Source organism: Mangrovimicrobium sediminis (assembly GCF_004745945.1).
Lineage (GTDB): Bacteria > Pseudomonadota > Gammaproteobacteria > Pseudomonadales > Halieaceae > Mangrovimicrobium > Mangrovimicrobium sediminis.
The window spans coordinates 115,344-172,427 of sequence record NZ_SRLE01000013.1 but is presented as its reverse complement, the minus strand read 5'-3'; the positions used below and the strand labels follow the sequence as shown (position 1 = coordinate 172,427).

Here is a 57,084-nt window from a genome sequence, read left to right as displayed (position 1 = left end):
GCTACAGCATCTCAGATGGGCAGTAATTCATCGTCGCAGTGCCACCGGCAGGGATGATGTCACCAATGTCCGCATCGGTCTTGATCTGCACTGGCGGCGGACAGGGCAGGTTCTGGTAGCCCAGCACCTTGAGGTCCGTCGACGCGCAGTTGTTGGTGATCGGCAAGCCCGAATAGCCGGAAGAGTTGGTGTTCAGGGAGATCGTACCGCCACTGCAGGCCGGGTCACCCGGGGGAACCTCCGGCGGAATGACATCGATCGCCACGGTGCGCTCGACGCCAAAGGCTCCGATCAGCAGGCCGGCACCCAGAACGGCGATACTGAGCATCTTCTGCGCGTCGCGCAGGCGCAGGAAGCGCAGCGCGATGATCACCATCAACACTGCAAGGGCGATCAGCAGGGGCCCACTGAACACGGGGACATCCGCGGCACCTGTGGGTCCGAGGTCGATAATTACGCCGGGGCCGCCGGCCATCGCCAGCGATGGCAGGCCACTGAGCGCCACGAGAACTACGGAAAGCAAACTCCTGAAACGTCTGGTCATGGTAAGTCCTTCTCTCCTGTGAAACATGCGTTTTTCGGTGTTGTTATCACGTACAGCACGGGCTTGAATACCCACAGGTACTATAACCGCTCGCGATGCCCGACGCTAACCCGGTTGCTTACACGGGATTACCGCCAGCGTGGCCAGGCGATCACCCGGGTCAGGACGGCGGCAGGCAGTAGTTCGTGGTAGCGCTGGCCCCCGGCGCGATACGGTCACCGATATCGGCATCGGTGACGATCTGGTCGACGGGCGCACAGGGCAGGTTGAGGTAGCCCTGCACCTCAAGGGTGGTGGTTTCACAGGCGTTCTGGATCATGACACCGCTGAAACCGTTGCCACCGGTATCCAGGGCAATGCTGCCGTTGTTGCAGGCCGGATCAGTGGGGGGCACCACCGGGATCACCATCACGGCGCGGGTATGCTCGACGCCTGCCACCGCGAGCAGCAGGCCGGCACCGGCAAGCAGGCCGAGAAAGCTGCGTTGGGCACCCCGCGAGCGCACCACACGCAGGCCGATCACGACCAGCACCAGCGCGAGGGCGGCCAGCAGGCCAGGACTCAGCACTGGCACGGCCTGGACCGCGGGCGATACCGCGGCAAGTTCGACCACCACCGGCACGAAACTCGCGTGTGCCAGGCCCGGCAGGCACAGGCCTGCGACCAGCAGAATTCCCAGTTTGGAAAGATCAGTACGACGCATAATTCCCCCCGGACAGATTCAAGCGCAGGTTGGTTTATATTGTAGCTGCGTTGCGGGCAATGTATCCCAATCCGCTCCCCGCGCCAATGCTGGTAAACTCCCGCCTGCCGATGCCGGGAATCCGCGATGACGATCAATTCGCAGACCATCTATATTTTCACCGCGATCACCTTCGCCCTGTTCATGCTGCTGGAGTCGCTGGCGCCGCGACGTGATGCCGGAGGAGAGCTGGGCGCGCGCTGGGCCAACAACTTCGGCCTCGCCGCCCTGGCCTGGTACGCCAATGCGGTAGCCGGCACCTGGCTGGTCGTCTGGCTGGCGGGAATGCCGGAGCTCCAGGACCTCGCACTACTGCCCCCGGAAGTCGCGCAGCAGCCACTCGTGGGTTTCGGGCTGCTACTGCTGGTCTCCGAATTCCTCGGCTACTGCGCCCATGTGGGATTCCATAAAATTCGCTGTCTGTGGCCGGTGCACGCCGTGCACCACGCGGACACCGGGTTCGATGTCTCCACCAGCTATCGCCACCACCCCGTGGAGCCACTGATACTGCTGCCGCTGGTCGTACCGGTGGTGGTGCTGCTGGGCGTGACACCGCTGGCGGCGGCGCTGTACCGCTTGTTCGCCGTGGCCATCACCGTATTCAGTCACGCCAATGTGCGCCTGCCGGAAGGCCTGGACCGGGTGCTGCGCTGGTTTGTGCTGACACCCGACTACCACCGCATTCACCACTGCTCCGACCCGCACTACACCAACAGCAACTACGGCACCATGCTGCCCTGGTTCGACTACCTGTTCGGCACCGCACGGAGCCGACCCTACGCAGAGCAGGCGCAGATGGAACTCGGCCTGGAGTACTGGCGCGCTGCGAAGGACATGCGCTTGGACAGACAGCTGCTGATGCCACTGCGCGGTATCGCCGCAGTGCGGCGCCCCGCCCCCTAGAGCAGACCGCTGTAGTCAGCCTGCAACTGGTCGAAGTTGAGCGAGGCGATAAAGCGCGAGAAGCTCATCCAGGTCGCCAGGCCTTTCATCTGCGCGAAGTGCGGCGGCAGAAAGCGCGGCGGTGTGACCACACCCTCGTCCAGCAGCAGGCGGTAGAGCTTGAGGTCTTCCAGCGTGACCTTGCCCAGGAACAGCAACGGCAGGCTGTCCAGCTTGCCCTCGCTCATCGCCAGGCGCAGGAAGTTGAAGGTCTGCACGAAACCGCGCATGTAGGCCAGGTCCTTGGTGAAGGGGCGGCCATCGGCGGTGCTGCCGCGGAATACGCGGGTGGTAATCGAATAGCTTTCCTGGGGCGAAAGGTTGTTGGTGCACAGGTAGTCGAAGACCTCGACGAAATTCGCGCCCTCCTCCGCCAGGGTCACCGCGCGCACCCGGTTGACCAGTTTGTACAGGCGCGCGGGACTCGAGCGCAGGGTGAGGATTTCGGTCAGCACCGCCAGCCCTTCCTGGGTGGTGGTCGACGAGGGTGGCCCCTTGCCGAGGAAGGTGCAGTAGGGTTGGGTGCTGCCGTTCAAAGTCGTGCCCAGGTGCACCCAGCCCTCGTGCACCTCGAGCACGTCGATGTCCAGCTGGTTGAAGCGGGCGTCGCTGCGAATCTTCAGGTAGTCCGAGCCGGCGGCGGCGTCGGCGGTCATCTGGTCGTTGAGCAGCACGCGGATCCCGGCGTCGGGAAACACCGCCAGCAGGCGCTCGTTGAGCATCTCCACCGCCTGTTCCGCGGTGATAGTTTTCTCCTCCTCCGCCATGCTGTCGTGGCGCAGCAGGTTGACCAGGGTGTCCTCCATGGCGGTGCCGAGGTCCGCCAGGGTCGGGTCGCCGGCGTGAAACACATCGGAGGCGGAACCGTACAGGTCGCGGGAGACCAGGCCGAACTCCGGCGTGCCGCGCGCCTCCAGCAGGTCGACCACTGTGCGGTATTCGCGGCAGATACGCCGCATCAGCACGGACACCGGGTTGAGCTGGCCGAGCAGGCGGGCGATGTCGCGTTCGATCTCGCGAAACTCCCCGCGCTTGGCGGCGGTATCGAAATCCAGCGGGTTGCGTTCGCGGTAGTAGTCCACGTCGACCCGCGGCAGTTCGCGGCAACCGCTGGCGAAGAACGCCTCGCGCAGGTCGCGGTGCCACTTGATCGAGTCGAGCACGCGGATCGGGCGCTGCGCCTCGACCACGCGGTCGGAGAGCTCACGTACCTGGGCGAGGTACTGGGGCGAGGGGCCGCTCACGCGCGCGCCTCCCGCCGCAGCACCACCGCCGCCTGCAGGCGACTGGCGCCGAAGCGGCTCATGGCGGCGAAGTCCTCGCGGGCGATGGGAATATGCTGGTAATCCATGGCGAGCAGGCCCGCGTCGGCGGGCTCGGTGGCGATATCAATCTCATACCCCGGATCCTGCACGAACAGGCAGCGCTCGTCACTACCGCTGACCACCACCCAGTGCGGCGCCTTTTTCTTGTCGAGCCGGTAGGTGGAGATCAGTACCAGCAGGCTGGCGCCCGTGTTGAATGCATCAATCAGCGCCTGTTGCTCGACATTGCCGTAATCGATATCCACACCACACTGCGCCGCCTGCGCGACGAAGCTGTCGTGCACCAGGGACATCACCCGTTTCTTGTTGGGGTCGCGCACCCCCTCCAGAAACAGCGGGCCATGCTGGTTCACCCGCACGCTGGCGGAAAAACCCCGGCGCGAAGCGGCCAGGGCCAGGCCGATGGGGTGGCAGCCGCCATGGCCTGAGGTCATGAAAATAGTAGTGGCCTCACGCCAGATCTGGATCTCGTCCATGTGTCCAGGCACATAGGCCTTGTCGAGCGCGGCCATCGCCATCATCAGCGAGGCGGGTCCGCAGGTGAACGCGGTACTTTGCGGGAACCAGGGGATAATCCGGCTCTGCCCTTCCTCGTAAGCATGGACAATTTTTTCCATGCGCAGCGCGTCGCCGTGATCGTCGTAATAATCCCGGTACAGGCCGAAACGGCGATAACCCATGCGCTTGTAGAGCTTGATCGCCGCCTGGTTGCCGGTGGCAACTTCCAGGCGCATATACAACGCCCCTGCCGCGCGCGCACCGCGCTCGGCGGCGGCAATCAGTTCGGCGGCAAGGCCGCGCCCGCGCTGCGCGGGATCGACGGCGACGGAGTACAGCCGGGCCAGACGCGTGCCCTGGCGCAGCACCGCCAGTGCATAGCCCTGCACCTGCGCCTTTCTGTCCACCGCCACCAGGAACACGCAGTGCTCGTGGCGCAACCAGCGGCGAAAACTGCGGCGACTGAGGCGATCGGTACTGAAGCAGGCCTGCTCCAGCTCGAGCAGCCTGTCGAGATCGCCGGCTTCGGCCTTGCGGATGGAATCGCTCATGCTGGATACGCTGCCGCCTGCAGGGCGTCGCGCCCGGAATTAATAACGGTAAGATTGGCGCGAATATAGCTGTGCCGGCAATTGACTGCCAGAGTCGGCTGGCAAATACTTCCGGCAGTTTTCAACCCTCCAGGACAAGCCCGCGTGTCAAAAACCCTCGTAGTGGTTCACGATCGCAAGGACTGGCCGGACAGTCCAACCTCGGGGCAGGTCATCACTTTCTCCGAGTACGTGACCGGCAACTACCCGCAGGGGGCGACACGACCGCGTATCGTCAACCTGTGCCGCAAGTTCGGCTATCTCTCCGAGGGTTATTACTGCTCCCTGCTCGCCGAGGCGCGGGGACACAAGGTCACGCCCTCCCTGCAGACCCTGAGCGATCTCACCCGGCGCTCGCTGTACCGCATCCACGTCAGCGACCTCGGCGTGGCGCTGGACAACCTGGGCAGCGAAGCGGGGTCCGGGACCACCCTGCAACTGCGCTTTTTCTTCGGCCGCGCCCTGGACCAGGCCCACGACGCCCTGGCCCGGCGCCTGTTCGAAATCTTTCCCTGCCCGCTGCTGGAGATCTCGCTCACCCACAAGAAGCAGTGGGAGATCACCGGCCTGCGCGCCCTCTCGCCACGCGAACTCGAGCCGGCGGAGCGCGACCTGTTCAGCTGGACGCTGGAGGATTTCTCGCGCAAGCAGTGGCGGCGCAAGCGAGAGAAAATCCACGCGCGCTACGACCTGGCCATTCTTTGCGACCCGGCGGAGGCACTGCCGCCCTCGGATGCCAGCGCCCTGAAGCGGTTTATCCGCGCCGGCCGCGAACTGGGTATCGCCTGCCAGATCATTACCCAGCGCGACTACCTGCGCCTGCCGGAATTCGACGGGCTGTTCATTCGCACCACGACCAACATCGACCACTACACCTTCCGTTTCGCGCGCAAGGCGGAGAGCGAGGGCCTGGTGGTCATCGACGACAGCAAGTCCATCCTGCGCTGCACCAACAAGGTCTATCTCGCCGACCTGTTCCGCATCCACAAGGTCCCGGCGCCGCGCACCGTGGTGCTGCATCGCGGGCGGAAGGATCAACTGGAACAACTGGAGCGGGATTTCGGTTACCCCCTGGTGGTGAAGATCCCCGATGGCGCCTTCTCCCGCGGCGTGGAAAAAGCCAACAATCGCGAGGAACTGCACGCCATCTGCACCAGGCTGTTCAGCGAATCCACGCTGCTGCTCGCCCAGGAGTTCCTGTACACGGACTTCGACTGGCGTATCGGCGTGCTCGACCGCAAGCCGCTCTACGCCTGCCGCTACTACATGGTCAAGAAGCACTGGCAGATCTACCGCCACGGCCCGCGCACCGACTCCGGCGGCTTCGACACCATGCCGATCAGCGACGTACCGCCGGCGGTACTGGAGGCGGCGCTGGCGGCCACCCGGCCGATCGGTGATGGCTTCTACGGTGTGGATGTGAAGGAAAAAGATGGTCGCGGTTTCGTCATCGAGGTCAACGACAATCCCAGCATCGACAGCGGCGTCGAGGACAAGTACCTGGGCATGGACCTGTATCGCCAGGTGATGCGCACCCTGCTGCAGCGCATGGAGGCGCGCCGCGGGCACTGAGCCGTGGATAACGGGCCTCAGCCGCTGGCGTTCTCCAGGCTGCCGCGCCACAGCAGTTCCACGCGGCAGTGGCGCTCCACGTAGTCGGAAATCTCGGCGGGCAGCATTTCCCGGTAGCGGGTGACCGCCGCGCTGTCGATACCGTCGCGGGCGGCGAAGGAGGAATTGCTGCGACTGGGTTTCCCGCCCTGGGTGTAGTCGAGCAGGTCCTCGCTGAAGGCGATACCGGCAACCTCACAGACGCGACGAATCGCCGCCTCCGTGTCCAGCACGAGTTCCTCGAAACGCACAGACACCGCGGGGCCACATTCACGGCGAAAGGCGTCTATTTCCTCCACGTAGCGATTCTGGCGCCGGCAATAGCGGCCCAGCGCCAGTCCGGGATTGCGCACCAGCTTCGAGCTCAGGTGGGCGCGCGGGTCGCGCACCACGAACACGCCGCGCACGCTGTAACTGCGCGCGAGCAGGCGGCCGACCCGGATCAGGTCGCGATTGCTCGGTTGCAACGCGCAGAAGTAAACGCGCATGCGGGCGTCGGAGCCGTCGAAACCGAGGGCGCGCGACATGCCCTCCACATGATTCCTGACCAGTTCATCGGCGCCGATACCGCGGCGGTGATGGCTGCGGATGTAGTCGTAGTAGCACTCCAGGTCCAGGGAGCCGGCGGTGCCGAAACTCTCGGCGGCGAGATCGGAGTTTACCCGCTCCAGGTGCCCGCCCTTCTGCAGGCGCCGGTAAAAGGCCGGCGCCCCGGCCGGTGAGGTCAGCGCCCCAAGCCAACGCAGCGGTGCACTGCGCGCGAGATGGCGGATCGCGTAGTCCTCGTCCGGGGGCAACAACAGTTCGGGGTGCCCGTCCAGCAGACCGCGCAGCAGGTGGTTGCCACCGCGGGGGGGCGCTCCCAGGATCAATAGCGGGGGACGGTTACTGTCCTTCACGACTCGCAACGGGCATGTCAGTACATCATCCGTTCTTTGTCGGTCACCAGCGGCTTGCCGCGCAGCGCACGCTTGAATTTTTTCGCGGCGGCGCGCAACGGGCGGTAGGCTTCAAAGACCACGATAAATACCTTGCGGTAGTACCCCTCGGGGCACTGCACCGCGTGTACACCGTGCCAGGAATTGCCCTGGCGTGCGAACAACAGGCTGCGGTTATCCTGGGTCTGGGCGGCGTATTCCGCGGTGAAATCCGCAAACTCAGGGGCGCTGGCGGCGGGAAAGCGGCCCTCGTCGTCGAGTATGACTGTCTCGCCGCCCCAGGCCGGGTCCCAGTCATTGGCGGAGTTCAGGTAGAAGATCTGCGAACCCAGCTTGCCGCGCGAATCGCAGTGCGGCGAGACCTCGCAGCCCTGCGGCGTGTAGTGCCAGTGGAAGCGAAAGCGGATGTCGCCCACATCCAGCAGGCGGCAGACAAACTTGCGGTAGCTGTCTGCGCGCAGCTCCTGGATGAAGGTCTCCCAGGGTGCTGCCAGTTCCATGCCGTCTTCGTAGTCCAGCGCGTAGCGGTCGTGGCCCTTCTGGCCGTGCTTGCGCGTGCCGTAGAAGGCGCCCTTGAAGCGCGAAATATCCGGCAGGGTATCCAACAGTTCCTGGTAGCGCTCCGGGCGGATGAAATACTGGGGGTTCAGCCAGGGATACGGACGCTGCCCGCGAAACTCGCGGGTGTCGATGCCGTCCATCACTTCCTGGTTGAGATACTGCGCGCCGCTCATTGCCCGACCCTTCTTCATTGCCCACAGCAATATAATGGAATACGCGGCGTTCGGCATTATTTCCTTGCCCGGGCGCGCGCCGCTGTCCCAGAATAACCGGGAAATCGTCGGGGGTCTTTGCTTGTTCTCCAGCGCTGGTATGAATCGCCATCGCCCTGGCCGGGCGTGGCTTGCGTGCTCGCTCACGCTGTGCGGCAGCGCCGCACTGGCCCAACCCGGGCCGGGCGGGCCTGGCGCAGACGCCTGCCGTGAGGGCCCCCCGCTCAGCGGCGACGAAAAATTCAATTTCCGCATCAGTGATGCACAGCAGGCCTTTAACCGCTCGCTGCAGGGCGACCTCGTCGTCGGCCACATCGAATACATCCGCTACAACGTGTTCAACAGCGAGGACCCGCGCGAGCGCAACTGGCTGTACGACCTCGCCAACCGCTTCAACGTGGTCACCTGGGAATCGGTGGTCCACAGCCAGTTGCTGGTGCGCGAGGGCGGCACCTACGACGCCTACGCGCTGGCCGAGTCAGAACGCCTGCTGCGCGACCTGCCCTTCCTCTACGACGCCCGGGTGATCCCGCGCCGCGTGTGCGGCCAGGTGGTAGACCTGGAAGTGATTACGCGGGATATCTGGACACTCAACCCCACCATCAGCCTGTCGCGCAGCGGCGGCGGCAACAGCGCCACGCTCGGCATCACCGATTCCAACGTGCTCGGCAGCGGCAAGCAAGTGGGGCTGCTCTACGACAACGACCCCGACCGCAGCGGCTACAGCCTGATCTACGGCGACCCGGCGCTATTCAACTCGCGCTGGCAGATGCACGCGGTGTACAGCGACAACAGCGACGGCTACTACCGCAACCTGGCCGTGGAACGCCCGTTTTTCTCGGTGTACGAACCGTGGTCGGCGGGCACCAGCGCGACCCAGGGCAAGCTCGAGGAAGCCACCTGGTTCCGCGGCGACGAGGTTACCGAGTTCGAGCATCGCTACGACCGTGTACGGCTGTTCGGCGCCTTCGCCGACGACCCCGAGGAGGGGCACCGGGTGGGGCGCTGGAGCCTGGGTGTCCACTACGAGACCAACGACTTCGACTACAGCGACAGCAACATCCCGCCCGAGGCGCTGCCCGCGAGCCGCGACTACGTCTACCCGTTTGTGGGCTACCAGTCGATCGAGGACCAGTACCTCAAGGTGCGCAACATGAACTACATCGGGCGCACCGAGGATTTCTACACCGGCGAGCGCTACCACTGGTCGCTGGGCTGGTCCGGCGAGGCCTTTGGCGCGAGCCGCGACCTGCTGGCACTGGACGCTCACTACGGCAATACGCTGTGGATCGATGAGGGCAACATGTGGCGCGTACAGGCCTACGCCAACGGCTACCTGTCGCCCGACGAGGGCGATTTCGAAAACCTCTGGTTCACGCTGTACACCAGCTATTTTCATCGCCAGCACCACAACTGGACCTTCTACAGCGCCGCGCGCGTCGACCTCACCAACGGCCTGACCGACGACCGCCAGGTACTGCTCGGCGGCGACAACGGCATGCGCGGCTACGAGCGCAACTACCAGGTCGGCGACCGCAGCTTCGTGATCAACCTGGAAGAGCGCTACTACTCGGACTGGCACCCGTTCCGGCTGTTCCGGCTGGGCGGCGCGCTGTTCCTGGACGTGGGCCGCGCCTGGTACGACGACGAAGACAACGGCGCCAACGACGGCACCCTGGTGGACGTGGGTGTGGGGCTGCGGCTCAACTCCAGCCGTGCCAACAAGCGCCGGGTGATCCACGTCGACCTGGCCTTCCCGCTGGCCACCGGTGACGACGTCGACGACGTGCAACTGCTGTTTCGCGTGCGCGACCAGTTCTAGCGGGCCGCGACCTGCTCCAGTGCAAGCCATGAGCTAGAGCTTGTGCGCCTTCGGCCAGCGCCGCTTGAGGCAGATCCAGGCGGCGGGGTCGTCGCGAATCCAGCTTTCGAAACAGTTGTTGATCTGGGCGGTGAGGTCCAGCACCTGCTCGCGCGGGTCCGCCCCGGCGTCGCTCGGCTCCAGCGGCGCATAGGTAGTGACCCGGCAGCGGCCGTCGGCAAGCCGCTGGGCACGCACTGGAATGAGCGCCGCGCCGGTGCGCTGGGCGAGGCCCGCGGCGCTGGTATTGGTGAGCGCCTCGACACCGAAAAACGGCACCAGTTTGCCGCTGTCCAGCCGCGTATCCATGGCCATACCGATGCCGTGGCCCGCCTGCAACTCGCGCAACAGGGGTCGCACCCCCTCCTCCGAGGATATCCAGCCCACGCCGAAGGACTGGCGCATACCGACCATGATCTCGGTCATCGCACGGTTGGACTCGGGGGCGTAGATGGTGCTGACCGTCAATCCGTACTCGCGGGCGATCAGGTTGACCGCCTGCCAGGGCCCGACGTGGGCGGTGACCATGATCGTGGGACGCCCGCTGCGCAACGCGGCCAGTGCCTCCGGCGCTATCTCGAATTCCAGCAGTTCCGCCCGCCGCTCCCAGACCTGGTCCATGCGCACCAGTTCCACCGCCGCATGGCCGAGGTTGCGGAAGATGCCGCGGGTGGTGTCCTCGTACCACTTCGCGTCGCGCCCCGGGAACGCCACGGCGAGATTGTCCCGCGCCTTCTTCGCCTTGCTGGTGTGCGGCCCGGCCAGGGCGAACAGGCCGCCGCTCAGCCGGTAGGCAAGGTTCAGGGGGATGTGCCGCACCAGCCAGAATACGCTGCGGAACAGGATGCTCTCCAGCCACTGGGCGATGCGGCCCAGCGCGGGAACACGGCGCGCCAGGCGCTTGGGAACCAGGTAGTACTCAGCCATCGGGCCGCAGTCTCAGCGCGGCCAGGTACCGAAGACGATATCCCACAGCGGCGAACTCACGCCGAAACGGCCCGGCTGGCGCGAGAAGTGGTGCCTGAGGTGGTAGTGCTTGAGGAACTTCGCCACCGGATTGCGCATGTGGAAATGGTGGGTGGCGTAGTGGATGTAGTCGTACATCAGGTAACCCACCACGAAGCCAGCGAAGAACGGCTCGACCCAGGGTGCCGGGATCAGCAGCGCAAACAGCAGGTAGAGTAGGCCCATGATGGGAATCGCACCGGCCGGCGGGAACACCAGGCGGGTCTTGTCCATCGGGTCGTCGTGGTGGTTGCCGTGGAACAGGAACACCAGCCACTTGCCGGCCTTGGAGCGCGCGGGGTAGTGGAACAGGAAACGGTGGAACACGTATTCCACGAAGGTCCAGGTAAACATGCCGGCCAGGGCCAGTGCTGCCAGCGACATTGCGGGCACGGTGTGCACCGCCACCGAACGCCACAGCAGCCAGGCCACCACGGGCGCCCACACCAGCAGCGGCGTGATCGGGTGCACGTGGGACATGCGCTCGAGAAAGTCGTTCTCGAACAGGCGGATTGATTGGTGCGGGCTCTTGTCAGTCATGGTCCTGCCGGGCTCGTGTCGGTCTGCGTCCTGCCAGGGGCGGGTCAGTGGCTGTCCTGGCGGACGTTTGCAGGGTCGCCGGACTCATCCGACTCCCCTATTTTAACCTTTGGCCACATTCGTTTCGAGCACATCCAGTCGCTGGGTTCGGCACTAATCCACTCTTCGAACAGCTTGTGGACCTGCCGGGTCATGTCCTGTGCCTGCCGGGCCGGGTCCGCAGCGGAGTCGGCGGGGCACACTGGAGGGTAGAAAGTGACACGAAAACGCGCGCCCTCGCGGCGCTGCACGCGGATCGGCACCAGCTCGCAGTGGTGTTTCAGCGCCAGTCGCGCTGGCACCAGGGTGGTCAACTTGTCGCGCCCGAAGAACGGTATCGGGCTGCCCTCGTCGACCCGGCGGTCGATGATCATACCCACGGAGCGCCCCTGCTTGAGACAGCGCATCAGTTCCCGGGCACTGTTGTCACGGGGCACCAGCTCGCTGTTCAGGGCCGCGCGCGAATTGCGCAACATGCGGTCGAGCATGGGATTGGTGGGCGGCGAGTAGAGACTGGCCATGGGAATGCCCAGCCGCGCCAGGCCCAGCCCGAGGACTTCCCAGTTGCTCAGGTGGGCAGCAACGAACACGGCCGGCCGGGAAGGGTCACGACAGGTCTCGATGTCGCCCCGCACTTCCACCTCAACGCGCTCAGGATCGCGATGGATGGCGGCCAGGTGCGGATACTCCGCGAGCACCCGGCCCGCCCGCCCCCAGGCATCGCGCACCAGGGTCTCGCGCCCGGCCTCGTCCATCTGCGGGAAAACCACGGCCAGGTTGGCGTGGAATATTTCGTTCTTGCGCCCCAGGCGCGGGCCGATCCAGCGCCCCACCCGCTCGCCGAAAGCGGAGGCCCCGTCTATCGGGAGCATGCCAAACAGCTTCACCAGGCCCCACACCAGGCCGTAGTCCAGGCGCCAGAGTGCGCGTTGCAGGCCCGGCCGCGCCCGCGCCAGTTTGCGCAATGGATACCCGATGATGAACTCAGCCACGCGTCCCTCCCCTCGCGCCAGTTGCCGGAGCCATGATAACCGCGCTGGCAGTCGTCCGGTGCATCACGCAGCTTCCCCAAACAGTATCTCGAGCCCCGCGCGCAGGTCGATCGCCGGTCGCCAGCCGGTGACCTCGGTCAGCCCGGCGTTGTCCGCGGTCCAGTCGGTGTGGCGCAATTCGCGCAGTTTGGGCGGGGTCAGCATGGGCAGGCTCCCGCGCAGGCGGGCCAGGCCCAGATTGGTAGCGGCCACCGCGTTGAGCAGCGGCGCCGGGACAACAAGCGGTCGCACCGGGCGTTTGAAGACCTCGGCGGCAATTGCGCAGGCCTCGCGCCAGTCGTAGCCACCGGGATGTCCGTCACAGGGCGTGAACGTCCCCCCGGCCGCTGCCGGGCTGGCCAGGCAGTCGGCGAGTGCCCGGCACAGGTCATCGACGTACACCAGGGAAAAGCGCGCCTCGCAGGCGCCGGGCACCGGCGCCCAGCCGCGGCGCATGGCATTGAATACCGGCAGCATCTCGCGGTCGCCCGGCCCGTAGACCGCCGGCGGGCGCACAATAACCCAGTCCTGCACCGGCGCGCTGTGCACCACCTCCTCCGCCGCCCGCTTGCTGTGGGCATACCAGGACAGCTGCGGCTCGCGCGCAGCCAGGGAGGAGACCAGCAGGAGTCGCGCTTGCGGCGCGGCTGCCGCCAGTGCTGCGCAGACCGCCTCGGTGCCCGCCACGTTGACCCGGTCAAAATCCGCCGCGCAGGCGCCGCGCACGGCACCGGCGGCGTGTACCACTGCCGCCGCGTCCTCGACCAGGCGGCCCAGGGCTGCGCGGTCGGAGAGATCACCGGTGACCAGTTCCACTCCCTGTGCGGCGAGCATGTCAGCCCGGCGCGCGTCGCGCACCAGTGCGCGCACGCGCAAGCCGCGCTGGCGCAGCTCACGGGAAAGAGTCGTACCTATGAATCCGGTGGCACCGGTCAGCGCCACCAGGTCACCGCTGGCGATCAGGCTGAGGCCGCCCGGCGTCGCAGTTCGGCGGCGAAGTGCTCGTCGCGCTCCGCATCCTGCGCGGCGATGAAGTCGAGGCGCGCCTTGGCCCGGGACAGCTTGCCCGAGGACGTGCGCGGCAGGGAGTGAATGGGGACCAACTCGACGTAGCAGTCGAGGCTCATCTCCATGCGCAGCAGCGCGGTCAGGCGGCGCACCAGGGTGCTGCGTACAGCGGTATCGGTTTCGCGGCACTGGACCAGCATCACGCAGTGCTCTTCGCCGCTCTCGTCCGGGGCGGAGAACGCCACCGCATCGCCCGGGCGGAATTCCGGCTGGGCCTCGGCGATGTGCTCGAGGTCCTGCGGCCAGATGTTGCGGCCGTGGATGATGATGATGTCTTTCTTGCGACCGGTGATGGTCAGCACGCCATCGGCCAGGTAGCCGATGTCACCGGTGTTCAGCCAGCCGTCGGCGTCGAGCACGTCGCGGGTCTCGGCGGGCATGTTGAAATAGCCTTCCATCACGCTGGGGCCGCGCAGGAAAATCACGCCGCTCTGCCAGTCGCCGAGGATGCGGCCGTCGTCGCGGATCTGCACCTCGAAGCTGGGCAGGGGTACGCCGCAGTTGACGAAGTGGCGGCCGCGACCGCGACCCTCGCGGGCGCTCTCGTCCAGCAGCACAGCCTCGTGTTTCTCCGCCAGGTGATCGGCGTCGATGTAATGGGTGGTGAAACCGCGGCCCAACGGCGAGAAGCTCACGCCCAGGGTGCACTCGGCCATGCCATAGCAGGCGGTGAACGCGCGGTGGTCGAAGCCGCAGGGGGCGAGGATCTCGGCGAACAGTTCCAGCGTCTGCGGGCGGATCATCTCGGCGCCGATGCCGGCGACGCGCCAGTTGGAAAGGTCGTACTCCTCCAGGTTGTTGGGGCGCACACGGCGGGCACACAGGTCGTAACCGAAGCTCGGGGCGAAGGAGATGGTGGCCCGGGTCTTGGTCATCAGCGTGAGCCACTGGCGCGGGCGCACGGCGAACTCGCGGGTGTCGAGGTAGTCGACGGAAATCTGTGTGGCCAGCGGCACCAGGACAAAGCCCACCAGGCCCATGTCGTGGTAGAACGGCAGCCAGGACATCAGGCGATCCTCGGGGCCGATCTGCAGGCCGTCCTGGGAGATGCCCTGGATGTTGGCCATGGCGGTGTGGTGACGGATCACCACGCCGCGCGGGAAGCGTGTGCTGCCGGAGGTGTACTGGATGTAAGAGATGTCGTCCGCGCTGATCTCGGGCAGCGGCATGCCGCGCTCCGGCAGGGCGTGGAAGTGCGCGGGCTCGCCGACCATGCGCAGTGACAGCGGCGCGCCAGCTTCCTGCAGGAACGGCAGGTAGCCCTCGGAAGCCACGCCGATGGCGGCGTCACTGGCCTCGAGCAGGGAGCGCAGTTGCATCACGTAGGTGTGGTGTGCGCCCAGTTTTACCGATGCCGGCAGTGCGACAGGGATAAGGCCGGCGTACTGGCAGGCGCAGAAGAAACGGATGAATTCGGGGTCGGTCTCGGCGATCAGCGCAACGCGATCGCCCTTGTTCAGGCCCAGGCCGAGCAGTTTGTCGGCCAGCAACAGCGCCTCGCTGCGCAGTTCGGCATAACCCAGGCTGGCGTAGATCGCGCCGCGACCAGTGTAGAAGTTGATCCCGGTTTCGCCACCGGCGGCATAGTCCAGCGCTTCGGTGAGGGTAGCGAAGTCCCCGGCGCGAAACGGTAGCGTATGACGAGTGGGTGTAGCTTCAACCTGACGCGATGACTGACACGATGACAAGGACCAATCCTCCTGAAGCAGCTCAGCCCTGACCTGCGCTCGGTCCCGCAGAACGCGAAATCGCCAACATCGGCATCATTTCCGTCCGCTCGCGGCGTCCGGCTGGTACCCTGCTGGCCACGTGACCCTACATCTCACGCGGTAGGCTGTAATCTGAAAAAGTTTTTGTCTGACGGGCCTTTGACGACCTCTATTGCACAAAAATACTAGCACTTAAAGCATTGAATAAGATAGGGAAAAGTACCAAACGGGCGGCAACTGGCCGGTTACCGGCAGTATTTCACAGGAGCGCCCCGGAGCGCCCACAGGCCGCTCCCGGGTGATTACCGACAGCGGCCGGGGGCGGTATACTGCGCCCTTTTGCGCGGCCGGACGACAGTGCCGGGGGGATATCACTCTGCCAGACAAAGCCACCATAACCCTTGAAGATGTAGGGGATAAAGGCCGTCTGCGCGAGTTCCTGCGCCTGCCGCACCGCCTGTACGCCGACGATCCGCAGTGGATCGCGCCACTCGAGTTCGAGCAGCGCCAGCGCTTCTCCGACAAGAACCATTTCTTCGAGCACGCCCGCTGGCGCGGCTGGATCGCCCGCCGCGGCGAGCGCACGGTGGGCCGCATCACCGCACAGATCGACGAACTGCACCTGGCCCAACACGGCGACGGCGCCGGTTATTTCGGCATGTTCGAGGCCGAACAGGACCCGGAAGTGGTCGATGCCCTGTTCGGCGCCGCCGAGGCCTGGCTGCGCAGCGAGGGCATGCAGTGCGCGCGCGGACCGTTCAACCTGCACATCAACGAGGAGCTGGGCCTGCTGGTCGACGGTTTCGACACCCCGCCCTTCGTACTCATGGGCCACGCCCGCCCCTGGTACGGCGAGGCCATCGAAGCGCGCGGCTACTGCCCGATCAAGGACCTGCTGGCCTATCACATCGACCCGGATTTCAAGACCCCCAGGGTCATGGCGCGGTTGGCCGAGAAGGTCTCCGACCGCGTGCGCGTACGCCGCGCCAATCGCAAGGACCTCAGCGCCGAGGCGGCGGTCATGCTGGATATCTTCAACGACGCCTGGCAGGACAACTGGGGCTTCGTGCCCCTGGCGCCGACAGAGTGGGAAGAGACCGTACGTACGCTCATCCACCTGATGCCCGACGACTATATCCAGATCGCCGAGCTGGACGGGGAACCGGTGGCCTTTATCGTCGCCCTGCCGAACATCAATGAGGCTGCCCGCGATCTCGGCGGCCGCCTGCTGCCCTTCGGCTGGGCCAAGCTGCTGTGGCGTCTCAAGGTCAGCCACCCGAGCACCGCCCGCGTGCCCCTGATGGGCGTGCGCAAGCGCTTCCACCACCTGCGCCTGGGGCCCACCCTCGCCTTCGTGGTGATCGACGCGGTGCGCCAGGCCCTGGTAGCCCGGGGCGTGAAGGACGTCGAAATGGGCTGGATCCTCGAGGACAACGACGGCATGCGCAACATCATTGAAACCATCGGCGGGGAGGCGTACAAGCGCTACCGCGTCTACGAGAAACCGCTGGTACAGGAATGAACACCCCATGACATTTGCAGTAGGCAAGATGTCGGCCATCGTACTGGCCGGCGATCGCAGCAAGGCGGACGCACTGATCCGCTCCACCGAGGTCGGCAGCAAGGCAATGATCGACATCGACGGCACACCCATGGTGCGCCGCGTGCTCAACGCGCTGCGTGAGGCGAAGACCGTGCGCGAGATTACCCTTTCAGGCCCGGAGGCCAGCGAGGTGGCCCGCGACGCGCAGTTGCAAAGCTGGGTGGACGACGGAGAAATCCGCTGGGGCGAGCCGGGCCCGACCCCGAGCACCAGCGCCTACAAGACCATGGAAGGCCTGGATGCCGACGCCCCGGTGCTACTGACCACCGCCGACCACCCCCTGCTCACCGCCGAGATCGTCGACGCCTTCGCCCGCCAGAGCCTGACCGACCCGGTGGACCTGACTGTCGGCCTGGCGCCCCATGCGCTGGTTACCGAGGCCTACCCGGGTATCCACAAGACTGTCATGCATTTCAGCGACGGCGACTTCTGCGGATGCAACCTGTTTGCCTTCGTCACCCCCGAGGGGCGCCGTGCGGCGCGTTTCTGGCGCAAGATCGAGCAACAGCGCAAGAAGCCGTTGGTGCTCATCGGCCTGCTCGGCTGGCCCTCGGTAATTCGCTATCGGCTGGGCTTGCTGTCGCTGGAGGAAGCGTTGGCCAAGCTGGGCAAGCGCCTGGGACTGCGTATCCGGGCGGTGATCCTGCCCTACGCCAACGCGGCCATCGATGTCGACTCGATCGCCGACCTGATGCTGGTCAAGGGTTCGCTGGCCAACGCCGTGGACCGCGACGCCTGAGATGCCGCCGGGTCAGCGCGCCAGGCTGAAGGCGCGGCTGCGCTCCGGCAGGAATTCGCCGCGCTGACAGTCGTAGGCGTGGGATTCGACTTCCAGGCGCCAGCGCTCGCCCTCGCGCTCCACCGCATAGCAGTTGTAGCGCGCGTGGTCCGCCCCGTGCAGGCCCATGGCCGAGGCCGAGGGCACCGCGAACACCGGAGCGGGACCGTGGCGGGTCGGCAATTCGCCCAGCGTGGCGCGGTGGCCGTGGCCGTGCAGCACCATCTCCGTACCGCACTCCGCCAGCACCGCGCGCAGGCCCGCCGCGTCGGTCAGGCGCTTGCGCCACTTCTCGGAGCCGGCCAGCAGCGGGTGGTGCAGGTAGACCACCCGGAACAGGCCACGCTCGCGGGTCTCGGCCAGCACCTGCGCCAGGCGTTCGAGTTGTTCCTCGCCGAGGGTGCCGGTGGCCAGCAGGGGCGGCTTGGGCACCGCCGATGACAGCCCGATGAAGGCCAGTTCCCCGCGCACCCGCAGGCTGGGAAACAGTTGCTCCGCCGCCCCCGCCTCGTCCGACTGCATATACTCGCGCCACTGGGCGAAGGTCTTGTCCCACACGCTGCGCACATAGGCGTCGTGGTTGCCCGGCACCACGGCAACGTCCGCCGGATTCCCAAGGCGCTGCAGCCAGGCGCGAGCCTCGCCGAACTCCTTCGGCAGTCCCACGTGGGTCAGGTCGCCGGTCACCAGCAGTTGCGCCAGCTCCTGCTTTTGTAGGTCGCGTTGCAGCGCCTCGAGCACTTCACCGCGGTGCTCGTGGCGCCGTTTGCGCCGCCAGGAGAGGTAGCCCAGCAGGCGCTTGTTCAGCAGTTCGCGCCAGTCGACGCTGTCCAGGGAACTCAGGTGGGGATCGGAGATTTGCGCAAACCGCACGGCCATAATTGCAGCGCCGCGCTCAGGCCTGGCCAGGCGCGGGCAATAGCCCGGCGTCCTGCAGCGCGGCATAGGCGGCGATCATGGTCTCGATCTGCTCCGGGGTGTGCGCGGCGCTGACGCTGTTGCGCAGCAGGCAGTAGGTCGACGGCGAGGCCGGCGGCACCACCATGTTGACGTAGACGCCCGCCTCGAGCAGTGCCTGCCAGCAGGCCAGGGTGCGCTCGCGGTCCTCGAGCACCACCGCCACCACCGGGCTGGCGGAAGGACCGACGCGCAGGCCGAGGCCGGCGAGCCCGGAATACAGGCGATTCGCGTTGTCCCACAGGCGCTGCCGCAACTGCGGCTCGGCGCGGATGATGCGCAGCGCCTCGCGGGTGGAGGCGATCACCGAGGGCGCGGAGGAGGCGGTGAAGATATAGGCGTTGATGCAGAAGCGGATGGCCTGCAGTTCCGCGTGGGGGCTGACGCAAAAACCGCCGATGCCGCCCAGGCTCTTGCTGAAGGTACCGGCGACGAAATCCACGTCGTCCTCAATACCGGCGGCCTGCGCCGCGCCGCGGCCGGTCTCGCCGAGCACACCCATGGAGTGCGCCTCGTCGACGAACAGGTAGCCGCCGAACTCGCGCTTGGCGGCGGCGATCTCCTGCAGCGGCGCCACGTCGCCGAGCATGGAGTAGATGCCCTCGACGATGATCAGCGCATCGGCGGCGCGCTCGCCCAGGCGGCGCAGGCGTTTGGCCAGATCGTCCGGGTTGTTGTGCTTGAAGCGGATGATCTCGGCGCCGGACAGGCGCACCCCGGCGTAGATGCTGGCATGGCTGTCCCCGTCCAGCAGGATGACATCGCCGGGGCCGGCCAGGGTCGCGCACATGCCGGAGGTCGCCGCGTAGCCGGTGGAAAATACAATGGCGTGGTCCACGCCGTAGAAATCCGCGATGTCCGCCTCCAGCGCCTGGTGCTCGGAGAAGGAGCCGTTGGCCACCCGCGAGCCGGTGGTACCGGTACCCCAGCGCTGGGCCGCGGCCTGGGAGGCGGCGATGCAGCGCGGGTCGTAGGACAGGCCGAGGTAGTTGTTGGTGCCGGCGAGGATGACATCCCGGCCTTCGACGCGACCCTCGGTGGCGGAGTAGATTTCCTCGGTAACGGCACCGAAGGGTTTGACGCCGCGTTCCGCGAGTTCTGCGCGGAAGTCGACCATGGACTGGAATTTATCGAATAGCATAAAACCTGGCTGCGTTGCCGCAGGCGGGATCAGTTCACTGCGTCAGCTCGTGGACCTTTCTCGCCAGTTCGCCGACCGTGTTCACGTCCGGCAATATATTAAGGGGGATGGAGATGTCGAAGTGGTCTTCGATGCGCTCGATCGACTCCATGACTTCCAGCGACGTGAGACCGATATCAGCCACCAGGTCGGTGCTTTCCGTCAGTGTGACCTGCTTCTTGTTGTATGATTCCAGCACATTGCAGATAAAACCAAGATATTCCTGATATTGGGTCATGCGGTGGCTATCCTGTGCGGTGGCTGTTCAGTGCTGCTGTCCCTGCAGTCGCCTCACCGGAGCTGGGCTTGCCGGGGCTGCCGGAGCGGGGCCGGATTCGGGACGCTGGAACTATACCGATGGAACAATGCTAATGCCAGTGGTTTGGCTGATCGACGCCTACCGCGCCGGCGAGCGCGGGCAGGTGCGCGCGCTGGTCGACGCGCTGGGCTACCCCTGTGAGACAAAGACACTCGAATACCGCACGTCGCGGTTCATGCCGCACGTGCTGGGTCGGGCCACACTGGACGGTATCGAGCCGGGTTCGCGGGCGCAGTTGCGGCCGCCGTGGCCGGACCTGGTGGTGAGCTGCGGCGTGCGCAACGAGCCGGTCTGTCGCTGGATTCGCGAGCAGTCCGGCGGGCGCAGCCGCTACGTGCACGTCGGCCGTCCCTGGGGCCCGCTGGAGCAGTTCGACCTGGTCATCACCACACCCCAGTACCGCGTGGCCGAGGCGCCCAACGTGCTGCGCAACCCGCTCACCCTGCACAGCCTGGACGCGGCGCGGCTGGCCCTGGCGCGCAGCGAGTGGCAGCCGGTATTCGCCGCCCTGCCACAGCCTCGCATCGCAGTGCTGGCCGGCGGCGACAGCGGCCCCTTCACTTTGGGGCCGAAGGCGGCGGCGCGCCTGGGACGCGAGGTCTCCGCGCAGGCCGCGGACAGTGGCGGGTCGCTGCTGGTCACCACCAGTTCGCGCACCCGCGCCTCGGCGGTCGAGGCGCTGCAACTCGAATTGCGGCAGCCGGCCCATTTTCACCGCTGGCGCGCTGGCGACACCGCCAACCCCTATGTCGGCATGCTCGCCTGGGCGGACCGCATCGTGGTCACCGGCGACAGCATCGCCATGCTCTCCGAGGCCTGCGCCACCGGCGTGCCGGTGCAGATGTTCGACCTCGGCGGCATGCGCGCCGATCACCCGGTGGATCGCGATTTTCGCCTCGGGGGCAGCCTCTACGCCGGCCTGCTGCGCTGGGGCTGGGCGCCGCTGACCCGGGACATCACCGAGGTACACCGGCAGCTGCGCGAGTCGGGAAGGGTGAACTGGCTGGACGAGGCGCCGCCGGCGAGCGGGGCAGATTCGGGGGCAAGCGACCTCGAACGCTCGGTCGCAGCGGTGCGAAGCCTACTTGGCGAGGCCTGAGCGGGCCTCGGCATCCAGGCCCAGCGCGCCGCCGGCGCTCATCTGGTAGACGCGGTCCGCCGCCTGCACCATGGCGCGGTTGTGGGAGATGGCGAGAATCGTCAACTTGCCCTTGAGCGATTCCATGGTGTTGCGCACCGCTTCCTCGCTCTCGGCGTCCAGGGCACTGGTGGCCTCGTCGAGGATCAGCAGCCGCGGGCGGTTGATCAACGCGCGGGCGATGACGATGCGCTGGCGCTGGCCGCCGGACAGCTTGCCGCCGCGCTCCCCCACCACCGTGGCCATGCCCTGCGGCAGGCGCTCGACGAATTCCCAGGCACCGGCCGCGCGCAGCGCCGACTCGGCCTGCGCCTCGTCCAGTTCCGGGTCGCCCAGGGTGATGTTGTGCAGGATGCTGTCGTGCAGCAAGGTGGTGTCCTGCGGCACGTAGCCGATCATGCCGCGCCAGGCGCGCAGGTCGATCTCCTGCAGGGGCACGCCGTCGATGGCGATGCTGCCGCTATCCGGGCGCAGCAGGCCGATGGCGAGATCGATGATGGTGGTCTTGCCCGAGCCGGAGGGGCCGACCAAGGTGGTCAGGCATCCCGCCTCGATTTCCAGGTCCAGCGAGCGGAACACGCTGTGGCCGTCGTAGCCGAAGCTCACGTCGCTGAAGCGCAGGCCCTGCTCCAGGGTCGGCGTCACCCCCTCGCTCAGGGTTTCCTCGTTGGCGCTGGCCTCGGCGATGGCGGATTTCATCGACCAGTAGGCGCTCTCTCCCTGGGCCAGTTTCTGGTACTGCTTCTGGACCTTGCCGAAGAACGAGAACGCCCGGCCCAGGGCAACCACCAGCACCATCACCGTGGGCAGCGCCATGGAAAAACGTTCCAGCGCCACCCAGATACCGAGGCAGATGAACAGGGTGAACATCAACTCGTGGGCGGAATCCAGCACGGCTGCACTCAGCACCTGCTTGCGCAGGGCGCGGTTCAGCCGGCGGGTGTCGCCGGACAGCGCCTGGTCCGCCAGGTGATCCCGGGCCATGGCCTTGAGCGGCTTGACCGACTGCAGGGTGTCCGTCAGGTTCGCCATCAGCGCGCCGAGCAGGTGGGTCTGCCGCGAGCCCGCCTTGCGCGTGATGCGCACCAGGAAATGGGACAGCCCGATGACCAGCGCACCGGCGCCGATCGCCACCAGCGAGGCGCGCCAGGACAGGGCAAAGGCCACGGCGCCGTAGACCAGCGCCTGGATGAAAAAGGTGATAGCCGTCGCGCCGTTGACGAAGGCTGTCGATGAGCGCTGGGCCTCGGTGGCAAGCGCATTGGTCAACTTGCCCACCGGCTGGTGCAGGAAGTACTCCCAGCGGCTGCGCAGCACTGCGCGCAGCATGGCCAGGCGCATGTCGGTCACCACCTGGGCTGCGGTGTAGCCCACCTGGCGCTGGGCCAGCAGCAGGAAAATACTCTTGATCAGGACGCCAACGACGAGGATCGCCAGCATGTTGCCCAGGGTCGGTGCGATATGCAGCGCGTCCAGCACGTCCAGCACCTTCTGCTCGAAGTCGCGCTGCGCGCCGGAGGTGGCGACGCCGGTCACCGCCTGCGACACATCCTGTCCCAGGGCCACGTTGATCAGCGGCAGCAGCGTGGACAGGCCGATACCCTCGGCGATACCCGACAGCAGCAGCGCCACCAGCATGAACACCGTGTGCCCGGGGTAGGCGCGGAAAAAATCGAGCATCAGGCGCACTGGATGAAAACTCCTGGGTACTTGTCCCGGCACTGGCCTCGGTACTGGCCTCGGGACTGGGCCGCAACCGTGGCGCGGGTGGCGATTATTCGGTTCACGCCGCTCACCAGCGCAGGCGCTGCAGCAGCATCAGGGCGCAGATAAAAACCAGCACCGAGGGTAACAGCGCGGTGACCGCCGGCACCAGCCCCAGCAACTGCCCGAGGGCATGGATGATCTGCGCAACCAGGAAAAACAGGATGCCGACCAGGGCGCCAATGCCGAGCTTGACCCCGACGCTGCGCTCGCGACCGCTGCCGCTGTTCGCGCTCAGGGGGGTCGCCAGCAGCACCATCGCCAGCACTTTCAGCGGCATCAGCAGCTTCTCCCAGAACAGGGAGACATAGCGCTGTGCGGGACGACCGCTCTGTTCCAGGTAATCGGCATACCCGTGGAGCACCGACAGGCGCATGGTCTCCAGCGGTAGCGACAGCGTGGGCAGCTCGTCCTGCGCCCAGAGATTCTCCACGGTCATCTCCTTGCGCCGCCGGGTGACCAGGTCGCCGTCTACCAGGCGCTTTTCGCGCACCCCGTGCAGCAACCAGCGTCGCTTGGGCAGTACGCTGGCGGTGCGGCCGTGTACCGCACTGAGCAACTGGCCATCTTCATCAAACTCAAAAATGTCGATATCCCCCGGCTCGCCGCCCCGGGTAATCCTGCCCAGTCGCGTGTAGCGGCGGCCATCGATCGCCCAGATGCCGCCCTCGGAGATTTTCACCTGGTTGCCGTAACGCAGGTTGTGCCGCTGTTCCTCGGCGGCCAGCTGCAGGCTGGGTACCGCCGTCTCCATGGCCAGCCAGAGCAGCAGCATCAACAGTATGGTGGGGCGCAGGATCGCCTCCACCAGTTGGCTGCGCGGGTAGCCGGCGCAACTCATGACGGTCAGTTCGTGGCTGCGATAGAGGCCGGACAGCGCCGCCATGGTGCCCAGCAGCGCGATGACCGGCGCCAGGGTGAGCATCTGCTGCGGCAGCGTCATCAGGGAATAGCGGGCCACCGCGAGGGCATCGTAGTCCAGCTGCGTACGCTCCAGTTCCTGGATGAAGCTGATCACGCCGAACACCGGGGCCAGCACTGCCAGTGCCAGCAACCAGCCCAGCACCAGGCGGCGGGCGATATAGCGGCGCAGGATCATCGACTGAAGATCCCCGGTTTGCGCACCAGGAACAGCAGCAACACTGCCTCAAGCACATAGGCCAGCCACAGACCGGGCATGGCGCCCAGGGTGCCCTGTTCGATGCCGGTGCGCATCACGCTGGTCATGGCGAACAGGGCGATGTACACCACCAGCGCGCCGAACACGTTGCGAATGCGCGATGCGCGCGGCGCGGAGTGCGCCAGCGGCACGGCCATCAGGCCCAGCAGCACCGTGGCCAGGGGCGTGGTGATGCGCCACTGGAATTCGGCGATATCCTTGGGGTCGCTGGACTGGGACAGGGCCGCGGTGGTCTCCGCCTTGCGCCGGTATTTTTCCTGTTCGCTGCTGCGCTTCAGGCGCACCTCGAGATCGCCAAAGCGGGTGATCAGGTCGCGGCGCCGGGCCTCGTCCAGCAGATAGTTGTAGCCCTCCTGAAAATGCGCCGCCAGCGGCTCGTCCGGGTTGAGGGCGGGCAGCGTGGCGCGCCTGGCAACCAGCAACTCGGCGCGGCGATGCTTGCGGTGGCGCTTGAACAGGAACACGTCGCGGTGCTCGCCGTTGTCCACATCGACGCCGCCGGCGTAGAACACGTAGTCGCTGCCCGCCAGTTCCACGAATTCCCCGGCGGCCATTTTCTTCAGGTCGTAGTGCGCCGCGGCGCGCGCCTCCAGTTCATAACTGGTGCGATAGGCCCAGGGACGGGCGATGATCGAAATAAACCCGGTGAGCAGCGCGACCACCAGGGCGTACTTGAGCACCGACTCCAGGAAGCGCATGCGCCCCACGCCGGCAGCGTAGAAGGAATGCATCTCCGCCTCCTTGTACAGCCGGCCCATCGCCGCCAGCACGGAGAAGAACAGCGCCGAGGGCAGCAGGATCTCCAACGCGACCAGGGTATTGAGCCCCACCAGCTTGAACGCGGCGAACATCGAGAGCTGTCCATCCGCCGCGAGGCCGAGGTAGCGGGCGGCGGACCAGGCGACAAAAATCAGGATGAGCAGGGCCAGGCCGGCGAACAGCGGCCGGCTTATTTCCTGGCTTACGTAGCGATCGATGATCAAGTTGTCGGCGCTTCCCGGGGAGTGCGGGAGGCATTGTACCCCAAGCCCCACTCGTCTGGTTATTTGCGGCGCTTTGTCCGATAATTGCCCGCTTTTCAGCCCCCCCACCCGCGGAGCCCCCCATGTTCAACCTCAGCGACGGCGTCAAGAAGGCGCTGATTCTGGCACCCACGCAGCCCCTCCCCGCGAGCCTGCGGGTGTCGCTGCGCCGTCGCTACCTGGCCCAGCTGGAGCTGGCCAAGGCGCACAAGGCGGGGCTGATCATCATCGGCCACCCGAAGAGCGGCAATACCTGGCTCAAAGCCATGATTTCGCGTCTCTACCAGCTGCGCTACGACCTGCCCGAATCGAAGTTGATCAACACCGACGAGTTCTCGCGCAAGTACCCGGAAATCCCGCGCCTGGCCGCCACCAACGGCCACTACAGCTACGAGGGCGAGGTGGGCAAGCTGCTCTCCCCCGGCGCACCGGACAACCCGCTGCGCCACAAGCCGGTGCTGTTCCTCGCCCGCAACCCGATCGATATCGCGGTGTCCTGGTACCACCAGTTCACCAAGCGCCAGTCGCGCGCCAAGCAGGAGCTGATCAACCACTCCATCGACCACCCCATCGACCGCCGCACCGTGGAAATGTGGGAGTTCGTGCGCCATTCGGACATCGGCCTGCCCAGCCTGATCGAGTACGAAAACCACTGGGCGCGGGCCGTGGCTGACCTGGAAAACGGCCTGCTGATCAAGTACGAGGACCTGCGCGCCAATCCCGTGCCGACCCTGTTGCGCGTCACCCAGCTGATGGGCGAGCGCTTCACCGAGGAAGAGGTGCGCGCGGCAGTGGAATGGGGCTCCTTCGAGAACCTGCAGAAGCTGGAGACCGCGGGCACGTTCTCCCAGGGCGGCATGAAGCTGGTCAACGCCGACGACCCCTCCACCTACAAGGTGCGCCGCGGCAAGGTCGGCGGCTACCGCGAGGACTTCGAGCCGCAACAGGTCGCCGAACTGGAAGCCCTGGTACGCGATAACATCGCGCCGGAACTCGGCTACTGCCAGGACACCACCGAGGCCTGATATGGCGCCGCGCACCTGGGTCCTGCTCAGCGACAAGCGGGGCGACAACGGGCAGGTGGAAACCATCGTCGAGGCGCTGGACTGGCCGGTCGAAAACAAGTTCCTGCAGATGAAACCCGAGTGGGTGCTGGGCAAGCCCCGCTACCGCCCCTGCCTGGAGCACCTCGACCTCGAGCGCAGCGACCCGCTGCAGGCCCCCTGGCCCGACCTCATCATCACCGTCGGTCGCCGCCCCTCGATGGCGGCGCTGTGGGTGCGCGAGCAGTCCGGCGGCCACACGAAAATCGCCCTGGTGGGCAAGCCCTCGGGCCACATGGGCGAATTCGACCTGATCATCGCCAGCGCGGAAAACCAGATGCCGCCGCTGCCCAGCTTCCTGCCCACCACCCTGCCCCTGATGCGCATCAAGCCCGAGGACGTGGCCAGCGAAGCCGCAGCCTGGGCGCAGCGCTTCGCGCCGCTGCCGAAACCGCTGATCGCCATCCTGGTCGGCGGCGAAACCAACCCGTTCATCATGAACCGACAGGTGGCCCGCGACCTGGCCGCCAAGGCGCGCTGGGTGGTAGACACCCTGGGCGGCACGCCCTACATCACCACCAGCCGGCGCACCACGCCGGAGGTCCTCGAGGTACTACGCGCGGAACTGCCGCCAGAGGCGGTGTACTTCGAATGGTCCGCCGACGCCACGGAAAACCCCTACCGCGCCCTGCTGGGCAGCGCCGATGGCTTTATCGTCACGGCGGACAGTATCTCGATGATGGTGGAGGTCATCTACCTGCGCAAACCGCTGGCCATCTTCCCGCTCCCGGGCGGCTGGCTGGGCACCCTGGACCAGGGCCGCCGCTCGCTGGCCCACTGGCTGTTCAACCCGCGCCGCGAATCCGCCGGCGATCGCCTGCGTCTGGGCCTGGGGCGCCTGGTCTACCACCTGGACTACTTCAAGATTCTCTCGGCGACGCGGGATTTCCGGGCGTTTCATCGCATGCTGGTGGAGCGCGGGCTGGCGGTGTGGGCGGGGCAGCCTTTTCGACAGCCTGAGGGTGAGTTGCCCGATGATGTCGGGGCGGTGGTCAGGCGGATCGAGTCGCTGTTCTGAGCCGCTCCCTGTGGGCACATGGTTCCCGGTCGTTGTCCTGAGCCGTGTGGGCACATGGTTCCCGGTCGCTGCCGCCAGGCGGGGGGCGAAACGGTCGCAGCTCCGCAGGCGGACGCGGCCGCTGCGCAACTCGACCAAAAATCGCTGCGCGATTTTTTTGGGACTCGGACAGTGCTCGCGGACAACCCCGCGCCCGCCTGCTCCGCTAAACGCGACCTGACTGTTTCGCCCCCCGCCTGGCGGCAGCGCCCTCTTTTCGGTGCGGCTGGGGGATTCATCGTCAGCGGGTTCTGGTTCCGTTTGGACCGCACTTCCCGGGATTGACGGGAGTATCCCGGAGCGAACAGAAGACCGGCGACACGGGTTTCACTGGGCGTTGGAGTCGGTGCGCCTCGGCCTATGGAAATGCCCCCGACTTGGGTCTCCTGTCGTCCCAAGCCTCGCATGTTCAACTTAACTCGCGACTTTCCCGGCTCAGCGTGGACCAGACAAAGGCCTGCGCCGCAAGACGCTGCTGCGACTATCCAATCTCAGCCTCACCCCGACCGAGGTCTGCGCCGCGAGGCACCCCGGCGAACAATCAGGGCGCGGCCTAAGATTTCCCGCGGGCATGGGGGCTTTCTGCGAGGACTGTCCGGGTCCCAAAAAATCGCGCAGCGATTTTTGGTCGAGTTCCGCAGCAGCCCATGCCCGCGGGAAATCTTGCGCCCGTTCGCCGGGGTGCCTCGCGGTGCAGGCCGGCGCGCAGATGCCGTACATCACCCACAGCACGAGAACGAGCCAAAGGAGCGCGAACTGACCCGGCACCAAAAACGCCACAGGTCGCAAACAACAAGAGGAGAAAAGCCCGGGAGGAACCCGAGAAGAGAAGCGCCTAGCGCATCCCCAGCACGTTCTTCATGAAGTGCGTGCCAAACCGGCTGATCCGCTGCGCGGCCACCGCGATCGGGCTCTGGTCGAGGAAGTTGATCTGCACCATGCGGCGTTCGCCGACAAAGCGCGTATGCCCGTGCCAGGAATGGCCCGTGCGGCGGAAGGCGAGCATCGTGCCACCCAACGGCGGCACCTGGGCCGCGTAGTCCTCGATATCCGAGGGCGAGCGCAGCATGCGCAGCTGGCCGTCTTCGTGGGGCCAGTCCTCGTTGAAGTAGAGCAGCACCGTGATCACCTTGCTCTTGTGATCCGTGTGGATGTTGCCATCCGTGCGCTCGCAGAACTTGCGCACCGTGATCGTCGTCGGCATGCCCGTGAGGTCCATGTCGAACTTCTCGCCCAGCGCTTCGACGAAGGCCGGCTCGGCGACCTCGTCCATCAGGCTGGCAAACGCCTCGCCGTAGCTGAGGTTTTCCAGCGCGTGGTTGGCGGCGGAGTCGATCGCCGGGTAGGCTGCGTTGATGCGCGACAGGGCCTCGGGACCGATGAAACCAGGCACGACGAGGAAGTCGAAGGGGTCGGTCTGCAGTTGCGCAGCGCGCAGGGCATTGAGGTTGGTCAGCGACATGGGCGCATTTTAGGGCGCCCCCGGAGGGCGGGGCAAGGGCAGGATTGACCCTCGCGGATGTGAATAGTGCAATTATTCGCCAGTCCGGCGGGATGCGGGGCAGCGCCAATTACGGTATATTCGCGGCCTTTCCGGAATACCCACCGAGGACCTTCCCAGACATGGCCGACAAGGCACGGGCCGCAATGCGCATCCTGATCATGGCGCTCTGTTTCTGGCTGCCTGCCGAACGCCGCAAGCGGCTGGAGCGCTGGCTGCGCGGCCGGGAGGAATACAAGAAACTGCAGCGCGCCGACTGGGTGCTGATGAGCTGGGGCAAGTCCGGGCGCACCTGGCTGCGCGTCATGCTCTCGCGCGCCTACCAGCTGATAGGCGGGCTGGACGAGCGCGAGTTGCTGGATTTCGACAACCTCAAGGCGCGCGCCCCGCAGCTGCCGGCGGTGTTCTTCACCCACAACAACTACCTGCGCAACTACACCGGCAACTGGGAATCCAAGGAGCACTTCAAGGGCAAGCGCATCGTACTGCTGGTGCGCGACCCGCGCGATGTCGCAGTATCGCAGTTCTTCCAGTGGCAGTTCCGCATGCGCCCGAACAAGAAGTTCATCAACGACTACCCGCCCCATGGCGCCGACATCGGCGTGTGGGACTTCGTGTTGGACAAGGACGCCGGCGTGCCGCGCATCGTCGACTACTTCAATGGCTGGGCGCGCGCCATCCCGGAACTGAAGGACGTGCTGGTGGTGCGCTATGAAGACATGCGCGCCGACCCCGGCGCGGTGCTGGCGCAGATTCTCGCCTTTACCGGCACCCCCGCCAGCGACGCGCAGGTGCGCGAGGCGGTGGAGTTCGCCGCCTACGACAACATGAAAAAAATGGAACAGGACAAGTTCTTCAAGGGCAGCGGCGCGCGGGTCAAGCCCGGCGACAAGGACAACCCGCAGTCCTACAAGGTGCGCAAGGCCAAGGTCGGCGGCTACCGCGACTACTTCACCGACGAACAGTGCGCACAACTGGAGGCACTGGTCGGCGAACTCGACCCGATCTTCGGCTACGGCGGTGACGCAGCATGAAAATGGCCCTGCAGACCCTGCGCCAGGGCGCCCAGACCCTGCGCAAGAAGCTCTCGCGGCGCTGGCTGCACTTCAAAATGCGCGGCCGCCCGGAGGCGGAGATTCTCGCCGAGGAGCGCAAGCTGCGCGGCGTGGAGCAGTACGACAAGCTGCGCAATGCGGATATCGTGGTCGTGTCCTTCGGCAAGAGCGGGCGCACCTGGCTGCGGGTGATGATCTCGCACCTGTTCCGGGTCAAGCACGGGCTGCCGGACAACGCCATCCTCAGCTTCGACAACTTCCACAACCTGGCGCCGGGCGTGCCGAAGATCTTCTTTACCCACGACAACTACATCAAGGACTTCACCGGCGACTTCGAGACCAAGCAGCCGTTCTACGACAAGCGCGTGGTGCTGCTGGCGCGCGACCCGCGCGATGTCGCGGTCTCCCAGTTCTTCCAGTGGAAGTTCCGCATCAAGCCCTCCAAGGTGGCGATCAACAACTACCCGCCGCGCGGCTCCGAGATCAGCCTGTTCGACTTCGTCACCGGTGACAACGGCGGCAGCATGCACGCGGTGGCCGACTACCTGAACCTGTGGGCGCGGGAGTCGGGCAAGGTGCGCGACTTCCACCTGCTGCGCTACGAGGACCTGCGCGCCCACACCCGCGACAAACTGGTGGAACTGCTGGCGTTCATGCAGGTGGAAGCCAGCGACGCCGAGATCGACGCGGCGGTGGAGTACTCCTCCTACGAGAACATGAAGAAAATGGAAAGCCAGTCGACCTTTCGGCTGGCCGGCGGGCGCATGATGCCGCGGGACAAGGACAACCCGGACAGCTACAAGGTGCGCCGGGCCAAGGTCGGTGGCTACCGCGACTACTTCACCGACGAGGAAGTGGAGCGCATCGACCGCCAGCTGGCGGAAACCCTCGACCCGCTGTACGACTACCGCTAGCGCTCAGGCGCTGACCAGCTGCAGGGCATCCTCGCGCAGGTGGCCCTGCTCGATTTCATCCTCCAGTTGCGCGCGGGTAATCTCGCCCGCCTCCAGGCAGCCCTGCACCAGCTCGAAGAAGAATTTTTCCTGCGCCGGATCCGGGTGCGACTTGTAGGTGCCGGCAAACTTGTAATCGCCGAACAGCGCGCGGCGCGCGCGGCGCAGCCAGTGCCGGGGCGGGAACAACTGGAAGGTGTCCGCGGGGCGGAAATCGATTTTCAGGCCGGTTTTCCAGGGCTGGGTGTAGCGTTTGGTGTTGTGTAGCAGTTTTGTATCCGGCGTCAGGTGATCGAAGTCGTTCCATTCGTTTTCGATCACGCCGATGTCAGCCGGGTTCTCGAGCTTCAGTGAGATCCAGTCCATGTAGTCGCGCTGGGGCTTGCCGCCGCCGGGCGGCACGAACATCGCGGCGAAGTCTTCCTCGAAGCGCCAGTGCTGCAGTTTTGCGCAATCGAGCAGCATCACGCTGCTGGCCCAGGCACCCTTGCGGCCCTTGCGGCCGGATTTCGGCCGGCACATGACGGCGGCGCCGCCCATGTCACGGCTCAGCAGGTCCCAGACATCGCCCTGGGCGAAAACATCCGGGTCTACCACCACCGCCCTGCCCTGGTAACCCATCAGGCCCGGGGGCGCAAAACGCAGCGGGGTAAAGGACTGCAGGTCGTTGTTGACCCAGGGACGCAGCTCGCCGTCGCGCAGGTAGGACTGCCCCTCGCGCTCGAGCATACACGGGTGATCCTTGACCTCGATGAAGCGCACGTCGAACTCGTCGGCGTGGGCGGAGTTCCTGCGCATGGAGTAGCGGCTGATGATCGCGCCGAGTTTCTGCTTGTGATTGGTGTGAATGAAAACCGTCGGTTTCACGGGCATTTTCCCACGGGCCAGTTGTGCGGTAGTGTAGCGCAGCCACCCGCCCACTTGAATTGCGGGTATTACCATAAGCAAGGGGTTTACGTGCAGGGAAACACCGCCAGGGTCTGGTGCCTGCTGGGCCGCAAGGCCGGGGACAATACGCAGGTCCTGGCTCTCGCCCGCGCACTGGGCTGGGGCTACGAGGAAAAGCACATCCTCGCCCAGCCCTGGGAACTGTTCGTCCACCTCGGCAGCGGCGCCACACTCGCCGGTATCGACCGCGCCGCTTCCAGCACACTGCAGGCACCCTGGCCGGACCTCGTCCTCAGCGCCGGGCGGCGCAACGAACCGGTGGCACAGTGGATTCGCGCCCAGTCCGGCGGGCACAGCGCCCTAGTCCACTTCGGCCGGCCCTGGGCGCCACTGGATGCCTGGGACCTGATCATCACTACCCCGCAGTATTTCCTGCCGCGCCAGGACAATATCGTGCACAACCAGCTGCCCCTGCACGATCTCGCCCGCGAGCAATTGCGCCCCGAGGGCGAGGCCTTGCGCGCGCGGCTGCGCGACCTGCCGCGGCCGTGGATTGCGCTGCTGGTCGGCGGCGACAGCGGCCGCTTCGTGCTTACCGCCGACAAGGGCGCGCGCCTGGGCCGGCTGGCGGACACCCTGGCCCAGCGCAGCGGCGGCGCCCTGCTGGTCGCCGACAGCCCGCGCACACCGCGCGCCGCCAGCGACGCCCTGCGTGCGGCGCTGGATAAAGCCCATTTCAGTTACCGCTGGGGCGACCCCGGTGATAACCCCTACCGCGGGATGCTGGCGCAGGCCGACGCCTTTGTGGTCACCGGCGAATCGATGTCCATGCTCGGCGAGGCCACGGCCATGGGGCGCCCGGTATTTATCTTCGACCCCGGCGACGGCGACACACCCTGGTGGCGCCTGCGCCACAATTATCGCTACAAACCGCTCAGCCATCGCCTGGCCATGGCCTGGGGACCGGCGCGCATGCGCCGCGATGTGGGCAACATCCAGTCCGCCCTGGTGGCAGATGGCCGGGCGCGCTGGTTGCGCGAAGACCTGCTCGAAGGCGCCGCGCTGGACCTGCAGCACGCGGCGCCCTCCCGCGCGCCAGTGGTCGCCGACGCCGACCTGCAACGCGCCACCCACGCGGTACAGGCCTTGCTGCGGGAAAAACTGGGGCAGCCCTGACGCCGGGCCACTGCTAGCGGGCTGCGATTATGCTATTTTGGCGCCAGCAATCGAGCGGCACCCATCGAGACCCATGACAATAATAAACAGACTCCGGAACTACCTGCTCGATGGCGGCATGCTGTATCTCTACGGGGCGTTTATCGCCGGCTACTTCCTGCTGCCGATGGCCGCCGGCCACCGCCGCCTCTACTATTTCCTGGTCCTGCCCGCGAGTTGCCTGCTGGCGCCAGAGCTGCTGGCATTCCTGCGCGGAAACCGCCTGGCGCACCTGGTTCTGCTCTACGCCGGCTACATGCTCGCCAGCCTCGCCTGGTCGAGCGGGTTGACCGCGGCCGGCGCGCTCGAGGTACTGCTGCACGGGGTCAGCGTCCTCAGTTTCGTCGCGCTCAGTGGCTATCTCTGGGTACGCTACCCGGTGCGCATCGGCCGCCTGCAGCGCTGGACCCTGTGGCTCGCCGCAGCCGCGGCCACTGTCTCTATCGTGATCTGGTACGCCGGTCATCCCTTCCCCGCATCGCGCCTGGAGCCGCTGGGCGTGATGCACGACCCTAACGAGGGCGGCAGCGTCTACGGCCTGTGCTTCATCTACGCCCTGTACTGCCTCCTGGGTGCACAGGAGCGCCGCGAGCGCGTGCTGTGCGCTGCACTGGCCGCCGTGCTGCTCGCCCTGGTGCTGTTCACCCAGTCGCGCACAGCATTGATGGCCGTGTGCGCGGGCCTGCTGGTGCTGGCGGGCTGGCGCGCCCTGGGCCTGATCGCGCTGGCGGGTGTGGCCAGTTGGGCCCTGCTGGCCTCCAACGCCATGTTGTGGAAGGAGCGCGTGCTGACGTTTTCCTACCGGCCCGGCATCTGGCAGCGGGTGATCGAGGATGCTACCGAGCACCCCTGGTTCGGCCGCGGTTACCTCGCGGACACCGCCGTGCCGGCCTATGGCAAGGTGTTCAACCACGCCCACGACAGCTACCTCGCCACCGTGCGCGATGGCGGCTTGGTCGGCCTGGCATTGCTCCTGGCGATGCTCGGCCTGGCGGCGCTGTGGGCCTGGCGCCTGCGCCGCGACTACGGGCAGAAGCTCTACCTGGCGCTACTGGTCTACGGGGCGACCTGCATCAGCATGGACTTCGACCGCCTGCTGGTGCAGCCGAAGGAGATATGGCTGTTCTTCTGGCTGCCGGTGGCACTGGTGATGGCCAGCTGGAGCAAGTACCAGCAGCGGCCGGCGCACGCCGGCGGGCAGTTCCCGCAAGGCGACAGGCAAGCGCCCGGCTGACGCGCCGGGCACTGTCCCTCAGGCGGCCTTGTCGATCGCGCTCAGCGGGTGCTGCGGCGCGGGGGGCAGGTCGGGGGTTTGTGCGAGTACTTCCAGGGCGTCGTGACGCACATGGTTCTGCGCCATTTCCGCGCGCAGGAACTCCTCGGTGATCTCGCCATTGGCCAGGCACTCCTTGAGCAGGCCGAAGAAGAACCACTCCTGGTTGCGGTCAGGGTGCTGCTTGTAGTTGCCGAGGAAGGCGTACTCGCCGAACAGCTTGCGCCGTGCGCGCAGTACCCAGGCCGCCGGCGGGAACAGGCGGAAGCGCTCGGAGGGGCGCCAGTCGGTGGGCAGGCCGGTTTTCCAGGGCTGCGTGCGACGGCGGGTGGTGTGCAGCATCTTGGTCTCGAGCGAGAACTTGTCGAAATCGTTCCACTCCGATTCGAAGAAGCCGATGCTGTCGCGGTCTTCCTCCTTGAGGCAGATCCAGGGCTGGTAGTCCTGGGTGAATTCGAACATTGCCTCGAATTTTTTCTGTGCGTCCCAGTGGGTGAGCTTGGCGCAGTCGAGCAACATCACGGAGCTGGCCATGCACTTGTCCACCAGGCCCTTCGGGCCGGAGCGCATGCGGCACATGATGGCCTTGCCCTGCATGTCGCGGTTGAGCAGTTCCCAGACGTCAGCGGCGGCGAAAATATCCGGGTCGATGACCACCGCGCGCCCCTCGTAGTCCATCATCTGCGGCGGCATGAAACGGGTGGGCGTGAACGACTGCAGGTCGTCGTTGAGCCACACGCGCTTGACCCCGTCGCGCAGGTACTCCTGGCCCTCGTGCGCGGCAAAGAACGGAAAATCCCGGCTGTCGAGGATCTTCACATCGAACTTGTCGTTGTTGCTGGAGTAGCGGCGCAGGGCGTAGCGGGCGACGATCGCACCGGTGATCTGCTTGTGGTTGGTCTGGATAAAAACGCAGGCTTTCATGGCATGGCAGCAAGGCTTGGACTCAGGCTGCCACTATAAAGAAATAGCCCCTCTATTGCCACTTGCCGGGGTGGGCGGCGGCTTGATACAGGACAAGGTTTTCAGCCGCAGTAATAGTTGATGCCGCGCCCGGTCACGCTGCTGTAGAGAACGCCGCTGGACTTCGCCACGCGGTACAGGTGGTGCATGAACACACCCCGGGAGAAGATTGAAAACGGAAGGATAATCAGGGAGATGCTCAACTTGCCCAGGGCGGTGGCGACGAGCCGCAGGCGGCGCTGGCGATCGCCGTGGGAGCCGGCCATGTTGACCCGCGAGCAGCCGTTCTTGAAGCCGCGGCGGAACAGGCCGCGAATCGTGTAGCGCTCCGCCTCGTGGTTGCGGTTGATCACCGAGTCGTTGGCTGAAGCCAGCTTGGCGCCCATCTCCTGGGCGCGGATGAAGAAGTCCTTGTCCTCGCCGCCGATGAAGCAAAAGGCGTGGTCGAACACCGGCCCGGCGGCGGACACCCGCTCGAGGATGCCGCGGGTGGCCAGCATGTTGCAGCCCGAGGCGAAGTCCGGCAGGCCGTAGCGGCGCAGCTTCTTGTTGTCGCTCTTGTGTTTGCCCGGGGAGCGGAAGATACCCGACTCGCGCGCCCAGGAAGGCATGTTCTCGTCGAGCACCCAGGTGCCGAACACCAGGTCGGCGCCGGTGGCGGCCTGGCGCTCGAGCAGGCGCAGCAGCCAGTCCGGGCGCGGCATGTCGTCGTCGTCGATGAAGGCGACGAACTCGGCGCCGCGCTCCAGGGCGACACTCACCGCGCGGTTGCGGGCGTAGGTCAGGCCCGGTTGCGGTTCCTCGGCGTAGAACAGGCCGATGGGCAGCTCGCGGGCGGCGGCCTGGCACTGGGCGCGGGTCTCGGGGTTGGGCCGGTTGTCGACGACCACCAGTTCCACCTGGTCGGGGTCCAGCGCCGCCAGCTCGATGTCGCGCAGCGCGCAGAGCAGCGTGTCCAGGGCGCCCGAGCGATCGTGGGTGCAGACGCAGATCGCAATACGGGACAGGTTGATGGCGGAGGCGGCGGTCATGGTTCTCACTTATTTGAAAATACCGCGGCGGTAGAGATCCCAGAAGAACCCCCACAGGAAAATCAACGGCGCCCGCCTCACTCGATCAGGAATGGTGATCTCCTCGCCCGAGTGCCGCTCCAGTTTCCATGCGATATAGTCCAACCCCCCTTCGAATGTGAACAGCGCCTTGAGCAGGCGCAACACCGACAGAAGCTTTCCCTGGGCCTTGCGCAGCCACCAAGCCAAACGCGAGATGCGGCGGCGCAGCCCTCCGACCTCGCAGCGGTAGGCAGGCGTGCCGTCAGAATCATACACCACAAACGGAAAACCAAGCGAATCCGCATGTTGACGGCTCAGCTGCGCATAAAATTCACGCGCTGCCTGCGCCAGTTCAGTCGCTCGCCCGGCGCGTTCGGTGCGCAATTCCGTGCCGTAACTGAGGGCCAGCGCGCGCTCCCACAGACCCGCCAGGTCGCCCTCGGCGGGCAGCGCCGGCAGGGCGTTGTGCAACAGGGTGCGCGAGGCCTGCAGCAGGCACTGCTCCACCGTCTCACGCGCCCGGGCGTCGCGACTGAACACGACCCGGGTGGGCTGGGCAAAACGTCCCCAGATGTAGGATTCGAACCAGGCGGTGGAACAGCCGCGACGGAAGTCCCGCGCCGAGATCACCGTGACCTTGGCGCGCAGGACGCCGCCTTCGCCGCGCTGCTCGGCATAAAAGACATTGGGCGGCAGCATCCAGTTGGCCGCGGCGGTCAGGCGGCTGTCGTAGGCCGAGCTATAGCTGTCGCACACCAGGTAGAGATCGAGCAGGCCGTCGTACAGGTCGCCCGAACGCAGGCAGGAGCCGTACAGCAAGATACTGCCGATGGCATCGTTGTGGCGCGCGCGCAGCGCATCCAGCATTGCCCCGAACAGCGGGTCCGCCGCCGGGTCCGGGCCATCGACATGGGGATAGGCACTCACAGCCGCAGGAACTCCAGCGGCCGGCTGGCGCTAAGCGTCACTGCGCCGCCCGGTTCGATAATCTCGCCGTCGAGGTTCAGCTTGCCCGCCAGCTGCAGCGCGAGGGAATCAGTGCGCCAGCTGTGGTAACCCTCACCCGGCACGGCATTGCGGTTGGCGCGACCGCGCAGGATGGAGAGGAAGGTGGTGGCGAAGCGCGTGCAGCGCCCCTCGATCAGGGTGACGCCGAGGTGGCCGCTATCCGTCCCCCAGAATGGGCGCATGCCGAAGGCCAGCCGCTGCAGCGTGCTCACCGCCAGGATGAGCGTGTCGAAGTGCCGGGCCGGTTCGTCCGCCAGGGCCAGGTCGACGGCCACGGGCTGGCGGAAGGCCGGGTCGTTGCGCAATACGCCCCAGGCAGTACGCGCGGTACCCAGCGCCAGGCTGAAATCATCGCGCAGGCCGCGCGCGTGCAACTCGCGGTGGGCGTAGTCGGTGCCCTGGATGATCACGCCGGCGCCGAGGAACATGCCGTAACGCACCGCGCTGCCATCGCCGCAGTCGAGTCGCATCAGGGCGCGCTGCACCCGCTCCTCGCCGCGCTGGTCGCCCGCGCACCAGTCGCTGAACCGCGCCGCGGCGCGGGCCAGGGAGCCGCGAATACCGATATCGCCGGCGTTCATGTTGGCGGTGCCGCCGGGGAGCACGGCGATCAGGGGCAGGCGGGCAAAAGGCATTGTCTCGAGCAGGGTACCGAGCACCGCGGAGCAGGTACCGTCGCCGCCGTTGATGGCCAGCACGTCGATCTCCCGGGAGGCCAGTTCGCGCAGCGCGGGTTCGATCTCGTCCGGGCTACTGGTAACGATGTGCTGGACCCGACCGTCGCGCTCGAGCCGGGCGCGAATCGCCGGGAACTGGTCACGGTTGTGTCCGCTGGCGGGATTGCTGATCACGCCGACGACGGGCGCGTCACCATTCACTGTCCGGACGTCCGCGAGGTCACCTGGCGCAGGTCGATACCTGCGCTGCCAACACGTGGGGCCTGTCCGGTGAGCCGCAGCGGCAGCCCGTTTTCGGCATCCACATAGATGATGATCTCGTCCTCCAGGCCGAGCAGGCTGAAGTCCCGCGCCTCTTCCGGCTCGCCCAGCGCGGAGACCTGCAGGGCCACCGCCAGGGTGGCGCGCTTGCCGCGGCGGGTCTCGCCGCCGGGTTGTTCGCTGTAGTCCACCGCAAGTTCCGGCCCGGGGGTGGCCTGCAGCGTCACCTGGTAAAAGTTGAAATCGGTGAGCACCGTGGCGGTGCTGCTTTCACCCGCGGCCAGGCGTGTGGCGAGCAGGAGCAGCGCGTAGCTGTCGGTCACGTCCCTGGACGCCAGCGCCGCCGGGTAGGCGATGTCGCGGGCGCTGCTCAGGGGCCAGTCCGCCGGCCTGGCGGCGGCGTCGGCGCCCGGTTCGCGGCGTTCACGCAGGATTTTCCCGTCGCTGAACACGTGCTGTTTCAGGCGCTGGTTGCGGCCGGCACTGAAGCGCTGGCGCTCCAGCAGGGCGGCGGAATCCGCGCGCAGGGTCAACTCCACCCGCTCCCGGTTGCTGGCGACCGAGCTCTCGACGTGCAACAGCCAGGTGCATTCGCGCTGCGGGTCGGCCTGCAGGGCCAGCGACGAGCGCGCAGTGAAGCCGTAGCGGCTTTGTTCGAAGACCAGTTCCTGCCACGTGGGCAGCGCCTGCGCGCTGGCGCCGGCGCTGCAAACAAAAGCTAACGCCGCGCCGGCAAGCCACCGGGCGAGCGCAGAACCACAGAGCTTCAATCCCATAGTTTTCAATTAGTTGCATCCTTTAGCGGGGCCCAAAATAGCACAGAACGTTGCACTTTGCCCGGCCATGCCCTAGTGTCCGGGTGCCCTTTTACCGCACCTCGTCCATGCCTGCCAACGACTCCCCCACCGCCACCGCCACCAGCTGCTACCCAGCGCTGGAAGCCGGCGAGGTGCATGTCTGGCTCTGCCCGCGGCATACCCGGGAGGACTCAGACAAGCTGCGCCGCGATTTGCTCAGTCGCTACGCAGCGCTGCCGCCACAGGCATGGCGCTTCGAGCGCGGCCCCTGGGGCAAACCGGTCATCGCCAACCCGGCCGTACCGCTCGAGTTCAATCTCAGTGACAGCGGCGACTGGCTGGCCTTCGCGGTCAGCGCCGGCGTACCGCTGGGCGTGGACCTGGAGCAGAAGCAGCGGGCGCGGGATGTCCTGCGCCTGGCGCGGCGCTTTTATCACCCGGGGGAGATCGCGGCCCTGGAACAGGCGCAGCCAGGGGCGGCCTGCGAAGCCCTGTTCTACGACCTGTGGACGCTCAAGGAGGCACACGTGAAGTGCCGCGGCCTGGCGCTGCCGCCGCTGCTGGAAAGCGTGGGATTCAGTTGCGACGAGGGCGGCATCAGCCGGCTGGGTGAAGAGCCGGACACCTCCGCCTATTGCCTGCTGCGGCCGCGCGATGACCTGCGCCTGGCGCTCAACGTGATGCTGGCGCCGGGACAGGCGCTGCGCCTGAGGCTGCTGCAACTCACTGCGAGCGGACCCGCGCCCTGGCCGGAGCCGGGGCTGCGGGCCGCATCGCAGCCGCTGGAACTGCTCGACGGTTTGCCGCCTACAGGCTGAGGACTTTCTCGCCGCGGGAGATGCCGGCTACGCCGGAGCGCACGACCTCGAGGATGTCCACGTCGGTCATCGCCGCAACAAAGGCATCGAGCTTGTCCGAGGTGCCCACCAGCTGGATGGTGAACACGGTCGGGCCCACGTCGACGATCTGCCCGCGGAAGATATCCGTGGTGCGCTTGACCTCGTCACGGGCGGCACCCACCGCACGCACCTTGATCAGCATCAGGTCGCGCTCGATGTGCGCGCCGTCGGTGAGATCCACCAGCTTGACCACGTCCACCAGCTTGTTCAGCTGCTTGGTGATCTGCTCGATATGCAGGTCGTCGCCCTTGGTGGTCAGCGTCAGCCGCGACAGGGTCGGGTCGTCGGTGGGCGCCACGTTCAGGGTCTCGATGTTGTAGCCGCGCTGGGAGAACAGGCCGACCACCCGGGACAGCGCGCCCGGCTCGTTTTCCAGCAGGATAGAAATAATCCGGCGCATGCTCAGGTCCTCTCGTTCTTGCTCAGCCACATGTCCTTCATGGAGCCGTTGGGGGCAATGTGCATCGGGTACACGTGCTCCCTGCGATCGACCAGGACATCGAGAAATACGGTGCGGTCCTTCAGCGCGAACGCCTCGTCCATCGCCGCGTCGAGATCTTCCAGTTTCGTCACCTGCATGCCGACGTGGCCGTAGGCCTCCATCAGCTTGACGAAGTCCGGCAGGGAGTCCTCGTAGGTGCTGCCGGAATAGCGTCCCTCGTACTGCATGTCCTGCCACTGCTTGACCATGCCGAGGTAGTTGTTGCGCAGGTTGATGATTTTCACCGGGGTGTCGTACTGCTTGCAGGTGGACAGCTCCTGGATGTTCATCTGGATACTGCCCTCGCCGGTGACGCAGGCCACGTCGGCATCCGGGAACGCGAGCTTGACGCCGATCGCCGCGGGCAGGCCGAAGCCCATGGTGCCGAGGCCCCCGGAATTGATCCAGCGGCGCGGCTGGTCGAAGCGGTAGTACTGGGCGGCAAACATCTGGTGCTGGCCAACGTCCGAAGTCACGTAGGCGTTGCCACCGGTGGCGCGGTACAGGCTCTCGATCACCTGCTGCGGCATGATCTGCTCACTCTGGCCGTAGCGACGGCCGGTGAGCAGGCCGTGGGCGCCGCGCCATTCGTCGATCTGCGTCCACCAGCGCTCCAGCGCCATGGCGTCGGGCAGGCCCGCGTCCTTGTCGCGCAGGTCATCGAGCTGCGCCAGCAATTCGGTGAGCACCGAGTCCACCGGGCCGACGATGGGAATGTCCGCCTGTACGGTCTTGGAGATGGAGGCCGGATCGACATCGACGTGAATGATCTTGGCCCCGGGGCAGAACTTGGACACGGTGTTGGTCACCCGGTCGTCGAAACGTGCACCGACCGCGAGAATCACGTCCGAATGGTGCATGGCCATGTTGGCTTCGTAGAAGCCGTGCATGCCGAGCATACCGAGGAACTGGCGGTCGGTACCGGGGAAGGCGCCGAGTCCCATCAGGGTGTTGGTCACCGGGTAGTTGAGCGTGCGCGCCAGTTGGGTGAGCAGTTCGCTGCCCTCGCCCTGCACCACGCCGCCGCCGGCGTAGATCACCGGGCGCTTGGCGCCCAGCAGCAGGCGTGCCGCCTTCTTGATCTGCCCGGTGTGGCCGCGCTGGGCGGGTGAGTAGGAGCGCATCTTCACCGCGTCCGGGTAGTGGTACTCGAACTTTTCGTCCGGGCGCGTGCAGTCCTTGGGAATATCGATGACCACCGGGCCGGGGCGGCCGGTGGCGGCGATGTAAAACGCTTTCTTAATGGTCGCGGGAATTTCCTCCGCGCTCTTGATCATGAAGCTGTGCTTCACCACGGGACGGGAGATGCCGACCATGTCGGTCTCCTGGAACGCATCCTGGCCGATCAGGTGGCTCATGACCTGGCCGGAGAGCACGACCATGGGAATGGAATCCATGTAGGCGGTGGCGATGCCGGTAATCGCGTTGGTCGCGCCGGGGCCGGAGGTCACCAGCACCACGCCGGGCTTGCCGGTGGCGCGGGCGTAGGCATCCGCCGCGTGGGTGGCCGCCTGCTCGTGGCGCACCAGGATGTGCGGCACCTTGCAGTCCTTGAACAGCGCATCGTAGATGTGCAGTACAGCGCCGCCTGGGTAACCGAAAATATAATCAACGCCCTCGTCTTCCAGGGCGCGGGCAATCATTTCACCGCCGGATAAAAGATCCACAGCAATACTCCTGTCGAAAATGCGCAGCGCGTAACCCTCGCCGGCATATTTCAGTCGTTGTGTGGACGAAGCGAGAACGGATACCTGGAACCGGTACCCGACTGGCCACGCCACCCCCTTGTCGACCTGCACACGTCGCGACCTGTCCCGGAAGGGACACTCCTCCAGGGATTATCGATCACGAACCCGTGTATCGGTCGCCCTGCGGGGTAGCGCAGTGTCTGGCCATCAACCGTACCGATGCGGTGCCGGTTGACTACGGGACTCACAGGCAGCTGTACCGAATAATCGGATCAGCACAGTGGGCCAGCGGCCGAGGGTACTCGACGTTAGCCGTTGCCACTTGCAAGACCCGCGCAATCTAGGCCCCGACGGCGGGAAAGTCAACCGGGGGCATTGCGGAAACGTGACCTATCACCACTTTTCGACAGCTTCTGGTTTGCTCCCCCTGGCAATCCGCATATACTCGGGATTCCTATAAAAATTAGGGGTTTATAGCGTGAACTCAGCAATGGCAAGGACAGTGTTGGTAGCGGTGCTTTGTGTCGCCGGCGTCCAGGCACTGGCTGCCGGCAACCTGTATCGCTGGAAAGACGCCAACGGCAACCTGGTGGTCAGCGACCGTCCGCCGCCCGGCGGCGAGGAGTTCGAGACCATTTCCACGCGCTCCAACCTGGTTCACAACGTTGAAGCGGAGAAGGCCGACAAGGCGGAGAGCAGCGTGTCGGTCGACAGCGGGACCGCATCACGCAAGTCGGCAGCGGCCTCCTCCAAGAGCGCCATCCACGAGAAGAACCCCGAGTACTGCAAGGCCGCCAGGGCCAACCTGGAGGTCATCGACACGGCGGCGCGGATACGCGTCAAGGGCGACGATGGCGAGATGCGCTACATCACGGACGAGGAGCGCGCACAGCAGCGTCAACAGGCACTCGACGTGATCGAGGCCCATTGCGAGTGACCACCGCCGGGGCAAGCCAGCGGCCACGCGACGAACAATCTCGAGGAACTATGATGGTATCAGCTAAATGGCACCTGGTCCTGGGCGCCGCCGCACTGTACGCGTGCAGCGCGCTGGTGCCGCTGGCCCACGGCGAAGAAGTTTACTATCGCTGGATCAACGAGCGCGGCAACGAGGTGCACAGCGACCGCCCGCCACCGCCCGGCATCGATTACGAAGTGAGCCGCACCGGCTCCACCCTCAAGCGCGTGGTGGATGCCGATGAAGGCGCGGTACCCGCCGAGGTCAAGCCGCGCGTCGGCAACGAATTCACCAGCGTGGACGAGGCCGCGGCCAGTCGCAGCAAGAAAAACCCCGAGTTGTGCACCCGCGCGCAGACCAACCTGGACGCGCTCACCAGCGGAGCCAGGGTGGAGATCCGCGACACCAATGGCGACAAGCGCTTCCTGACCGACGAGGAAATTCTCGTCGAACGGGCCAAAGCCGAGGCTGAAGTCAGCGTCTACTGCCCCTGAGCCCGACGCACGCCGTCCTCGCCCGGGCGCCGGCGCCAAGCGCGGCATACTTTCGCCGGTAGCTCTTGCCCGGGACCCAGCAACTCTTGTCCGGCACTAATCTTGTCCGGCACCAATCTTGTCCGATGCTAAGGACACGCGCCCTGCGTGGTGGTCTTCACGCTCGTACGCCCCGCTGCAGTGAGCGTGATCTCCCGCTCCTGGTGCCCCAGCGGCTTGCTCTGGCAGATCTTCATCTTTGACGTCATCACGGCTGAACCACTGGGAGTCACCGATGTGACCTCGGCCCCGGAAGGGTCGAAGCGCAGGGTATGCACACTGCTCAGGTTGGTAAACACCAGGCTGTCGGGGAAGGGCTCGCGGTACTGGATCACCACGTCATTGGGGTCGATGACAAGCCAGCCGTTGTCCCAGGCGCCGGCGCCGGCACAACCTGAGCCGAGGTTGTTGGCGACACACAGGCGTACCGGCGCGTTGCGCTTTATTGCCTCGCCGCGTGCGAGATAGACGCTGGTGACAAACTCGTTGGCGGCGGACTTCAGCCGGGTTACCACCCCCAGCGTGGAGAAACCGGGAATAGCCACCGCCAGCACCACACCGAGGATCACCAGCACAACCATCAGTTCCACCAAGGTGAAGCCGCCGATGCGACGTCGGCGACGGCACTGTCCCTGTTCTGCTCGCCCGCTGACCTGGCCCACTACTTCAGGATCTTCCAGTAGATGCGGTTTTTTGCCTGCAGCCAACTGGCTGCTGCACTCGCTTCAGCCGCGCCGATGGGCGAGGCCTCACCCCCGCAGCTGATACAGAACGGCACTACTGTACCATCGTCGAGGATCACGTTGCCGGCCACCGGAGTCGGCACTAGGCCGCCGCCGACGATCACGTTCTGCTCGCCCTCGCCACTGCTGTATTTCAGGTTGTAGGTAGAGGCGGTGCCCAGCCCGGCGTCGCAATCGCCCGGTGTGTAGAGCTGCGGCACATGGGTGCTGAAATTCACCACGTCCGCCACCGTCAGGGCACCCGAAACCACCTGCTCGCCCGCCGCCAGCTGGTATTTCCAACCCTCCGGGTTAACCGGGGCGTTGGGATCCAGCGGCCCGGAGGGACTCACGCCAGACAGGCGGTCCAGGCACATCTCATCGGCGCCACACACTGACGGCGAGGGATCGATCAGCCAGGCGGGCACCTTGGGCTTGTCGACAAAACTGACAAAGTAGTTCTGCACAGCGGCCGCCCCACCGTAGTCATACAGGGGTTTCTCCCGATCGCCCGAGCCGAGCAGGAGCTGGTACTCGTAGTTGCGATCCGGCACCCGCACCACATCCGGACCGAACAGGAACTTGCGTGCGGCACTGCAGGTGGCGGTGGCCGTCCCGCCACAGCCGAAGCTGGCGATTTTGGTGATGGTCCAGTCAACGGGGGCCGAACTGCCGATCTCGGATTCGGCATTGACACCGGATATCCGGTAGAGATTACCACCGGTATCCGCCGCGTAGGCAAAGGCGATGTCCCGGTCGCCCTCGGACAGCGGCACTACAGTCACCCGCCCGGGGACGGCGCGGTCTGTGCCGAACTCCTTGAGGATGGCGCCGGTATCGGCATCCAGCACGTAGATCGAGTTGCCCTTGTCGCTGCCGGCGCAGTTGTTGTTCTGGTCCACGTCGTTGTCGTAGTCCTCGCAGGCGTCGTAACCGCCACCCATCAGGATGACCGGCCCCCCGCCCGCACGGGGCGTAACGCTCGCCTGTGACCAGGTCTGGCCGATGTTTGCCCAGCCCGTAGTGCAGTCGGTGTCGTTGTCCAGGTTGGGACAGCCCTTGCGCCACTTCAGCACAGGGTCGGTGGGCGGATTGCTTGTAGTGTCGCTGACATCAAAGGCGTAGAGCGTGCGTCCGCCGCGCCGCATACCGACATAGAGGTTGACCGCCGGCGAATTGGGGTCGAGCCACGCGGTGATAGGACCGTCAGGACCATACGACTTCGCCACACCCGCAGCCGGAGCGGTCGCAGCAGTAGCGGGGAACCTGATCGTGACGCTGTTGGGGTCGAAGACATGGTTGATGTCGTCGTAGAACTCCGGCGGTATGAACGCCCAGAATTCCCCGCCTGCATCGATGCCTGAGAGCGTATCCGTACGGCTCCCGTTGATGGCACGCAAGGACCCGTCGTTCGCCCCGTAGAACACAACCACCTCGGGAGTACCGGTGCCGCGGGCGAAGTCCACAGCCACCGGCTGCGAATGAATCACGTCGCCGTGGACCGAAGGGCGGAAATCCAACTGGCCGTTTACCCCGTTCTCATCCTGTACATCGTAGCCGCGCGCCCAGCGGATTCGATCGATACGCTCATTGGCATCGGTAATACCCGGGAACTGGACATCGGAGTTCAACACGTTGAAGTCGGTCAGACCCGAACAGCCCGAACTACCGCTGGCCGGGGTACAGGTAAATACCTTGCGCAAGGCGGGCGACGTCGGGGTCAGCACATCGCTGCGCAACACATAGGCCTGACCGCCCTTCTCTACGTGCGGACCGTCGGGCGTGTTCGAGGAACCGGGGTCCGCGGCGCTGATACAACTGCCGCGCTGATCTTCCGGGTCGAGGAAATCCCAGTAATCGTCCTCGAGAGCGGGTGTCCAGAAACTGCTGACACATTCCTTGAACAGGCCCTCGGTGTCCCCGGTGGACGATGAATACAATGCGGGAACATCGTTGGCGTCGAGCAGGCGCAGCACGTCGTCGGCGTCCAGGCCGAGCTTGTACTGCTTGAGGTTGCCAAACCAGCGTGGGCCCCGCCCCTCATCCGGACGAAACTGGCCGATATACACCTGGTTGAGAAACGTACTCTGCGCGTTTGCGCTGGCCGGCAGCGCGACCGACGCAAACACCGAGTTCTGGGCGATGATGGCGCTGAGTATATCGGTCACGGCCTTCACGATGTTGTCGTAGTCACCGTCGATGTCGACATACTCGCCACCACCGTGGTGCGCCATATTGCGCATGGTATCCGACCAGGCAGGACCCTGGCCGCTGGTTGTCGCGTTGATATCGATGGTGTAGGTGGAAATGCCGTAGCGGCTGTGCCGCATGAACGCGGCCCATTCGTCGGCCAGGTACTGGCCGGGACCATCGACCACGGTGACTTCAGGCGCCAGGTCGACCCACTGCGCTCCCCCGCCCCCGGAGCCGATGACCCCGCTTCCCGATATGCCGCCGGTAGCGCTGTAGGGCCAGTCCGCGGCGAGCAGTAGTTGGTCCGCGTTGCGTTCGGAACTCGCCGAACTCTGGTTGGGACCGTTGCCGATGTAAATAATATAATTGCCGGCGCAGGAATCGTTTGGATCTACCGGACTGTTGTAAGCGCTGGCGCGCAAGCTATCCAGCGCGTTACCCGGCCTGCCCCACACGTCGTGAGATTCAGCGCAGCACTTCACGGCATTTCCCCCGTTGTACATGTAGGTGTTGCCCCGATAATCCGCCTCCTCGTGGTTGCCGGCGAACGGTTCGCCACCGGAGAAATACTGCCAGGCTTCCGCCATGACCACCGAGGCCTGGCCACCGGCGCCGTCGTGAACATTGCTCTGGAAGCCACGGATAGACCCGCCGTCATCCTGGTTGCCCAGCAGCATCAATCGGTAGTCGTCCTTTGCGTCCTCGTCGATCAGCCTGATCGCCGCGCGCACATAGCCACCCTTGACGTTGCGAACAACCGAATTGACCTTGCTGTTCAGCATGATGCCGACGTTGACGGAGCCGACGGGCAGCGCTTCAAACACATCGACAAGCGCGTCCATTTCATCGTCAAACGGCTGCCGCCAGTTTGAGGTGTTGTCGATGATGAACAACACATTGGGCACTCCGGCTTCCACCGGTGGCGCGCCGAGAAACAGGTCGATGTCCTCCGCGCGCAACGACGCCGTGCATGCCACGCTACAGAGGGTGAAAAGCAGCTTCCTGATTACAGTGTTCATACCCGCCTCCCGGGCCAGCCGTGGCCAGGAACCAATTTTCAGGGACCGCAGAACAGCGTCTTCTGTGTATTCGTCACCAGCAGGCGCACGCCTTGCGCCAACCGGACGTCCGCGCCGGTCACCACATCAGTGGCGTTGACGCGGATTTCCCACAGGATGTTCCAGGCATTGCCGGCACTGAACCCGGGAAGCGTAACGCTGCTCGCCGCGGGGGTACTCGCCTGGGTCGCCTGGATACATTCGGGGGCCTCGCGGTCGACGAAGTAATCCACGACACCATCGTTGTTGATATCCATGGGCGCATCCACCAGCACCAGGTCTGCGGGAGACGCTGGCGGGGTGGTGAAGTCGGATTGAATCGCGGCCTCGATATACCACTGGCCCGCGGCTATGGCCTCGTCGCGCACCTGCACATTACCCACCGCATTGAGATTGTTGGTGCTGATGGCGTAGGCGGTGACGACAAGAATGGTGGTGAGCAGCAGCATCATCATTGAAACGAAAATGGTGATCACGCCGCGCTGGCTTCCGGCCGCTCTCATGGCGGTGTCTCCCTGCGCCCGGAAACATTGTTCAGGCGCACCGTGGAACTGAAGGCATGCCGCTTGAAGCCCGTGCCCGCGGGCAGGTCGGCGGCGGCGACGGTAAAACCGGACCCCAGTTGATAGGTTTTGGTGTCGGCATACCCGGCAGAAACCTCGGTCGCGCGGGCCAGCAGGAACAGCTTGACGGCGACGACGTTGGTCAGTTCATCCAGTGCGCAGGACGGTTCACAGTGCACGAAACTCTCGGGAACACCATCGCCGCGGTTGCGCGGCGAGTAGCGCACGTCTTCATCCGCCCAGGCGATGGGGTCGTTGGGGTCGACGTCCTCCCCGGTATCGCTCTTGCGGTCCAGCCCCAGTTCCACGCGGAACCGCTCGATCCCCTCGACCAGGGCCTGCGCCGGCTGCTGTTTCAATTCGCCGCCGCTGAAGCCGAATTCGGAGCGCACCAGGGTGGGAATCGCATCACCCGGGTCTACTGCGTAATCGCGAATGTAGTAGATCGATTGCACGTAGCGACGCGGGGCGACCGGCGTGGCGCAGTCGAGTTCGAAGGGCGTGACCGGCGAGTTCGGATCCAGGGTGAAGTTGATACCGGCATTGATCTGGCCCGAGTAGCAATTCGCATTGGTGAAATACAACTCGTTGGGGTCAAAGGGATCGCAATTCACATCGCCGACCGCGCAGGTCTGGGCGTGGCGGACCAACAGCACATCGGTATCGGCGAGGTAATTGGGCAGGGTGCAGCCGGAGGGCACGCTGTCGTAGGCCTGCAGGGGAATCGCCATCAGCCCGCGGACATAGTCGTCCGCGGCGTCGACCAGGCCGTCGACGTTGGTGTCCCAGTCGTCGAATTCCGCACAGGGCGCCGGTATCGCCGTGGGGTAGTCCGTCGGCGCGCCGGTGTGGCTGAGGTCGTCGAACTCGGGAATATGGGCGTTCCAGTAGCCCGCATGGATGAGGTCATTGCGCAGGAACTGCATGGCAAAACGGGCATTTTCGATCTGGGTGTTGGTCTTGGCCATCTCCGCGTTGGAGCGGGAGACATCCACGAACAGACCGGTCAGGGCCATGACGATCAGCAGGCTGAGCGCCATGGCGACCATCAGTTCAACCAGGCTCAGGCCGCCCTGTCCGTGCCCGGAGGTGCGGGACAGGGCGGCAAGCTGCTTTGTGCGGGCCGGGCTCCCCATCATGTGGACTCCAGGTTGGCCAGGCGCACCATGGTGGTCACGTAGCGGCGGCACTCGTCGTTCACGCACGGTGAAGGCGAGGGCTGGTTGTACAGGCCGACGGCACAGCTGACGCTCGCCGGCGGCGCGGCCACCGGGGTCAGGCCCTGCCATGCCACCGTCACCATGAAGGCACCGATGCCCACGGGTTGCACACAACCGCGGGCGCCGATCATGCCGCCGACCGCAGTACCGCCACTGGTCTCGGCCGCGCCGCGCAGCTGCTCACACCACTCGCGCAGGTCGATCGCAACGACACTGGCATCCGCCGAGTCGCACACCGAGTCCTCGCCCCCCACCCCGAGATAGGGTGTGGCGAGGCCGGTGGTGACGTAGGCGTCCGCATTGACCCGGTTGGTGGAGAGCCGGTCGGCCATGTCGTTGAGCAGCATCAGCGCCTGGCTGCGCTGGTAGGCCTCAACTTCGGATTCCTGCAGGCGCGACTGGATCTGCAGCAGGCCGACGACGCCAATCACCACGATTGCGATGGTGATCAGGACCTCGATCATCAGTGCGCCGGACTGTCGGCTCCGCTCGCGCAGCATGGCTCACTCCCAAAGGTCCGGGGGCGTCTTGACGCCGAGATTATTGAGTGTGAGCGGCCCTCCGTCCCTGGTCTGCTCACCCCTGGGCGCACAGGTGATCGTAAACGAGGGCGGCGCCGGCGAGGCCGTCCGGGTATAGCTGCAGATGTAGTGCTTGCTGACCTCGTCCGGCCAGGTATAGGACACGTCGTTGGGGTCGAAATAGCGGCGCTCGGAGAGCAGGTACTGGGCCTGCCGGTTGGCCAGGATCATCATCTCGCCCTGGGCGGCGGCCCGGTGCCCCTTGAGCACCTGGCGCTGGAACGCGGGCACGGCGATGGCCATCAGGATCGCCACGATACTGACGACCACCATAAGCTCGATAAGCGTGAATCCGCTATCCCGCCGCATCACCAGACCTCCGTCTGATTCTGTTCCTGCTCTTCCTGCAGTCAGCTCGCTGGCTGCACCGCACCGGACTTGCGCAGTATGGAGAAATCGCGCTGGCAGTTACATATCAATTGTAGCTGCCTGGGCGGGATTCATCACTTCCGGGCTCAACGCCCGGAAATGACCGTGTTCTCCCCTTCCTGGTCCACTACCACCGTCGTCCCCGGGGCAAAGTCCCCCGACAGGATGCGCTGGGCCAGGGGGTTTTCCAGCTCCTGCTGGATCGCCCGCTTCAGCGGCCGCGCGCCGTAGACCGGGTCGAAGCCCGCCTCTACAAGGTGATCCATGAAGCTGTCGGAGATCTCCAACTGCAACTCTCGCTCGGCCAGGCGCTTGCGCAGGCCCTGCAGCTGGATTCCCGCAATGCCACGGATCTGGTCCTGCTGCAGCGGGTGGAACACCACCGTCTCGTCGATACGGTTGATGAACTCCGGACGGAAGTGCGTGCCGACCACGCCCATCACCGCGGCCTTCATCTTCGCGTAGTTCTCTTCACCGGCCATTTCCTGGATCAAGTCGGAGCCGAGGTTGGAGGTCATCACCACCACGGTGTTGCGGAAATCCACGGTGCGGCCCTGGCCATCGGTCAAGCGGCCGTCCTCCAGCACCTGCAACAGGATGTTGAACACGTCCGGATGGGCTTTCTCCACCTCGTCCAGCAACAGCAGCGAGTAGGGCCGGCGGCGCACCGCCTCGGTCAGGTAACCGCCCTCCTCGTAGCCGACGTAGCCGGGGGGCGCGCCGATCAGCCGCGCCACGGAGTGTTTCTCCATGAACTCGGACATGTCCACGCGCACCATGGCCTGCTCGGAGTCGTACAGGAACTCGGCCAGCGCCTTGCACAGCTCGGTCTTGCCCACCCCGGTGGGACCGAGGAACAGGAAGGAGCCGTTGGGTCGGTTGGGATCGGACAGCCCGGCGCGCGAGCGGCGCACGGCATTGGATACCGCCACCACCGCCTCGTCCTGGCCGACCACCCTCGAGTGCAGCGCGTCTTCCATGCGCAGCAGCTTCTCGCGGTCGCCCTCGAGCATCTTGGAGATCGGGATACCGGTCCAGCGCGAGACCACCTCGGCCACCTCTTCATCGGTGACCTTGTTGCGCAGCAGGGTCATGCTGCGCTCGGTGTTCTCCGCCTCGTGGGCCTGCTCCAGCTGCTTCTCCAGCTGCGGGATACGGCCGTACTGCAGCTCGGACATTTTCGTCAGGTCGCCGGCGCGGCGCGCGGCCTCGAGCTCCAGCTTGACCTGCTCCAGTTCGCTCTTGATTTCCGCGGCGCCCTGCAGCGAGGCCTTCTCGGCCTTCCAGACTTCTTCCAGGTCGGCGAATTCGCGCTCGGCCTTGTCGATCTCCTCGTCCAGGTGGTCGAGCTGCTTCTTGGCCGCCGGGTCCTTGTCCTTCTTCACCGCCTCGCGCTCGATCTTGAGCTGGATCAGGCGGCGCTCCAGTTTGTCCATGGATTCCGGCTTGGAGTCGATTTCCATGCGGATGCGGCTGGCCGCCTCGTCCACCAGGTCGATGGCCTTGTCCGGCAGCTGGCGGTCGGTGATGTAGCGCTGGGAGAGCTTGGCCGCGGCGATGATGGCGCTATCGGTGATGTCCACGCCATGGTGCACCTCGTAGCGCTCCTTGAGGCCGCGCAGGATGGCGATAGTGTCTTCCTCGTTCGGCTCGTCCACCAGGACCTTCTGGAAGCGGCGCTCCAGCGCGGCGTCCTTCTCGATGTACTGGCGGTACTCATCCAGGGTGGTGGCGCCCACGCAGTGCAGCTCACCGCGGGCCAGGGCGGGCTTCAACATATTGCCCGCATCCATGGAGCCCTCGGCCTTGCCGGCGCCGACCATGGTGTGCAATTCGTCGATGAACAGGATCACCCTGCCCTCTTCCTTGGACAGTTCGTTGAGCACCGCCTTGAGGCGCTCCTCGAAGTCGCCGCGGAACTTGGCGCCGGCCAGCAGCGCGCCCATATCCAGGCTGAGCACACGCTTGTCCTTCAGGCCCTCGGGCACCTCGCCGTTGACGATACGCTGGGCCAGGCCCTCGACGATGGCGGTCTTGCCCACGCCGGGCTCGCCGATCAGCACCGGGTTGTTCTTGGTGCGGCGCTGCAACACCTGGATGGTGCGGCGGATCTCGTCGTCGCGGCCGATCACCGGGTCCAGCTTGCCCTGCTCGGCGCGCTCGGTCAGGTCGATGGTGTATTTCTCCAGCGCCTGGCGCGACTCTTCTGCTTCGGGGTTGTCCACTTTTTCTCCTCCACGCACCTGTTCAATGGCAGTTTTCAGCGCCGCCTCGGTCACCCCGCAGGCGGTCATCAGGTCGGCCGGGCGCCCCTTGGCGGAGAGCATGGCCAGCAGCACCAGTTCGCTGGAGATATAGCTGTCGCCGCCCTGCTGCGCCAGCTTGTCGGTCAGGTTCAGCACGCGCATCAGGTCCTGTGAGATGTGCACGTCGCCGCCGGTGCCGCTCACCCGCGGCAGCGCCTCGACCGCGGCCTGCACCTCGCCGCGCAGGCGGGCGATATCGCCGCCGGCCTTTTGCAGCAACGGCCGTGCAGAACCGCCGGATTGCTCCAGCAGCGCCGCCAGCAGGTGTACCGGCTCGATGAAGTTGTGGTCCTTGCCCAGCGCCAGGGACTGGGCGTCCGCCAGTGCCGTCTGCAGCTGGTTGGTCAGTTTGTCCATTCGCATTGCATATCCTCATTGCCCGCGGGCCTGTGCCGGGGGCTTAAATCTCTACTGCCGGGGATATGCGGGCGAAAGCCCTTAATTCAAGTGGGGAATCACTGCGGCTTGATGCAGATCAGGCTGGCCATGCGGCCGGTTTCACCGTCGCGGCGATAGGAAAAATAACGGCGCGGCGCGCGGAACGTGCACTCACCACCGCCGCTGACCGCACTGACCCCTGCAGCCGCGAGGCGCGCACGGGCCAGGGCGTAGATGTCCGCCAGGTAGCGCCCGGGATTGGGACTGGTGGTGAAACAGGCGCGCGAATCACCGGCGTCGAGAAAGGCCTCGCGCACCTCCGGCCCGACCTCGAAGGCGCGCGGGCCGATGGCCGGCCCCATCCAGGCCTGCAATCGCCCCGGATCGACGCCCATGGCCGCCACCGTGGCCTCCAGCACCCCGGCCAGCAGTCCGCGCCAGCCGGCATGGGCCGCGGCCACCACAGCACCATCGGCGCTGGCGAACAGTACCGGCAGGCAGTCGGCGGTGAGCACGGCGCAGGCGATACCCGGCGTATCCGTCCAGCAGGCATCCGCCTGCGGACAGCCGCGGCCAGCGGCGCGCACGACGTCGGCGCCGTGCACCTGCTGCAGCCACTGGATCGATGTTCCCCCGGGCAGCATCGCCTGCAGGCGGGAGCGATTGGCCGCCACCGCCGCCGGATCGTCGCCGACATGATCGCCGAGGTTGAAAGTGTCCCAGGGGGCTGCACTGCGCCCGCCCTGCCGTTCGCTGGACAGGGCGAGGATGCCGGGAACCGACCAGTCCGGCTCAGGCATGGCCCGCCGCCGGGTCCTCGCTGGCCAGGACGTCCAGCAGGTGCTGCAGGTCCGCCGGCAGCGGGCATTCGAAGCTCAGTGTCTCGCCGCTGCGCGGGTGTACCAGCCCGAGCACCCGCGCGTGCAGGGCCTGGCGCGAGAAACCGCGCAGGGTATCGGTGAGCAGCGGCGAGGCGCCCGGCGGCAGGCGCAAACGGCCGCCGTACACCGGGTCGCCCACCAGCGGGTAGCGCCGGTGCGCCATATGCACGCGAATCTGGTGGGTGCGCCCGGTCTCCAGGTTGACCGCGATATGCGTGTAGTGACCGAAGCGCTGGGCAATCCGGTAGTGGGTGATCGCCGGTTTGCCGCCTGCGACCACTGCCATCTTTTTACGCTGGCGCGGGTGGCGGCCGATCGGCGCCTCTACCGTGCCGCCGCCGGTCAGCGCGCCGACGCACACCGCCGCGTACTCGCGCTTGACCGTGCGCGCCTGCAACTGGTCGACCAGGTGGTGGTGGGCGGCTAGCGTCTTGGCCGCCACCATGATGCCCGAGGTTTCGCGGTCCAGCCGGTGCACGATGCCGCCGCGCGGCAGCAGTTCCATCTGCGGCGCGTGCGCCAGCAGCGCGTTGACCAGGGTACCGTCCGCGTGGCCCGCGGCCGGGTGCACCACCAGGCCCGCCGGCTTGTCCAGTACCAGGATGTCGTCGTCCTCGAACACGATGTCCAGGTCGATCGCCTGCGGCGCCCAGCCCACCGCCGCCTCGGCCTCGGTGGCGATGGACAGCACCGCGCCCTCGACGACCTTGTCGCGCGGCCGCGCCGACGCGCCGTCCAGCAACAGGCCGCCGTCGCGAATCCAGCCCTGCAGGCGCGAGCGCGAGTAATCCGGGAACAATTGCGCCGCCGCCTGGTCCAGGCGCTCGCCGGCCAGGGCGGCGGGCACCACGGCGCTGTGTTCGATCCTTTCGGTCATGGTTTACCTGTTTAAGCGCCTGCGGGGCTGTGGTTAAATACCCGCCTTGACGCGCGGGTGCATCTTAGCATCCCGCAACAGCATACTGGTGAGATCATTGAGATACGTTCTGCTCCTGCTCCTCGGCCTGACCCTGATCGGCTGTGCAAGTAACGACGAGAAAGACGCCATCGCCGCCGACAGCGGCGAACAGGAAATCTACGACCGCGCCCAGGGCCAGTTGCGCTCCAGCAACTTCGACTCCGCCATCCGCTCGCTGCAGGCGCTGGAATCCCGCTACCCCTTCGGCAAGTACGCCGAGCAGGCCCAGCTGGAACTGATCTACGCCCACTACCAGGCCTACGAGCGCGAGGCCGCCGTGGAAGCCGCCGACCGCTTCATCCGCCTGCACCCGGGCCACCCGAACGTGGACTACGCCTACTACATGAAGGGCCTGTCCGCCTACAACGTGAACACCGACTTTTTCGACCGCTTCCTGCCCACCGACGCCGCCGAGCGCGACATCAACCCGGCCAAAGAGGCGTTCGCCGAATTCAACCAGCTGGTCACCCGCTTCCCGGACAGCCCCTACGCCCCGGACGCCCGCGCGCGCATGGTCTACCTGCGCAACGTGCTGGCCCGCCACGAGATCATCGTCGCCAACTACTACTTCCGCCGCGGCGCCTATATGGCCGCCGTCAATCGCGGCCGCTACGTGGTCGAGCACTTCCAGCGTACCCCGGCCGTCCCCGATGGCCTCGCGGTGATGGCCCAGGGCTACATCCTGCTGGGTATGAACGACCTGGCCCAGGACACGATCGACGTGCTGGCCAGGAACTTCCCGGACTACCCGAACCTCGACGAGGACGGCAATTTCGACAGCGTCTACACCCTCGACGGCCTGCAGCGCAACTGGCTGAACAAGCTCACCTTCGGCCTGTTCTTCCCGCCGGAGCCGCCGCAGTTCGATACCCGGCGGATGTACGCCGAGTAACGCTGTCTCCCCCGCCCGGGTGAGCTGGCCTCCAGGGCGCTCACCCGACCACGCTCCCGAGCCGCGGTTCGTGGCATTCCTGACCGTGGCGGGTCGCCCTCCTGAGTCGTAGGGCGCAGCGCCACTGAGCAGTGCTTCCTCGCGTTTCCATCCCGCAATTCGTCGAGTTGCTGAACCGCGGTGCGTCGATTTCCTGAGTCGTGGTGGGTCGTATTCCCGAATCGTGGTGGGTCGTATTCCCGAGTCGTGGTGGGTCGGATTCCCGAGTCGTGGTGGGTCCCCGAGTCGTGGTGGGTCGTACTTCCGAGTCGTGGTGGGTCGTATTCCCGCCGGGCTGGCAGCCGCTACGGGCCCGCCGAAAATCGCAAAAGCGCCGTCCATGGCAGCTCGGCCGGGGCCATCCATGGCCCCGGACGTTTTCGGCGGGCCCGTAGCGGCTTCCATCCCTTCCAGTCGGTACAACGCTGACATCCGGAGGGCGGGCGGCTATCGCTCAGGGTTGCGGCTTCTGGATTGCAGGCTTGAGTTCGCAGTCTGCGATCCACGGTTTCGGCTCGGCTTGGCTTGGCTTGTCTCCCGGCCCTCGGCTCCAGGCTCCAGGCTCCAGGCTCCAGGCTCCAGGCTCCAGGCTTCGGCTTCGGCTTCGGCTTTGGCTTTGGCTTTGGCTCTCGGCTGTCGAGCCTCGGGCCTCGGGCCTTCAGTCTCAGGTTTGCAATCAAAGGATCGGGCGAAAGCCCAGAAACAGCCGGGGATATATCAAAAGGTAGGTTCCGGTGCCGTAGCACCCCCGGCGAAACAATCAGGCCACCGCTTTTTGCGTAGCCGCGTTTGCGGGGGCTTTCCGCGAGGACTGTCTGAGAGCATTTTTCGCGCAGCGAAAAATGCTCGAGTTCCGCAGCGGCCCGCAAACGCGGCGGAGCTTGTGGCCGTTTCGCCGGGGGTGCTACGGCGCCGGAACCGGCGGGTAATACCCTCTCCCCAGCAGCCCGCAACTTGGCGGAGCCTGTGGCCGTTTCGCCGGGGGTGCTACGGCGCCGGAACCGGCGGGTAATACCCTCTCCCCAGCAGCCCGCAACTTGGCGGAGCCTGTGACCGTTTCACAGGCGGTGCTACGGCGCCAGAACCGGCAAGTCGAGAAACCGGCTATTCCCCGATCCGCCACCCAGAGGTGATGGGGTAGCGCCGATCGCGCCCGAACCCGCGCTTGGTGATGCGCACCCCCACCGGCGCCTGCCGCCGCTTGTACTCGTTGATATCGACCAGTCGAACCACCCGGAGCACAGCCTCACGCTCGATACCCGTGGCGATAATCGCCTCCGCGCTCATATCCTCCTCGACATACAACTCAAGGATACGATCGAGCACATCGTAGGGCGGCAGGCTGTCCTCGTCCTTCTGGTCCGGCGCGAGTTCCGCCGAAGGTGGCCGGTCGATCACCCGCTGC

The 57,084-nt window shown here is 65.9% G+C and carries 52 protein-coding genes (1 of these 52 cut by a window edge); 16 read left to right on the top strand and 36 right to left on the bottom strand.

From position 1 onward, the window contains the following. Position 1 precedes the first annotated feature (1 nt). Together E4634_RS18425 and E4634_RS18420 are read right to left on the bottom strand one after the other, a co-directional pair. Entirely contained in the window at positions 2-544 is a 543-nt protein-coding gene (locus E4634_RS18425; protein ID WP_167854981.1) for a midcut-by-XrtH protein, read from the bottom strand. A gap of 160 nt (positions 545-704) precedes the next feature. Beyond that, positions 705-1,247: a hypothetical protein gene (locus E4634_RS18420; protein ID WP_135446130.1), complete on the bottom strand. Its 543-nt coding sequence runs from the start codon at positions 1,245-1,247 to the stop codon at positions 705-707. Between the two features lie 126 nt (positions 1,248-1,373). Between E4634_RS18420 and E4634_RS18415 the strand changes: the two genes are divergently transcribed. Continuing rightward, positions 1,374-2,189, top strand: coding sequence for a sterol desaturase family protein (locus E4634_RS18415; protein ID WP_135446129.1), 816 nt, complete (start codon positions 1,374-1,376; stop codon positions 2,187-2,189). Here the strand turns inward: E4634_RS18415 and E4634_RS18410 are convergent. Both E4634_RS18410 and E4634_RS18405 read right to left on the bottom strand, forming a co-directional pair. Beyond that, positions 2,186-3,472 carry a flavohemoglobin expression-modulating QEGLA motif protein gene (locus E4634_RS18410; protein ID WP_135446128.1) on the bottom strand — a complete coding sequence of 429 codons (1,287 nt, stop codon included), beginning with the start codon at positions 3,470-3,472 and terminating at the stop codon, positions 2,186-2,188. The genes E4634_RS18415 and E4634_RS18410 overlap by 4 nt on opposite strands. Next, positions 3,469-4,602 (bottom strand): peptidase C39 family protein, encoded by a 1,134-nt coding sequence (locus E4634_RS18405; RefSeq protein WP_135446127.1) that lies wholly within the window; start codon positions 4,600-4,602, stop codon positions 3,469-3,471. The genes E4634_RS18410 and E4634_RS18405 overlap by 4 nt, the downstream gene beginning before the upstream one ends. A gap of 144 nt (positions 4,603-4,746) precedes the next feature. On the opposite strand from E4634_RS18405, the gene E4634_RS18400 reads away from it, so the two are divergent. Continuing rightward, positions 4,747-6,213, top strand: a complete 1,467-nt coding sequence (locus E4634_RS18400) for a RimK family ATP-grasp domain-containing protein (protein ID WP_135446126.1) — start codon at positions 4,747-4,749, stop codon at positions 6,211-6,213. A 17-nt stretch (positions 6,214-6,230) separates the two neighbouring features. Here the strand turns inward: E4634_RS18400 and E4634_RS18395 are convergent, their stop codons facing one another. Together E4634_RS18395 and E4634_RS18390 are read right to left on the bottom strand one after the other, a co-directional pair. Continuing rightward, the gene (locus E4634_RS18395) at positions 6,231-7,151 is read right to left on the bottom strand and encodes a sulfotransferase (protein ID WP_167854980.1); all 921 of its coding nucleotides are present in this window, start codon (positions 7,149-7,151) and stop codon (positions 6,231-6,233) included. A 17-nt stretch (positions 7,152-7,168) separates the two neighbouring features. Continuing rightward, positions 7,169-7,924: a 2OG-Fe(II) oxygenase gene (locus E4634_RS18390; protein WP_135446124.1), complete on the bottom strand. Its 756-nt coding sequence runs from the start codon at positions 7,922-7,924 to the stop codon at positions 7,169-7,171. Positions 7,925-8,063: 139 nt separating this feature from the next. Here E4634_RS18390 and E4634_RS18385 point away from each other — a divergent pair, with 139 nt between their 5' ends. Then, the gene (locus E4634_RS18385) at positions 8,064-9,785 is read left to right on the top strand and encodes a ShlB/FhaC/HecB family hemolysin secretion/activation protein (RefSeq protein WP_135446123.1); all 1,722 of its coding nucleotides are present in this window, start codon (positions 8,064-8,066) and stop codon (positions 9,783-9,785) included. Positions 9,786-9,818: 33 nt separating this feature from the next. Here E4634_RS18385 and E4634_RS18380 read toward each other — a convergent pair whose 3' ends face one another. The 5 genes from E4634_RS18380 to E4634_RS18360 form a co-directional block, all read right to left on the bottom strand. After that, a complete protein-coding gene (locus E4634_RS18380) occupies positions 9,819-10,751 on the bottom strand; it encodes a lysophospholipid acyltransferase family protein (protein WP_135446122.1) in 933 nt (310 codons plus the stop codon). 12 nt (positions 10,752-10,763) lie between these two features. Then, a complete protein-coding gene (locus E4634_RS18375; protein ID WP_167854979.1) occupies positions 10,764-11,369 on the bottom strand; it encodes a sterol desaturase family protein in 606 nt (201 codons plus the stop codon). 44 nt (positions 11,370-11,413) lie between these two features. Next, positions 11,414-12,400, bottom strand: coding sequence for a lysophospholipid acyltransferase family protein (locus tag E4634_RS18370; RefSeq protein ID WP_135446121.1), 987 nt, complete (start codon positions 12,398-12,400; stop codon positions 11,414-11,416). Between the two features lie 63 nt (positions 12,401-12,463). Further along, positions 12,464-13,381, bottom strand: coding sequence for an NAD-dependent epimerase/dehydratase family protein (locus tag E4634_RS18365; RefSeq protein WP_206046944.1), 918 nt, complete (start codon positions 13,379-13,381; stop codon positions 12,464-12,466). Positions 13,382-13,398: 17 nt separating this feature from the next. Next, positions 13,399-15,195, bottom strand: coding sequence for a fatty acyl-AMP ligase (locus tag E4634_RS18360; RefSeq protein ID WP_135446120.1), 1,797 nt, complete (start codon positions 15,193-15,195; stop codon positions 13,399-13,401). A gap of 319 nt (positions 15,196-15,514) precedes the next feature. Here E4634_RS18360 and E4634_RS18355 point away from each other — a divergent pair, with 319 nt between their 5' ends. Together E4634_RS18355 and E4634_RS18350 are read left to right on the top strand one after the other, a co-directional pair. Next, positions 15,515-16,738, top strand: coding sequence for a GNAT family N-acetyltransferase (locus tag E4634_RS18355; RefSeq protein ID WP_206046943.1), 1,224 nt, complete (start codon positions 15,515-15,517; stop codon positions 16,736-16,738). A gap of 7 nt (positions 16,739-16,745) precedes the next feature. Continuing rightward, entirely contained in the window at positions 16,746-17,558 is an 813-nt protein-coding gene (locus E4634_RS18350) for a nucleotidyltransferase family protein (protein WP_135446119.1), read from the top strand. Positions 17,559-17,570: 12 nt separating this feature from the next. On the opposite strand, the gene E4634_RS18345 is transcribed toward E4634_RS18350, so the two are convergent. From E4634_RS18345 to E4634_RS18335, 3 genes are read right to left on the bottom strand one after another with little or no spacing between them, the layout of a single operon-like run. Further along, positions 17,571-18,470: a metallophosphoesterase family protein gene (locus E4634_RS18345; protein WP_167854978.1), complete on the bottom strand. Its 900-nt coding sequence runs from the start codon at positions 18,468-18,470 to the stop codon at positions 17,571-17,573. Positions 18,471-18,492: 22 nt separating this feature from the next. Beyond that, positions 18,493-19,695 carry a serine palmitoyltransferase gene (spt, locus tag E4634_RS18340; RefSeq protein ID WP_135446117.1) on the bottom strand — a complete coding sequence of 401 codons (1,203 nt, stop codon included), beginning with the start codon at positions 19,693-19,695 and terminating at the stop codon, positions 18,493-18,495. Positions 19,696-19,729: 34 nt separating this feature from the next. After that, on the bottom strand, positions 19,730-19,972 hold the full coding sequence (locus tag E4634_RS18335) for an acyl carrier protein (RefSeq protein WP_135446116.1): 243 nt from the start codon (positions 19,970-19,972) through the stop codon (positions 19,730-19,732). A gap of 133 nt (positions 19,973-20,105) precedes the next feature. On the opposite strand from E4634_RS18335, the gene E4634_RS18330 reads away from it, so the two are divergent. Continuing rightward, on the top strand, positions 20,106-21,152 hold the full coding sequence (locus E4634_RS18330) for a mitochondrial fission ELM1 family protein (protein WP_206046942.1): 1,047 nt from the start codon (positions 20,106-20,108) through the stop codon (positions 21,150-21,152). On the opposite strand, the gene E4634_RS18325 is transcribed toward E4634_RS18330, so the two are convergent. From E4634_RS18325 to lptF, 3 genes are all read right to left on the bottom strand, one after another. Continuing rightward, positions 21,135-22,871 (bottom strand): ABC transporter ATP-binding protein, encoded by a 1,737-nt coding sequence (locus E4634_RS18325; protein ID WP_240725248.1) that lies wholly within the window; start codon positions 22,869-22,871, stop codon positions 21,135-21,137. The genes E4634_RS18330 and E4634_RS18325 overlap by 18 nt on opposite strands. A gap of 112 nt (positions 22,872-22,983) precedes the next feature. Continuing rightward, positions 22,984-24,054: an LPS export ABC transporter permease LptG gene (lptG, locus tag E4634_RS18320; RefSeq protein ID WP_135446113.1), complete on the bottom strand. Its 1,071-nt coding sequence runs from the start codon at positions 24,052-24,054 to the stop codon at positions 22,984-22,986. Then, positions 24,051-25,118: an LPS export ABC transporter permease LptF gene (lptF, locus tag E4634_RS18315; protein ID WP_167854977.1), complete on the bottom strand. Its 1,068-nt coding sequence runs from the start codon at positions 25,116-25,118 to the stop codon at positions 24,051-24,053. The genes lptG and lptF overlap by 4 nt, the downstream gene beginning before the upstream one ends. Before the next feature lie 122 nt (positions 25,119-25,240). Between lptF and E4634_RS18310 the strand changes: the two genes are divergently transcribed. Both E4634_RS18310 and E4634_RS18305 read left to right on the top strand, forming a co-directional pair. After that, a complete protein-coding gene (locus E4634_RS18310) occupies positions 25,241-26,182 on the top strand; it encodes a sulfotransferase domain-containing protein (protein WP_135446111.1) in 942 nt (313 codons plus the stop codon). Between the two features lies 1 nt (position 26,183). After that, entirely contained in the window at positions 26,184-27,278 is a 1,095-nt protein-coding gene (locus tag E4634_RS18305; RefSeq protein ID WP_135446110.1) for a mitochondrial fission ELM1 family protein, read from the top strand. 874 nt (positions 27,279-28,152) lie between these two features. On the opposite strand, the gene E4634_RS18300 is transcribed toward E4634_RS18305, so the two are convergent. Next, positions 28,153-28,779, bottom strand: a complete 627-nt coding sequence (locus E4634_RS18300) for a 2OG-Fe(II) oxygenase (RefSeq protein WP_135446109.1) — start codon at positions 28,777-28,779, stop codon at positions 28,153-28,155. A gap of 161 nt (positions 28,780-28,940) precedes the next feature. On the opposite strand from E4634_RS18300, the gene E4634_RS18295 reads away from it, so the two are divergent. Both E4634_RS18295 and E4634_RS18290 read left to right on the top strand, forming a co-directional pair. Next, positions 28,941-29,852, top strand: a complete 912-nt coding sequence (locus tag E4634_RS18295) for a sulfotransferase domain-containing protein (RefSeq protein ID WP_135446108.1) — start codon at positions 28,941-28,943, stop codon at positions 29,850-29,852. Beyond that, positions 29,849-30,787 (top strand): sulfotransferase domain-containing protein, encoded by a 939-nt coding sequence (locus E4634_RS18290; protein ID WP_135446107.1) that lies wholly within the window; start codon positions 29,849-29,851, stop codon positions 30,785-30,787. Before E4634_RS18295 ends, E4634_RS18290 begins: the two co-directional genes overlap by 4 nt. A 3-nt stretch (positions 30,788-30,790) precedes the next feature. Here E4634_RS18290 and E4634_RS18285 read toward each other — a convergent pair whose 3' ends face one another. Then, positions 30,791-31,693, bottom strand: a complete 903-nt coding sequence (locus tag E4634_RS18285) for a hypothetical protein (RefSeq protein WP_135446106.1) — start codon at positions 31,691-31,693, stop codon at positions 30,791-30,793. A 90-nt stretch (positions 31,694-31,783) separates the two neighbouring features. Between E4634_RS18285 and E4634_RS18280 the strand changes: the two genes are divergently transcribed. Then, positions 31,784-32,890: a mitochondrial fission ELM1 family protein gene (locus E4634_RS18280; protein WP_167854976.1), complete on the top strand. Its 1,107-nt coding sequence runs from the start codon at positions 31,784-31,786 to the stop codon at positions 32,888-32,890. A 73-nt stretch (positions 32,891-32,963) separates the two neighbouring features. After that, positions 32,964-34,163: an O-antigen ligase family protein gene (locus E4634_RS18275; RefSeq protein ID WP_167854975.1), complete on the top strand. Its 1,200-nt coding sequence runs from the start codon at positions 32,964-32,966 to the stop codon at positions 34,161-34,163. 18 nt (positions 34,164-34,181) lie between these two features. On the opposite strand, the gene E4634_RS18270 is transcribed toward E4634_RS18275, so the two are convergent. The 5 genes from E4634_RS18270 to E4634_RS18250 form a co-directional block, all read right to left on the bottom strand. Further along, entirely contained in the window at positions 34,182-35,126 is a 945-nt protein-coding gene (locus E4634_RS18270; RefSeq protein ID WP_135446103.1) for a hypothetical protein, read from the bottom strand. A gap of 101 nt (positions 35,127-35,227) precedes the next feature. Continuing rightward, positions 35,228-36,196 carry a glycosyltransferase family 2 protein gene (locus tag E4634_RS18265; RefSeq protein ID WP_135446102.1) on the bottom strand — a complete coding sequence of 323 codons (969 nt, stop codon included), beginning with the start codon at positions 36,194-36,196 and terminating at the stop codon, positions 35,228-35,230. A gap of 9 nt (positions 36,197-36,205) precedes the next feature. Further along, entirely contained in the window at positions 36,206-37,084 is an 879-nt protein-coding gene (locus E4634_RS18260; protein WP_135446101.1) for a hypothetical protein, read from the bottom strand. Between the two features lie 56 nt (positions 37,085-37,140). After that, positions 37,141-38,103 carry a diacylglycerol/lipid kinase family protein gene (locus E4634_RS18255; RefSeq protein WP_135446100.1) on the bottom strand — a complete coding sequence of 321 codons (963 nt, stop codon included), beginning with the start codon at positions 38,101-38,103 and terminating at the stop codon, positions 37,141-37,143. Further along, positions 38,100-38,948 carry a hypothetical protein gene (locus E4634_RS18250; RefSeq protein WP_135446099.1) on the bottom strand — a complete coding sequence of 283 codons (849 nt, stop codon included), beginning with the start codon at positions 38,946-38,948 and terminating at the stop codon, positions 38,100-38,102. Before E4634_RS18250 ends, E4634_RS18255 begins: the two co-directional genes overlap by 4 nt. Positions 38,949-39,046: 98 nt before the next feature. Between E4634_RS18250 and E4634_RS18245 the strand changes: the two genes are divergently transcribed. Further along, a complete protein-coding gene (locus E4634_RS18245; RefSeq protein ID WP_135446098.1) occupies positions 39,047-39,778 on the top strand; it encodes a 4'-phosphopantetheinyl transferase family protein in 732 nt (243 codons plus the stop codon). Here the strand turns inward: E4634_RS18245 and ilvN are convergent. After that, positions 39,768-40,259: an acetolactate synthase small subunit gene (gene ilvN / locus E4634_RS18240; RefSeq protein WP_135446097.1), complete on the bottom strand. Its 492-nt coding sequence runs from the start codon at positions 40,257-40,259 to the stop codon at positions 39,768-39,770. The two genes, E4634_RS18245 and ilvN, sit on opposite strands and share 11 nt — an antisense overlap. 2 nt (positions 40,260-40,261) lie before the next feature. Next, positions 40,262-42,007: an acetolactate synthase 3 large subunit gene (locus tag E4634_RS18235; protein ID WP_135446096.1), complete on the bottom strand. Its 1,746-nt coding sequence runs from the start codon at positions 42,005-42,007 to the stop codon at positions 40,262-40,264. 511 nt (positions 42,008-42,518) lie between these two features. Between E4634_RS18235 and E4634_RS18230 the strand changes: the two genes are divergently transcribed. Together E4634_RS18230 and E4634_RS18225 are read left to right on the top strand one after the other, a co-directional pair. Further along, positions 42,519-42,965, top strand: coding sequence for a DUF4124 domain-containing protein (locus E4634_RS18230; RefSeq protein ID WP_135446095.1), 447 nt, complete (start codon positions 42,519-42,521; stop codon positions 42,963-42,965). A 53-nt stretch (positions 42,966-43,018) separates the two neighbouring features. Continuing rightward, on the top strand, positions 43,019-43,480 hold the full coding sequence (locus tag E4634_RS18225; RefSeq protein ID WP_240725242.1) for a DUF4124 domain-containing protein: 462 nt from the start codon (positions 43,019-43,021) through the stop codon (positions 43,478-43,480). Between the two features lie 128 nt (positions 43,481-43,608). On the opposite strand, the gene E4634_RS18220 is transcribed toward E4634_RS18225, so the two are convergent. The 9 genes from E4634_RS18220 to rluD form a co-directional block, all read right to left on the bottom strand. Then, the gene (locus tag E4634_RS18220; protein WP_276606635.1) at positions 43,609-44,181 is read right to left on the bottom strand and encodes a GspH/FimT family pseudopilin; all 573 of its coding nucleotides are present in this window, start codon (positions 44,179-44,181) and stop codon (positions 43,609-43,611) included. Continuing rightward, positions 44,181-47,453, bottom strand: a complete 3,273-nt coding sequence (locus E4634_RS18215) for a pilus assembly protein (protein ID WP_135446093.1) — start codon at positions 47,451-47,453, stop codon at positions 44,181-44,183. Before E4634_RS18215 ends, E4634_RS18220 begins: the two co-directional genes overlap by 1 nt. Before the next feature lie 38 nt (positions 47,454-47,491). Further along, the gene (locus E4634_RS18210) at positions 47,492-47,995 is read right to left on the bottom strand and encodes a hypothetical protein (protein ID WP_135446092.1); all 504 of its coding nucleotides are present in this window, start codon (positions 47,993-47,995) and stop codon (positions 47,492-47,494) included. Further along, positions 47,992-49,194, bottom strand: a complete 1,203-nt coding sequence (locus E4634_RS18205; protein ID WP_206046941.1) for a PilW family protein — start codon at positions 49,192-49,194, stop codon at positions 47,992-47,994. Before E4634_RS18205 ends, E4634_RS18210 begins: the two co-directional genes overlap by 4 nt. Continuing rightward, entirely contained in the window at positions 49,191-49,775 is a 585-nt protein-coding gene (gene pilV / locus E4634_RS18200; RefSeq protein WP_206046940.1) for a type IV pilus modification protein PilV, read from the bottom strand. Before pilV ends, E4634_RS18205 begins: the two co-directional genes overlap by 4 nt. 3 nt (positions 49,776-49,778) lie before the next feature. Next, entirely contained in the window at positions 49,779-50,165 is a 387-nt protein-coding gene (locus E4634_RS22020; protein WP_135446091.1) for a type IV pilin protein, read from the bottom strand. Between the two features lie 146 nt (positions 50,166-50,311). After that, positions 50,312-52,894: an ATP-dependent chaperone ClpB gene (clpB, locus tag E4634_RS18190; protein WP_135446090.1), complete on the bottom strand. Its 2,583-nt coding sequence runs from the start codon at positions 52,892-52,894 to the stop codon at positions 50,312-50,314. 92 nt (positions 52,895-52,986) lie between these two features. Further along, positions 52,987-53,709, bottom strand: a complete 723-nt coding sequence (pgeF, locus tag E4634_RS18185; protein WP_135446089.1) for a peptidoglycan editing factor PgeF — start codon at positions 53,707-53,709, stop codon at positions 52,987-52,989. Further along, a complete protein-coding gene (gene rluD, locus E4634_RS18180) occupies positions 53,702-54,667 on the bottom strand; it encodes a 23S rRNA pseudouridine(1911/1915/1917) synthase RluD (RefSeq protein WP_135446088.1) in 966 nt (321 codons plus the stop codon). The genes pgeF and rluD overlap by 8 nt, the downstream gene beginning before the upstream one ends. A gap of 97 nt (positions 54,668-54,764) precedes the next feature. Between rluD and E4634_RS18175 the strand changes: the two genes are divergently transcribed. Beyond that, on the top strand, positions 54,765-55,640 hold the full coding sequence (locus E4634_RS18175; protein ID WP_135446087.1) for an outer membrane protein assembly factor BamD: 876 nt from the start codon (positions 54,765-54,767) through the stop codon (positions 55,638-55,640). 1,143 nt (positions 55,641-56,783) lie between these two features. On the opposite strand, the gene E4634_RS18165 is transcribed toward E4634_RS18175, so the two are convergent. Next, positions 56,784-57,084 carry the 3' end of an NAD+ synthase gene (locus E4634_RS18165; RefSeq protein ID WP_135446085.1) on the bottom strand. The gene runs 1,331 nt beyond the window's last position, so the window shows 301 of its 1,632 coding nt (coding positions 1,332-1,632); its start codon lies off the right edge, out of view; it ends in the stop codon at positions 56,784-56,786.

Excerpts from the sequence above, each read along its gene's own strand:
- E4634_RS18425 (WP_167854981.1), bottom strand. The coding sequence starts at position 544 with ATGACCAGACGTTTCAGGAGTTTGCTTTCCGTAGTTCTCGTGGCGCTC.
- E4634_RS18420 (WP_135446130.1), bottom strand. The coding sequence starts at position 1,247 with ATGCGTCGTACTGATCTTTCCAAACTGGGAATTCTGCTGGTCGCAGGC.
- E4634_RS18415 (WP_135446129.1), top strand. The coding sequence starts at position 1,374 with ATGACGATCAATTCGCAGACCATCTATATTTTCACCGCGATCACCTTC.
- E4634_RS18405 (WP_135446127.1), bottom strand. The coding sequence starts at position 4,602 with ATGAGCGATTCCATCCGCAAGGCCGAAGCCGGCGATCTCGACAGGCTG.
- E4634_RS18390 (WP_135446124.1), bottom strand. The coding sequence starts at position 7,924 with ATGAGCGGCGCGCAGTATCTCAACCAGGAAGTGATGGACGGCATCGAC.
- E4634_RS18385 (WP_135446123.1), top strand. The coding sequence starts at position 8,064 with ATGAATCGCCATCGCCCTGGCCGGGCGTGGCTTGCGTGCTCGCTCACG.
- E4634_RS18380 (WP_135446122.1), bottom strand. The coding sequence starts at position 10,751 with ATGGCTGAGTACTACCTGGTTCCCAAGCGCCTGGCGCGCCGTGTTCCC.
- E4634_RS18375 (WP_167854979.1), bottom strand. The coding sequence starts at position 11,369 with ATGACTGACAAGAGCCCGCACCAATCAATCCGCCTGTTCGAGAACGAC.
- E4634_RS18350 (WP_135446119.1), top strand. The coding sequence starts at position 16,746 with ATGACATTTGCAGTAGGCAAGATGTCGGCCATCGTACTGGCCGGCGAT.
- spt (WP_135446117.1), bottom strand. The coding sequence starts at position 19,695 with ATGCTATTCGATAAATTCCAGTCCATGGTCGACTTCCGCGCAGAACTC.
- E4634_RS18335 (WP_135446116.1), bottom strand. The coding sequence starts at position 19,972 with ATGACCCAATATCAGGAATATCTTGGTTTTATCTGCAATGTGCTGGAA.
- E4634_RS18330 (WP_206046942.1), top strand. The coding sequence starts at position 20,106 with ATGCCAGTGGTTTGGCTGATCGACGCCTACCGCGCCGGCGAGCGCGGG.
- E4634_RS18325 (WP_240725248.1), bottom strand. The coding sequence starts at position 22,871 with ATGCTCGATTTTTTCCGCGCCTACCCCGGGCACACGGTGTTCATGCTG.
- lptG (WP_135446113.1), bottom strand. The coding sequence starts at position 24,054 with ATGATCCTGCGCCGCTATATCGCCCGCCGCCTGGTGCTGGGCTGGTTG.
- E4634_RS18310 (WP_135446111.1), top strand. The coding sequence starts at position 25,241 with ATGTTCAACCTCAGCGACGGCGTCAAGAAGGCGCTGATTCTGGCACCC.
- E4634_RS18305 (WP_135446110.1), top strand. The coding sequence starts at position 26,184 with ATGGCGCCGCGCACCTGGGTCCTGCTCAGCGACAAGCGGGGCGACAAC.
- E4634_RS18300 (WP_135446109.1), bottom strand. The coding sequence starts at position 28,779 with ATGTCGCTGACCAACCTCAATGCCCTGCGCGCTGCGCAACTGCAGACC.
- E4634_RS18295 (WP_135446108.1), top strand. The coding sequence starts at position 28,941 with ATGGCCGACAAGGCACGGGCCGCAATGCGCATCCTGATCATGGCGCTC.
- E4634_RS18290 (WP_135446107.1), top strand. The coding sequence starts at position 29,849 with ATGAAAATGGCCCTGCAGACCCTGCGCCAGGGCGCCCAGACCCTGCGC.
- E4634_RS18275 (WP_167854975.1), top strand. The coding sequence starts at position 32,964 with ATGACAATAATAAACAGACTCCGGAACTACCTGCTCGATGGCGGCATG.
- E4634_RS18270 (WP_135446103.1), bottom strand. The coding sequence starts at position 35,126 with ATGAAAGCCTGCGTTTTTATCCAGACCAACCACAAGCAGATCACCGGT.
- E4634_RS18265 (WP_135446102.1), bottom strand. The coding sequence starts at position 36,196 with ATGACCGCCGCCTCCGCCATCAACCTGTCCCGTATTGCGATCTGCGTC.
- E4634_RS18260 (WP_135446101.1), bottom strand. The coding sequence starts at position 37,084 with ATGCTGGATGCGCTGCGCGCGCGCCACAACGATGCCATCGGCAGTATC.
- E4634_RS18245 (WP_135446098.1), top strand. The coding sequence starts at position 39,047 with ATGCCTGCCAACGACTCCCCCACCGCCACCGCCACCAGCTGCTACCCA.
- ilvN (WP_135446097.1), bottom strand. The coding sequence starts at position 40,259 with ATGCGCCGGATTATTTCTATCCTGCTGGAAAACGAGCCGGGCGCGCTG.
- E4634_RS18230 (WP_135446095.1), top strand. The coding sequence starts at position 42,519 with ATGGCAAGGACAGTGTTGGTAGCGGTGCTTTGTGTCGCCGGCGTCCAG.
- E4634_RS18225 (WP_240725242.1), top strand. The coding sequence starts at position 43,019 with ATGGTATCAGCTAAATGGCACCTGGTCCTGGGCGCCGCCGCACTGTAC.
- E4634_RS18215 (WP_135446093.1), bottom strand. The coding sequence starts at position 47,453 with ATGAACACTGTAATCAGGAAGCTGCTTTTCACCCTCTGTAGCGTGGCA.
- E4634_RS18210 (WP_135446092.1), bottom strand. The coding sequence starts at position 47,995 with ATGAGAGCGGCCGGAAGCCAGCGCGGCGTGATCACCATTTTCGTTTCA.
- E4634_RS18205 (WP_206046941.1), bottom strand. The coding sequence starts at position 49,194 with ATGATGGGGAGCCCGGCCCGCACAAAGCAGCTTGCCGCCCTGTCCCGC.
- pilV (WP_206046940.1), bottom strand. The coding sequence starts at position 49,775 with ATGCTGCGCGAGCGGAGCCGACAGTCCGGCGCACTGATGATCGAGGTC.
- E4634_RS22020 (WP_135446091.1), bottom strand. The coding sequence starts at position 50,165 with ATGCGGCGGGATAGCGGATTCACGCTTATCGAGCTTATGGTGGTCGTC.
- clpB (WP_135446090.1), bottom strand. The coding sequence starts at position 52,894 with ATGCGAATGGACAAACTGACCAACCAGCTGCAGACGGCACTGGCGGAC.
- pgeF (WP_135446089.1), bottom strand. The coding sequence starts at position 53,709 with ATGCCTGAGCCGGACTGGTCGGTTCCCGGCATCCTCGCCCTGTCCAGC.
- rluD (WP_135446088.1), bottom strand. The coding sequence starts at position 54,667 with ATGACCGAAAGGATCGAACACAGCGCCGTGGTGCCCGCCGCCCTGGCC.